Annotated in this window: 52 protein-coding genes, 1 tRNA gene and 2 pseudogenes (1 of these 55 cut by a window edge); 34 read left to right on the top strand and 21 right to left on the bottom strand. The window is 61.8% G+C overall.

Translation table 11 applies throughout. The annotated features are described in order from the left end of the window. Both CWE17_RS09385 and CWE17_RS09380 read right to left on the bottom strand, forming a co-directional pair. Positions 1-337: pseudogene (locus CWE17_RS09385) on the bottom strand (photosystem II q(b) protein); the annotation flags it as partial. A gap of 207 nt (positions 338-544) precedes the next feature. After that, on the bottom strand, positions 545-1,906 hold the full coding sequence (locus tag CWE17_RS09380; protein ID WP_131456501.1) for a YcjF family protein: 1,362 nt from the start codon (positions 1,904-1,906) through the stop codon (positions 545-547). 149 nt (positions 1,907-2,055) lie between these two features. Here CWE17_RS09380 and CWE17_RS09375 point away from each other — a divergent pair, with 149 nt between their 5' ends. The 4 genes from CWE17_RS09375 (at position 2,056) to CWE17_RS09360 (ending at position 5,645) form a co-directional block, all read left to right on the top strand. After that, the gene (locus tag CWE17_RS09375) at positions 2,056-2,961 is read left to right on the top strand and encodes a cation diffusion facilitator family transporter (RefSeq protein WP_131456499.1); all 906 of its coding nucleotides are present in this window, start codon (positions 2,056-2,058) and stop codon (positions 2,959-2,961) included. Positions 2,962-3,049: 88 nt separating this feature from the next. Then, positions 3,050-3,712, top strand: coding sequence for a hypothetical protein (locus CWE17_RS09370; protein ID WP_131456497.1), 663 nt, complete (start codon positions 3,050-3,052; stop codon positions 3,710-3,712). A gap of 3 nt (positions 3,713-3,715) precedes the next feature. After that, entirely contained in the window at positions 3,716-4,729 is a 1,014-nt protein-coding gene (gene trpS / locus CWE17_RS09365; RefSeq protein WP_131456495.1) for a tryptophan--tRNA ligase, read from the top strand. Positions 4,730-4,988: 259 nt separating this feature from the next. Further along, positions 4,989-5,645 (top strand): glycoside hydrolase family 104 protein, encoded by a 657-nt coding sequence (locus CWE17_RS09360; protein WP_240789351.1) that lies wholly within the window; start codon positions 4,989-4,991, stop codon positions 5,643-5,645. A 7-nt stretch (positions 5,646-5,652) separates the two neighbouring features. Here the strand turns inward: CWE17_RS09360 and CWE17_RS09355 are convergent, their stop codons facing one another. After that, positions 5,653-6,042 (bottom strand): DUF2752 domain-containing protein, encoded by a 390-nt coding sequence (locus tag CWE17_RS09355; RefSeq protein WP_131456493.1) that lies wholly within the window; start codon positions 6,040-6,042, stop codon positions 5,653-5,655. After that, positions 6,039-6,344 carry a DUF2605 family protein gene (locus CWE17_RS09350; RefSeq protein WP_131456491.1) on the bottom strand — a complete coding sequence of 102 codons (306 nt, stop codon included), beginning with the start codon at positions 6,342-6,344 and terminating at the stop codon, positions 6,039-6,041. Before CWE17_RS09350 ends, CWE17_RS09355 begins: the two co-directional genes overlap by 4 nt. A 24-nt stretch (positions 6,345-6,368) precedes the next feature. Here CWE17_RS09350 and thrS point away from each other — a divergent pair, with 24 nt between their 5' ends. From thrS to CWE17_RS09315, 7 genes are all read left to right on the top strand, one after another. Further along, the gene (gene thrS, locus CWE17_RS09345; protein ID WP_131456489.1) at positions 6,369-8,222 is read left to right on the top strand and encodes a threonine--tRNA ligase; all 1,854 of its coding nucleotides are present in this window, start codon (positions 6,369-6,371) and stop codon (positions 8,220-8,222) included. Beyond that, entirely contained in the window at positions 8,219-8,617 is a 399-nt protein-coding gene (locus CWE17_RS09340) for a DUF1824 family protein (RefSeq protein WP_131456487.1), read from the top strand. The genes thrS and CWE17_RS09340 overlap by 4 nt, the downstream gene beginning before the upstream one ends. 69 nt (positions 8,618-8,686) lie before the next feature. Next, on the top strand, positions 8,687-9,736 hold the full coding sequence (locus CWE17_RS09335) for a glucokinase (protein WP_131456485.1): 1,050 nt from the start codon (positions 8,687-8,689) through the stop codon (positions 9,734-9,736). A 31-nt stretch (positions 9,737-9,767) separates the two neighbouring features. Beyond that, on the top strand, positions 9,768-10,715 hold the full coding sequence (thrB, locus tag CWE17_RS09330; RefSeq protein WP_131456483.1) for a homoserine kinase: 948 nt from the start codon (positions 9,768-9,770) through the stop codon (positions 10,713-10,715). Between the two features lie 56 nt (positions 10,716-10,771). Further along, positions 10,772-12,343, top strand: coding sequence for an NAD(P)H-quinone oxidoreductase subunit 4 (locus CWE17_RS09325; RefSeq protein WP_131456481.1), 1,572 nt, complete (start codon positions 10,772-10,774; stop codon positions 12,341-12,343). A 4-nt stretch (positions 12,344-12,347) separates the two neighbouring features. Next, on the top strand, positions 12,348-14,474 hold the full coding sequence (locus tag CWE17_RS09320; protein ID WP_131456472.1) for a M3 family metallopeptidase: 2,127 nt from the start codon (positions 12,348-12,350) through the stop codon (positions 14,472-14,474). Then, positions 14,467-15,957: an arginine repressor gene (locus CWE17_RS09315; RefSeq protein ID WP_131456470.1), complete on the top strand. Its 1,491-nt coding sequence runs from the start codon at positions 14,467-14,469 to the stop codon at positions 15,955-15,957. The genes CWE17_RS09320 and CWE17_RS09315 overlap by 8 nt, the downstream gene beginning before the upstream one ends. A 7-nt stretch (positions 15,958-15,964) precedes the next feature. Here CWE17_RS09315 and CWE17_RS09310 read toward each other — a convergent pair whose 3' ends face one another. Genes CWE17_RS09310 through CWE17_RS09275 form a run of 8 tightly spaced genes read right to left on the bottom strand, consistent with a single transcriptional unit; the run spans position 15,965 to position 25,957 of the window. Then, a complete protein-coding gene (locus tag CWE17_RS09310) occupies positions 15,965-17,053 on the bottom strand; it encodes an alpha/beta hydrolase (RefSeq protein ID WP_131456468.1) in 1,089 nt (362 codons plus the stop codon). Beyond that, positions 17,050-17,586: a hypothetical protein gene (locus tag CWE17_RS09305; protein WP_240789350.1), complete on the bottom strand. Its 537-nt coding sequence runs from the start codon at positions 17,584-17,586 to the stop codon at positions 17,050-17,052. Before CWE17_RS09305 ends, CWE17_RS09310 begins: the two co-directional genes overlap by 4 nt. A 7-nt stretch (positions 17,587-17,593) precedes the next feature. Beyond that, positions 17,594-18,289, bottom strand: a complete 696-nt coding sequence (locus tag CWE17_RS09300; RefSeq protein WP_131456466.1) for a DUF6629 family protein — start codon at positions 18,287-18,289, stop codon at positions 17,594-17,596. Positions 18,290-18,342: 53 nt separating this feature from the next. Further along, positions 18,343-18,936 carry a triacylglycerol lipase gene (locus CWE17_RS09295; RefSeq protein ID WP_131456464.1) on the bottom strand — a complete coding sequence of 198 codons (594 nt, stop codon included), beginning with the start codon at positions 18,934-18,936 and terminating at the stop codon, positions 18,343-18,345. Continuing rightward, a complete protein-coding gene (folB, locus tag CWE17_RS09290; RefSeq protein ID WP_131456462.1) occupies positions 18,936-19,322 on the bottom strand; it encodes a dihydroneopterin aldolase in 387 nt (128 codons plus the stop codon). The genes CWE17_RS09295 and folB overlap by 1 nt, the downstream gene beginning before the upstream one ends. After that, positions 19,319-20,632 (bottom strand): glutamate-5-semialdehyde dehydrogenase, encoded by a 1,314-nt coding sequence (locus CWE17_RS09285; protein ID WP_370318297.1) that lies wholly within the window; start codon positions 20,630-20,632, stop codon positions 19,319-19,321. Before CWE17_RS09285 ends, folB begins: the two co-directional genes overlap by 4 nt. Positions 20,633-20,657: 25 nt before the next feature. Then, positions 20,658-21,575, bottom strand: coding sequence for an ROK family protein (locus tag CWE17_RS09280; protein ID WP_131456460.1), 918 nt, complete (start codon positions 21,573-21,575; stop codon positions 20,658-20,660). A 29-nt stretch (positions 21,576-21,604) separates the two neighbouring features. Further along, complete coding sequence (locus tag CWE17_RS09275; protein ID WP_240789349.1) at positions 21,605-25,957, bottom strand: translocation/assembly module TamB domain-containing protein; 4,353 nt, start codon at positions 25,955-25,957, stop codon at positions 21,605-21,607. A 117-nt stretch (positions 25,958-26,074) separates the two neighbouring features. Here CWE17_RS09275 and CWE17_RS09270 point away from each other — a divergent pair, with 117 nt between their 5' ends. The 11 genes from CWE17_RS09270 (at position 26,075) to CWE17_RS09220 (ending at position 35,427) form a co-directional block, all read left to right on the top strand. Then, entirely contained in the window at positions 26,075-26,506 is a 432-nt protein-coding gene (locus CWE17_RS09270; protein WP_131456458.1) for a Ycf51 family protein, read from the top strand. Further along, entirely contained in the window at positions 26,503-26,934 is a 432-nt protein-coding gene (locus CWE17_RS09265; protein WP_131456456.1) for a DUF4332 domain-containing protein, read from the top strand. Before CWE17_RS09270 ends, CWE17_RS09265 begins: the two co-directional genes overlap by 4 nt. 65 nt (positions 26,935-26,999) lie before the next feature. Beyond that, positions 27,000-27,278 carry a hypothetical protein gene (locus CWE17_RS09260; protein WP_131456568.1) on the top strand — a complete coding sequence of 93 codons (279 nt, stop codon included), beginning with the start codon at positions 27,000-27,002 and terminating at the stop codon, positions 27,276-27,278. Continuing rightward, positions 27,268-28,926 carry a CocE/NonD family hydrolase gene (locus tag CWE17_RS09255; protein WP_131456454.1) on the top strand — a complete coding sequence of 553 codons (1,659 nt, stop codon included), beginning with the start codon at positions 27,268-27,270 and terminating at the stop codon, positions 28,924-28,926. Before CWE17_RS09260 ends, CWE17_RS09255 begins: the two co-directional genes overlap by 11 nt. Before the next feature lie 40 nt (positions 28,927-28,966). Beyond that, a complete protein-coding gene (locus CWE17_RS09250; RefSeq protein ID WP_131456452.1) occupies positions 28,967-29,743 on the top strand; it encodes a DUF3887 domain-containing protein in 777 nt (258 codons plus the stop codon). Between the two features lie 79 nt (positions 29,744-29,822). Further along, positions 29,823-32,135 carry a 1,4-alpha-glucan branching protein GlgB gene (gene glgB / locus CWE17_RS09245; RefSeq protein ID WP_131456450.1) on the top strand — a complete coding sequence of 771 codons (2,313 nt, stop codon included), beginning with the start codon at positions 29,823-29,825 and terminating at the stop codon, positions 32,133-32,135. Positions 32,136-32,216: 81 nt separating this feature from the next. Beyond that, the gene (gene hemE / locus CWE17_RS09240; protein WP_131456448.1) at positions 32,217-33,275 is read left to right on the top strand and encodes a uroporphyrinogen decarboxylase; all 1,059 of its coding nucleotides are present in this window, start codon (positions 32,217-32,219) and stop codon (positions 33,273-33,275) included. Positions 33,276-33,286: 11 nt separating this feature from the next. Continuing rightward, positions 33,287-34,294: an NAD(P)-dependent oxidoreductase gene (locus CWE17_RS09235; protein ID WP_131456446.1), complete on the top strand. Its 1,008-nt coding sequence runs from the start codon at positions 33,287-33,289 to the stop codon at positions 34,292-34,294. Positions 34,295-34,320: 26 nt separating this feature from the next. Beyond that, on the top strand, positions 34,321-34,680 hold the full coding sequence (petE, locus tag CWE17_RS09230) for a plastocyanin (protein ID WP_131456444.1): 360 nt from the start codon (positions 34,321-34,323) through the stop codon (positions 34,678-34,680). Between the two features lie 217 nt (positions 34,681-34,897). After that, positions 34,898-35,224, top strand: coding sequence for a c-type cytochrome (locus CWE17_RS09225; RefSeq protein ID WP_370318300.1), 327 nt, complete (start codon positions 34,898-34,900; stop codon positions 35,222-35,224). After that, positions 35,221-35,427 (top strand): Nif11-like leader peptide family natural product precursor, encoded by a 207-nt coding sequence (locus CWE17_RS09220; RefSeq protein WP_131456440.1) that lies wholly within the window; start codon positions 35,221-35,223, stop codon positions 35,425-35,427. Before CWE17_RS09225 ends, CWE17_RS09220 begins: the two co-directional genes overlap by 4 nt. A gap of 1 nt (position 35,428) precedes the next feature. Here the strand turns inward: CWE17_RS09220 and CWE17_RS09215 are convergent, their stop codons facing one another. Continuing rightward, positions 35,429-35,635: a hypothetical protein gene (locus CWE17_RS09215; RefSeq protein WP_131456438.1), complete on the bottom strand. Its 207-nt coding sequence runs from the start codon at positions 35,633-35,635 to the stop codon at positions 35,429-35,431. A 152-nt stretch (positions 35,636-35,787) separates the two neighbouring features. Between CWE17_RS09215 and clpB the strand changes: the two genes are divergently transcribed. Further along, a complete protein-coding gene (gene clpB, locus CWE17_RS09210) occupies positions 35,788-38,388 on the top strand; it encodes an ATP-dependent chaperone ClpB (protein ID WP_131456436.1) in 2,601 nt (866 codons plus the stop codon). A gap of 1 nt (position 38,389) precedes the next feature. On the opposite strand, the gene CWE17_RS09205 is transcribed toward clpB, so the two are convergent. Then, on the bottom strand, positions 38,390-38,869 hold the full coding sequence (locus CWE17_RS09205; protein WP_131456434.1) for a 6-carboxytetrahydropterin synthase: 480 nt from the start codon (positions 38,867-38,869) through the stop codon (positions 38,390-38,392). Between the two features lie 66 nt (positions 38,870-38,935). Here CWE17_RS09205 and hisIE point away from each other — a divergent pair, with 66 nt between their 5' ends. After that, complete coding sequence (gene hisIE, locus CWE17_RS09200) at positions 38,936-39,619, top strand: bifunctional phosphoribosyl-AMP cyclohydrolase/phosphoribosyl-ATP diphosphatase HisIE (protein ID WP_131456432.1); 684 nt, start codon at positions 38,936-38,938, stop codon at positions 39,617-39,619. On the opposite strand, the gene CWE17_RS09195 is transcribed toward hisIE, so the two are convergent. Both CWE17_RS09195 and CWE17_RS09190 read right to left on the bottom strand, forming a co-directional pair. Beyond that, the gene (locus tag CWE17_RS09195; RefSeq protein WP_240789348.1) at positions 39,519-40,238 is read right to left on the bottom strand and encodes a peptidase; all 720 of its coding nucleotides are present in this window, start codon (positions 40,236-40,238) and stop codon (positions 39,519-39,521) included. The two genes, hisIE and CWE17_RS09195, sit on opposite strands and share 101 nt — an antisense overlap. Next, on the bottom strand, positions 40,235-40,726 hold the full coding sequence (locus tag CWE17_RS09190) for a DUF2214 family protein (RefSeq protein WP_131456430.1): 492 nt from the start codon (positions 40,724-40,726) through the stop codon (positions 40,235-40,237). Before CWE17_RS09190 ends, CWE17_RS09195 begins: the two co-directional genes overlap by 4 nt. 282 nt (positions 40,727-41,008) lie before the next feature. Here CWE17_RS09190 and CWE17_RS09185 point away from each other — a divergent pair, with 282 nt between their 5' ends. From CWE17_RS09185 to CWE17_RS09165, 5 genes are all read left to right on the top strand, one after another. Further along, entirely contained in the window at positions 41,009-41,935 is a 927-nt protein-coding gene (locus CWE17_RS09185) for an RNA polymerase sigma factor RpoD/SigA (protein ID WP_131456428.1), read from the top strand. 75 nt (positions 41,936-42,010) lie between these two features. Then, complete coding sequence (locus tag CWE17_RS09180; RefSeq protein ID WP_131456426.1) at positions 42,011-42,454, top strand: YkvA family protein; 444 nt, start codon at positions 42,011-42,013, stop codon at positions 42,452-42,454. After that, positions 42,451-42,792, top strand: a complete 342-nt coding sequence (locus tag CWE17_RS09175) for a hypothetical protein (RefSeq protein WP_131456424.1) — start codon at positions 42,451-42,453, stop codon at positions 42,790-42,792. Before CWE17_RS09180 ends, CWE17_RS09175 begins: the two co-directional genes overlap by 4 nt. A gap of 40 nt (positions 42,793-42,832) precedes the next feature. After that, entirely contained in the window at positions 42,833-43,096 is a 264-nt protein-coding gene (locus CWE17_RS09170; protein WP_131456422.1) for a hypothetical protein, read from the top strand. Between the two features lie 8 nt (positions 43,097-43,104). Next, positions 43,105-43,659 carry a phosphate-starvation-inducible PsiE family protein gene (locus CWE17_RS09165; protein WP_240789347.1) on the top strand — a complete coding sequence of 185 codons (555 nt, stop codon included), beginning with the start codon at positions 43,105-43,107 and terminating at the stop codon, positions 43,657-43,659. Here CWE17_RS09165 and CWE17_RS09160 read toward each other — a convergent pair. After that, positions 43,622-44,074 (bottom strand): annotated as a pseudogene (locus CWE17_RS09160) (Nif11 domain/cupin domain-containing protein); the annotation flags it as partial. The gene CWE17_RS09165 and the pseudogene CWE17_RS09160 sit on opposite strands and share 38 nt — an antisense overlap. An 88-nt stretch (positions 44,075-44,162) precedes the next feature. Between CWE17_RS09160 and CWE17_RS09155 the strand changes: the two are divergent. Together CWE17_RS09155 and CWE17_RS09150 are read left to right on the top strand one after the other, a co-directional pair. Beyond that, complete coding sequence (locus tag CWE17_RS09155) at positions 44,163-44,396, top strand: DUF3136 domain-containing protein (RefSeq protein WP_131456418.1); 234 nt, start codon at positions 44,163-44,165, stop codon at positions 44,394-44,396. Positions 44,397-44,425: 29 nt separating this feature from the next. Further along, positions 44,426-44,764, top strand: coding sequence for a c-type cytochrome (locus tag CWE17_RS09150; protein ID WP_131456416.1), 339 nt, complete (start codon positions 44,426-44,428; stop codon positions 44,762-44,764). On the opposite strand, the gene CWE17_RS09145 is transcribed toward CWE17_RS09150, so the two are convergent. Continuing rightward, positions 44,740-45,009, bottom strand: coding sequence for a YciI family protein (locus CWE17_RS09145; protein ID WP_131456414.1), 270 nt, complete (start codon positions 45,007-45,009; stop codon positions 44,740-44,742). The two genes, CWE17_RS09150 and CWE17_RS09145, sit on opposite strands and share 25 nt — an antisense overlap. 102 nt (positions 45,010-45,111) lie before the next feature. Between CWE17_RS09145 and CWE17_RS09140 the strand changes: the two genes are divergently transcribed. Then, positions 45,112-45,483 carry an AbrB family transcriptional regulator gene (locus CWE17_RS09140; protein WP_131456412.1) on the top strand — a complete coding sequence of 124 codons (372 nt, stop codon included), beginning with the start codon at positions 45,112-45,114 and terminating at the stop codon, positions 45,481-45,483. Here CWE17_RS09140 and trpA read toward each other — a convergent pair whose 3' ends face one another. The 3 genes from trpA to CWE17_RS09125 are packed head-to-tail and all read right to left on the bottom strand — an operon-like array spanning position 45,484 to position 46,938. Continuing rightward, entirely contained in the window at positions 45,484-46,287 is an 804-nt protein-coding gene (gene trpA, locus CWE17_RS09135; RefSeq protein ID WP_131456566.1) for a tryptophan synthase subunit alpha, read from the bottom strand. It lies immediately after the preceding gene. A 54-nt stretch (positions 46,288-46,341) separates the two neighbouring features. After that, on the bottom strand, positions 46,342-46,686 hold the full coding sequence (locus CWE17_RS09130) for a DUF3007 family protein (protein ID WP_131456410.1): 345 nt from the start codon (positions 46,684-46,686) through the stop codon (positions 46,342-46,344). Positions 46,687-46,689: 3 nt separating this feature from the next. Next, complete coding sequence (locus tag CWE17_RS09125; RefSeq protein WP_131456408.1) at positions 46,690-46,938, bottom strand: NAD(P)H-quinone oxidoreductase subunit L; 249 nt, start codon at positions 46,936-46,938, stop codon at positions 46,690-46,692. Positions 46,939-47,006: 68 nt separating this feature from the next. Here CWE17_RS09125 and CWE17_RS09120 point away from each other — a divergent pair. Together CWE17_RS09120 and CWE17_RS09115 are read left to right on the top strand one after the other, a co-directional pair. Beyond that, positions 47,007-47,092: transfer RNA gene (locus CWE17_RS09120), tRNA-Leu, on the top strand. A gap of 74 nt (positions 47,093-47,166) precedes the next feature. Then, on the top strand, positions 47,167-48,934 hold the 5' portion of the coding sequence (locus CWE17_RS09115; RefSeq protein WP_131456406.1) for a glucosidase. The gene runs 890 nt beyond the window's last position; the window shows 1,768 of its 2,658 coding nt (coding positions 1-1,768); it begins with the start codon at positions 47,167-47,169; the stop codon falls past the right edge of the window.

Genomic DNA, 48,934 nt, shown 5'->3' with positions numbered 1-48,934 from the left:
GCTGGTAAGGACCGCCGTTGTAGAGCCACTCATCGAGGGAGGCAGCTTCCCAGATCGGATAGAAGTGCAGGCCGATGGCATTAGAGGAAGGCACAACAGCACCGGAGATGATGTTGTTGCCATAGATCAGGGAGCCGGCGACGGGCTCACGGATGCCATCAATATCGACCGCAGGAGCGGCGATGAAGGCGATGATGAAGCAGATGGTTGCCGACAGCAGGCAAGGAATCATCAGCACACCGAACCAACCCACATAAATGCGGTTGTTGGTGTCGGTGACCCACTGACAGAAGTTTTCCCAGTTGCTGAGACGACCGCTGCGAATTGCAGTAGCCATGGGACAAAAGATGAGAACGGGTCAGCCCGAGCCACTCCAGCAGCGGAAACGCGGCAGTAGAGACATAGGGCAGGACTTAAGAGTATGGAAAGGTCACCGTTTTTCCCGAAAATCAAACATCTCGAGTCACTCAAACAAGCAACTTCATGAACCACTTCATGAACGCTTCATGAAGTTTTGAGCAAGTGGTGTGTGTGCTGATCGGGATTAACCCGGGCGCAGGGACGGGCCGCTCTGGGCCCATTCCCGTGCCTGCTGCAGAAAACCGCTCCAATCGAGACGTTCCCGTTCCGCCGCCTTGGCCACAAGCAGCGGTGCCTGCTGCTTGAGGCGCTCAAGATCTGGCTCCGCAACGCCTGCATTCATCGCCATCCAATCGGCCATCGATGCGCCGACCACTCGGGTGAGATAAGCGGCGCTGAGAGCCTGGAGAGCACCAGCCGCCAACCAGCTGCCGCCATCCAATTTCGCCAGCCCCAGCAGGGCTTGACCACTCCACTCGACGACGCCCTGGGCAAGCGCAGCCCCGCCGAGATGTCGAGCCGCCACCTGCAGCACCTCCGCTCGCCATGGGCAGTTCCAGATTTGAGCCATCTCGCGAAGCATCAGCCCATTGCCAACAGCAACGACCACCAGGTCCGTGCTCGGTAGCGGGGAGGCAACCACCGCACCGGCCACCAGCCACTGACTGCGCTGCAACAAAGCTCGGAAGCGCTCCCGCCGTAGTTGCTCCAACTCGCCCTGCCAACTGCGATGCAAGGACGCCAGCAGGCGTTGACGGGTGTTGTCGAGGGATCGCTGGGGCTGACGAAGCAAGCGATGAATCGGTTGCAGGAGCGGCCTCAGCCCCTGGCTGGACCCATCCCAGAGGAGGAGGCGATCGTGCCAGCGCTCGGGCAACTGGGCCATGAGGGCACGGCGACCAACATCAACGCCATCGCCAGGGGCCTGCTCCAGGAGTCCCCCCTGGACCAGCAACCAGGCGGGCTGATCGACAGGAATGTCGTCGAGGCGTAAGAAATCCGATGCCCTCAGGGGCAGAGGCAGCAGAAAAAGCAGCGCGTCCTGTTGCTTCAGCACCTCTGGCAGCCCCCAGGATTCCGCTGCCGTGGACAGCGGCTTGGCCATCGAGAGACTCAGACTGCTGGCACCCGACAACGCCGTCTCGAACCAGGCTGAGGGAGGCAGCTCGACCCCCTCCGAAGCCACGACAGCAAGGGCCAATGGTCCTGAGTGGTTCAGAACGGCCTCCAGCTGCTGTTCCCGCGGCGCACGCAATGCTTCGACACCGAGCTGAGTCTCGAGCTGATCGAACTGGTCAAGCACTTGACGGCATTGACTCACCCAAGCAGGCAGCGTCGTCGGAGCCTTGAAACTCGCTTGAGCCGCAGGGCGACTCAACCACCAAACACCAGCGCCGGCCGCCAGCAAACCGAGGCCGCCTCCTGGAAGATGAAGAACATCGGCACACACCCATTGCCCCAGCAGCAACGTGCCACCGGCCATCAGCAGCCGGCCCGTCAGGGCCGGCGACGGACTCAAAGAACCGAGGAACGGCACCGGAAGCATGCGGGAGTGCCCAGACGTCCCGGCCTTCCTAGCTCACTCCATTGCAGGGCACCAGCGCAGCGCCACAACGGGCAGCGCGGAATCCGACCCCAACCCAAAGACGGAGCCGGAAGGGATCCATACCTTGGGACAAAAGGCAACCCCTAGAGATGGTCACTGATCGTCGCAATGAGGTGAAAAGGGTGCTGATGGTGGCCCTGGTCATCAACCTCAGCATGACCGGCCTGAAACTGGTTCTGGGACTAGTCAGCGGCTCCCTGGCGGTGGTGGCCGATGCCATGCACAGCGCCACCGATGCACTCTCCAGCCTCATGGGGTTGCTCACCAACGGGCTTTCGGATCCCCACCCGGATCGCGACCATCCCTACGGCCACGAGAAATATGAAGCAGTCGGAGCGCTGGCGATCGCTGGGTTCATTTTGTTCACGGCCCTAGAGATCCTCATCACCGCAGGGGAACGACTGCTGCAGGGTCTGACCCCGTTGCGAATCAACGGCCCGGAACTGCTGCTGCTGCTCGTGGTCCTCCTCTGCAATGTGGGACTGGCCATCTACGAGCGCCGTCAGGGGCGTCGACTCCAGAGCCAGCTCCTGCTCGCAGATGCCCGCCACACCATGAGCGATATCTGGACGACGGTGATCGTGCTGGTGGGCCTCAGTGGGGCCTGGTTGCTGGGAATCAGCTGGCTGGATGTGGCTCTCGCCGTGCCCCTGGTCCTCCTGTTGCTCAGGGTCTGCTGGCAGGTGCTGCGCGCCAACCTGCCCTGGCTGGTCGATCACATCGCCATCGCACCGGAGGCGATTCACGAACAGGCGATGGCCGTGCCAGGGGTGCTCAACTGCCATGACATCGCCAGCAGAGGTGTTCTCGGCCAACGCGTCTTTATTGATATGCACATGGTTGTGGATGCTGATGATCTGCCCACCGCCCACCGCATCACCGAACTAGTGGAGGAACGACTCGAGACCCGCTTCGGACCTGTGCGTTGCACGATTCATCTAGAGCCGAGGGATTACGCCGAACAGACCATCACCTTCCGCGGGACCCACGGTTGAAGTGGCCGGTCGTCAGGGCGGCGCGCCCGAACACCGACAAGCCCCCTGTCATGCGTCACACTTGCGCCTGATTGCAAGGCCATGGGCCATGACTGATTCCTACGGTGATCCCCAGGCCTTCGGGGGAGCGGGTGAAGCCGGCGGCACGGCTGCTGGGCATGAAGCCGCTGGGCATGAAGCTGCTGGACATGAATCCGGCGGTCATGGGGGTCCTGGCCAAGAAGGAGGCGCTCGTGGAGGCTTCCGCAGAGGCGCAGGCCGTCCCCAGGGCGGCGGACGTGAAGGTGGCGGATTCCGCATCCGCTTGAGCGACAACGAAATGCGAGCCACCCGTGCTCTTCAGGAGGCCTTCAACCTCCGCTCCACCGTGGCCGTTCTCGGTTTTGCGGTGCGCACCCTTGGCCAGATGCTGGAGGATGGCGAGTTGGATGCCCTCGTGCAGCAACAGCGCTCCCAGACACCGCGGGGCGGATTCCGTGGGGAAGGTGGCCGTGGTGAAGGTGGTCGCCGCGAAGGTGGTCGCGGAGAAGGCCGGCGAGGCGAGGGTCGCAATGAGGGCGGTCGTGGTTCACGGCCCGACCCTTTTGCCCGCCCAGCCAAGCCCCAGCCGCCCGCACCGGAGCCCACACCGGAGCCCGAAGCCCAGCCCGAGCCTGAGCAGGCAGTGGACGCCACTGACAGCCAGGTCCAGGAGTCAGCAAGCCAGCCAGAGGTTGACACCGATCTGGCCGCCAAGACAGAAGAGGCCTGATTCATGGTCCGGTCGCGGGTTCTCTCCGGGGTCCAGCCCACCGGAGCCCTTCATCTGGGCAACTGGCTGGGTGCCATCCGCAACTGGGTTGATCTGCAGAACGACCACGACACCTTCGTGTGCGTGGTCGATTTGCATGCGATCACCGTGCCGCATGACCCGGCCCGTCTTGCCGATGACACCCTGACAACAGCGGCCCTTTATCTGGCCTGCGGGATTGATCCAGCGCGCAGCACGGTGTTTGTGCAGAGCCACGTGGCCGCCCATTCAGAGCTTTGCTGGCTGCTGAACTGCGTCACACCGCTCAACTGGCTGGAGCGAATGATCCAGTTCAAGGAGAAGGCTCTCAAGCAGGGAGACAACGTTTCGGTCGGACTCCTCGACTATCCGGTGCTCATGGCCGCCGACATCCTTCTCTATGACGCAGATCTGGTGCCGGTGGGTGAAGACCAGAAACAACACCTGGAATTGGCCCGCGATATCGCCCAGCAACGCATCAATGCCCGCTTTGGCTCCGAGGACGCACCACTGCTCAAGGTGCCCAAGCCTTTGATCCTGAAAGAGGGGGCCCGCGTGATGAGCCTCACCGATGGGCGCAGCAAGATGAGCAAAAGCGACCCCAATGAAGGCAGTCGCATCACGCTTCTCGACCCCCCTGATCTCATCACGAAGAAGATCAAGCGCGCCAAAACTGATCCCCAGATGGGTCTGGAGTTCGACCATCCGGATCGACCGGAGACCGACAATCTTCTCGGGCTCTACGCCATCCTCAGCGGTAAGGGCCGAGATGCGGTTGCCAGCGAATGCGCCTCGATGGGTTGGGGCCAGTTCAAGCCATTACTGGCTGATGCCACCGTGGCCGCCCTCGAACCGATCCAGGCTCGCTACAGGGAGCTCATGAATGAGCGGAGCGAGCTCGAACGGGTCCTCAACCAAGGACAACAACAGGCAGAAGCAGTGGCACAAGCCACGGTTGAGCGGGTGCGCAAGGGACTTGGCTTCCTGGCAAGACACTGAACGACCACGGCACCAAGCCAAGCTGATCAATCGATTGAGATTAAAAAAGTTTTCCTAATCCTTAAGCCTTCCTGAGAACTTGGGCGAGCCAAAACCACTGCCCAGGGAAAAGACCGCCCTCCTCACACGCGTCTCACGTGTCTCATTCGCAGACGCGTCTTTGCTAGGCACATCACGAGCCTCTCGTCAAGGGCGGTCGTCGCTCTCTCGCCACGGCCCCTTACTCCGCTGCAAGGTGATGAGCCCTTGAACCGCCGGTTTGCCTTCAGTTCCTGCTTTCAATCGCAAAACCCTTGTTGCCATTGGAGCCGTCAGCGTTCTGCTTCTGCCCTTCGGCCAAGGGCTGCACGCTGAGCGATCCAACGAGCGCCTCCAGCAAGACGATGCGATCCAGACAGGCCTGACCAAGACAGAGCAGGTTCAGGAATTGCTGGCAGCCCGCCCCTACCGGATCACTCCCGAGCGCAGGGCCCTGCTCAACACGATCCGTTATGCGGAAGGCACCTGGAAGGACGGTCGTGATCTGGGTTACCGCGTGCTCTATGGCGGCAGCCTCTTCCGCGATCTCTCCCGTCACCCGGAGCGGTTGGTGGTGAAGCGTTACGCGAGTGCAGCAGCCGGCGCCTATCAGTTTTTACCCGCGACCTGGCGCCAGGTCGCCCGTGAGTTGAAGCTGCCAAGCTTCGAACCCCAACATCAGGACCAGGCAGCCCTGCGCCTCGTGGAGCGTCGTGGTGCTCTGGAGGAGGTGGATCGCCGCGGCCTGACGCCAAGCGCCATGCATCGCCTGGCCCCCGAATGGGCCTCCTTCCCCACCTACGCCGGCACCAGCGCCTATGGCCAGCCGGTGAAGAGTCAGGCGGAACTGGCCCGCTTCTACTCGAACAATCTCCGGGAGATCCGCCAAGGGGCCTAAGGCCTGCTCAGCCCGGCAAGGGCACTCCGGCCAGCCTCCAGCGGAACAGCCGCATCAGCCAGTAGATCAACAGCGCCGCCGCCACGGCAGCCGCTGCCTGCCAGCCGCGCCGCCCAAAGCGCAGGGGCCGACCCAGAAGCCCCTGCCACCAGCCAAGCCAGCCCAGGCTCAATACCAAGGGAGGGCCAAAGAGATGCAACTCCAGGGCCTCTCCCAGATCGCCCTGGAGCGTGGCCAGGGCTGATCGGGTCAAAAAGCATGTAGGGCAGGGAACACCGGTCAGGGCGCGCCAGGGGCAACCGGGCAAGAGCAGAGGCAGACCTTGAGCGCGCAGGCTCAGCAACATCAGCAGAGCGATCGCCACCAGACCAGCCTTGGGGCGTCGGGGCAGGGTCATCGTGCCGCCTGGGAAATGCGCGCCGCCAGGGCCCAAACATCCATCACCAGCTGATGCCAGGGAGCCATGGCCTCCATCGAGACAGCCATGGCCGTTGGCGAGGCATCCACCAGGGCCCGGGTTGCTGCAATCGCCTTGCGCCCCTCCTCGATCCGGGCTGCCATCACAGCCCGCTCCTCCGGCGCCATGACGAGATCGGGGCAGACCGCAAGCAGCTCCTCACCCCGCTGAAACCAGTGGCTGAAATCCTTGAGCAAAGAGTCGAGGAGGCTCTCCAGCAGGGCGTCGGCTTCCGGGTCCATGGCGCTGAATCACACGCCCATAGGATGGCGTCTGTCGTGCATGAACTGGTGAGCAGCGCTGCAGTAACCGCTCCTGCCCAGGCGGAGCACCCCAACAAAGAGATGGTGGTGCTTCCCAAAACCAGTGAAAGCGAGCAGCTGCTCAGGATCCGCCACTCCATGAGCCATGTCATGGCGATGGCGGTGCAGAGCCTCTTCCCCAAAACACAGGTGACGATCGGGCCCTGGACGGAAAGTGGCTTCTATTACGACTTCGACAGCCCCGATCCCTTCACCGAGGCTGACCTCAAGGCGATCCGAAAGGAGATGATCAAGATCATCAATCGGAAGCTTCCCCTCGAGCGGATCGAGGTGAGTCGCCAGGAGGCCGAAACGAAAATCAAGGCTCAAAACGAGCCCTACAAACTCGAGATCCTCGCGGGACTGCAGGAACCGATCACCCTCTACACCCTCGGAGATCAATGGTGGGACCTCTGCGCCGGTCCCCATGTCGCCAACACCAGTGAACTCAACCCCAAGGCCTTTGCCCTAGAGAGCGTTGCCGGTGCCTATTGGCGGGGTGACGAGAAGAATGCTCAACTCCAAAGGATCTACGGCACCGCCTGGGAAACTCCGGAGCAACTGGCTGAACACCAACGCCGCAAGGAAGAAGCCCTGCGCCGGGATCACCGCCGCCTTGGTAAGGATCTCGATCTTTTTTCGATCGAAGATGAAGCAGGTGCTGGCCTTGTCTTCTGGCATCCGCGTGGTGCCCGCATGCGCCTGCTGATCGAAGACTTCTGGCGTCAGGCCCATTTTGAAGGCGGCTACGAGCTCCTCTACACCCCCCATGTCGCCGACATCAGCCTCTGGAAGACCTCAGGCCATCTCGACTTCTACAGCGAGAGCATGTTCGGCCCCATGGAGGTGGATGAACGGGAATACCAGCTCAAACCGATGAACTGCCCGTTCCATGTGCTCACCTATGCCAGCAAGCTGCGCAGCTATCGCGAACTACCAATCCGCTGGGCTGAATTGGGCACGGTGTATCGCTACGAGCGTCCCGGGGTGATGCATGGCCTGATGCGCGTGCGTGGCTTTACCCAGGACGATGCCCACGTGTTCTGCCTGCCCGATCAGATCAGCGATGAAATCCTGCGCATCCTGGATCTCACCGAGCGGATCCTCTCCACGTTTGATTTCCGTCACTACGAGATCAACCTCTCCACACGCCCAGAGAAATCGATCGGTGATGATGCCGTCTGGGAGCTGGCCACCAAAGGACTGGTGGAGGCCCTGGAGCGCAAGGGATGGAATTACAAGATCGATGAAGGCGGTGGCGCGTTTTACGGCCCCAAGATCGATCTGAAGATCGAGGATGCGATCGGCCGGATGTGGCAATGCTCGACGATCCAGCTCGATTTCAACCTGCCGGAACGCTTCAAGCTCGACTACATCGCCGCCGATGGCAGCAAACAGCGCCCGATCATGATTCACCGGGCGATCTTTGGTTCGTTGGAACGGTTCTTCGGGATCATGACCGAGAACTACGCCGGTGATTACCCCTTCTGGCTAGCTCCTGAGCAGGTGCGCCTGCTGCCTGTCACCGATGAGGTGCAGCCCTCCGCCAAACAGCTGCTGGAGCAGCTCACAGCCGCTGGAATTCGGGCCACAGTTGACCGCAGTGGTGATCGACTCGGCAAGTTGATCCGCAGTGGTGAACAGATGAAAATCCCCCTTCTCGCGGTGATTGGAGCCAAGGAGGCCGAGCAGGGAGCCGTGAGTCTGCGCAGTCGACGGGATGGTGACCTTGGCGTTGTGGATCGCGACGCGCTGATTGAGGCAGCAAGGCAAGCCAATCAAAACCGTCACACCTCCCTGACGCTGCCTAGCTCATGAACGAGTCCCACATCCAACGCATCAGTGATCTGACCCCGCTGCGCAGTGCGCCCAGCCTCAGTGCTGAACAAACCAGCGTTCTGAGAGCAGAACTAGCCCGGGAGATGGGCGCCTACTCCTGGTTCACCGTGGGCGTGATGGCGGCCAGCGCCGACGAGGCTCTCCGCAGCCTGCGCCAGCTTGAGACAGACTGCGGCTGGGAACCGATGCGTCTTGAAGGCGAATGCAAGGCCGAGGACGGCGTCTTTCTTAAGGCCAATCAGTCCAGCGGCATGGTCCGAATCCGAGCTGAACAGGGGCTTGGAGAGGGGATCTTGATCAGCGGTCATCAGCAGGAGCAGGGCGCGGCAGGCCCCACCTGGGGCCCCTTCCCCCTTGATCTGTTCACCACCTGATTCAGCTCCGAGACTTGCCGATTGCCCCCAAGCTGATCAGCCTTAGGACAAAGAGATCCATCCGGAGCAATGGCGCCGAGAACCTATCTGGCCGGTGATCTCGGAGGCACCAAGACCCTGCTCTCGCTGTTCACCAGCGTTGATGGTCAGCTTCAGGCCCTGGAAGGGCAGCGCTACGCATCGGCAGAGTGGATCTCCCTTGAGGCCATGCTCACTCACTTTCTTGAGGGGCTGCCGTCAGAGCTGGAACGGCCTGCGACCAGCTGTATCGCCGTGGCCGGTCCCGTACAGAACGGTCAGGCCAAGCTGACCAACCTTCCCTGGGAGATGAGCGAAGCCTCGCTCTGTGCCGCCACAGGGCTGGAGCGGCTGGAGCTGGTGAATGATTTCGCCGTGCTGATCCATGGCCTCCCCCACTTCAGCGACAGTCAGCAGGTGGTGCTGCAACCCGGACAAGACGGGTTGAACGAGCCAGGGGCCCATGGCGGCAGCGTGGCAATCCTTGGGGCAGGCACAGGCCTTGGCATGGCCAGGGGCATCCCCGGCCCCCAGGGCTGGATTGCCCTGGCCAGCGAGGGAGGACATCGGGAATTTGCTCCACGCACGGAGCAGGAATGGGCCCTCAGCCGCTGGCTCATGGCGGACCTCGGCATTGATCGTCTTTCGATCGAACGCATCGTGAGTGGCACAGGTCTGGGACATGTCATGCACTGGCTTCTGCAACAAGAGCAACGCGAGCATCCCCTTCACAGGATCGCCAGAGCCTGGCGCACAATTCCTGCCGAACAGCCCGGACATCAGGATCTACCTGCCCACACCGGCAAGGCTGCAGCAACTGGCGACCCTCTTGCCCAGGCCGCCCTGGAGCTCTGGCTCGGGGCCTATGGGTCCGCTGCGGGAGATCTAGCCCTGCAGGAACTGTGCAGCGGCGGGCTTTGGGTCGGCGGTGGCACCGCGGAAAAAAACCTCGCTGGCCTCCGGTCTCAGCACTTCCTCGCCCCCCTTCGTCGCAAGGGACGGTTTCAGCCGTTCCTGGAGAGCCTGACCATTCGGGCCGTCATCGACCCGAAGGCAGGACTGTTTAGCGCCGCCTGCCGAGCGCGGGCCCTGGACGCTTAAGTGAGACACTGGCTTCAATAGGACAGTAGGGATGGTGCAGCCGCGCATCGGCCAAACGGTGGTGGTGGACGTACCGGCCACCACAGCCAACATCGGACCTGGGTTCGACTGCCTGGGGGCCGCCCTTGACCTCAACAACCGCTTCACCATGCGCCGAATCGAAGGCGACGGGGAGCGCTTTGAACTGATCATCGAAGGCCAGGAGGGCAGTCACCTTCGCGGTGGGCCCGAGAACCTCGTGTATCGCGCCGCCCAGCGGGTCTGGAAGGCCGCAGGGGAGGATCCGGTTGCCCTGGAGGCACGAGTCAGACTTGCTGTACCACCGGCGCGAGGCCTCGGGAGCAGCGCCACGGCCATTGTTGCGGGACTGGTGGGCGCCAATGCCCTAGTTGGAGAACCCCTGAGCCGGGAAAAACTTCTGGAGCTGGCCATCGACATTGAAGGCCATCCCGACAATGTGGTTCCTTCCCTCTTGGGGGGCCTGTGCATGACCGCGAAGGCTGCCTCCCAACGCTGGCGTGTGGTGCGCTGCGAGTGGCTCGCGTCGGTGAAGGCCGTGGTGGCCATTCCGGCGATTCGGCTGAGCACCAGCGAGGCACGACGGGCGATGCCCAAGACGATCCCTGTTGGCGATGCCGTGGTGAATCTGGGAGCCCTAACGCTGTTGCTGCAGGGTTTGCGCACGGGCAACGGCGATCTGATTTCCGATGGCATGCACGACCGGCTGCACGAGCCCTACCGCTGGCGACTGATCAAAGGCGGCCAAGAAGTGCGACAAGCGGCCATCAAGGCCGGAGCCTGGGGCTGTGCCATCAGCGGAGCCGGCCCCAGCATCCTGGCCCTCTGTTCGGAAGAAGTGGGCCCTGCGGTCAGCCAGGCCATGGTGAAGGCGTGGGAAGCGGAGGGGGTGGCCAGCCGTGCCCCGCTCCTGAGCCTCCAGACCACAGGAAGCCACTGGCAGGCCAAGGAACCTGAGTAGATCTACTCAACAGCACCCCTGGGGCTGATAAGTTCAATCACAATCTTTCAGTCGCCATGGACGTCAACCTGCCCCTGTCGGTTGCGTCCCAAACGGCGTTTCCCTGGCTGTCCCTGATCGTCCTGTTGCCGGCGGTCACAGCACTGGTCATGCCCCTGCTGCCAGGGGATGACAGCAATCCCTCCCCCTGGCCCCGCAACCTCGCCTTGACGGTGCTGGCCGTGGATTTCGTTTTGATGGTGGCCGTGTTCAGCCGCCTGTTCGATCGCCTCGATGGCGGACTGCAACTGGTGGAGCGAGTCAGCTGGCTGCCAGTGATCGGTCTTGAGTGGTCTCTCGGAGCTGACGGCCTCTCCATGCCTCTGGTGGTGCTCAGCGGCCTGGTCACCATGCTCTCGGTGGCTGCAAGCTGGAAGGTTCAGCACAAAGCCAAGCTTTACTTCGGCCTTCTCTTGGTGCAGGCCTCAGCCCAGGCGCTGGTGTTCCTGTCCCAAGACTTCCTGCTGTTCTTCCTAGCCTGGGAACTGGAGCTGGTCCCCGTCTATCTGTTGATTGCGATCTGGGGGGGCCAGAACCGCCAGTACGCCGCCACCAAATTCATCCTTTACACGGCCCTGGCCTCTCTGCTGATCCTGATCAGCGGCCTCGCCCTTGCCCTCTCCGGCGACAGCTTCACCCTCAACCTGAGCGAACTCGCCCAACGCTCCCCTGGCGGCAGCTTTGGCCTGCTCTGTTACTTGGGCTTCTTGGTGGGCTTCGGAGTGAAACTGCCGATGTTCCCCTTACACACCTGGCTACCCGACGCCCATGGAGAAGCCAATGCACCGGTCTCGATGCTCTTAGCCGGCGTGTTGCTGAAGATGGGCGGTTATGCCCTGCTTCGCTTCAACGTTCAGATGCTGCCTGAGGCCCACCTGGTGCTGGCGCCAGCCCTGATCATCCTCGGGATTGTCAATATCATCTACGGCGCTCTCAACGCTTTCGCTCAGGACAACGTCAAACGACGAATTGCCTGCAGCTCGGTGAGTCATATGGGCTTCGTGTTGCTGGGCATCGGCGCTGTGGATGCACTCAGCCTCAGCGGCGCGATGCTGCAGATGATCAGCCATGGCCTGATCGCCGCCGCCATGTTCTTCGTCACTGGCAGCTTCTACGAGCGCACCAAGACGTTGTCGATCCCCAACATGGGTGGTCTGGCCAAGGTGTTGCCGATCACGTTTGCCTTCTTCCTTGCCAGCTCCCTTGCCTCCCTGGCTCTCCCGGGGATGAGTGGCTTCATCAGCGAAATCACCATCTTTCTTGGCATCACCAGCCAGGAGCAGTTCACAACCCTGTTCCGGGTCATCACCATCGTGATCGCCGCCATCGGTCTCGTGCTGACCCCGATCTATCTGCTCTCCCTCTGCCGGCGGGTCTTCTTCGGCCCACGCATCCCGGCCCTGGCCTTCGTGGACGACATGAATCCCCGTGAATTGGTCATCGGTCTCACCCTGCTGGTGCCAACACTCACCATCGGCATCTGGCCACGGGTCGCCATGGACGTCTACGAAGCCTCCACCGATGCCCTCGCGGAAACCCTCTCCAGCCATAGCCTGATTGCACTGAGCAACTGGCTCCCCCTCGGCTGACCCCATGCAAGAGACCCGCGAACCTGCCCTGCTCGCGGGCCAGGGACTTCCCAACTACGAAGCCGTCTCCGCTGATCAGGTTCGGGAGTCGATCCCGGCCCTACTGGAGCAGCTGACCAAGAGCTTTGCCGACCTAGAGGCCACTCTGGAGAAGCAACTGAACGGCTCCGATCCACTCCCTTGGGCCGCGGTGATGCCGCCACTGCACGCGATCGGCGAACAACTTCGCTGGAGCTGGGGGGTGGTCACCCATCTCAACGCCGTCTGCAACACCCCCGAACTACGGGAAGCCCATGCCTCCCAGCAGGCGGATGTGGTGCGCTTCAGCAATCGCCTCGGCCAGAGCAAGGTGCTGCACCGTGCCCTCGAAGCGCTCCAGGCGAACGCAGCCCAGCCACTCGATCCTGCCCAGCAACGCATTCTCCAAGCCGAACTGCTCTCCATGCAGCAGCGGGGTGTGGGCCTGAGTGGGGAACGGCAGCAGGCGTTCAACTCCACCAGCGAACGGCTGGCGGAACTCTCCACCCAATTCAGCAATCACGTGCTTGATGCCACCCAGGGCTGGAGCCTGGTTGTGCACGAGCGGGAACGCCTAGCCGGCCTTCCCCAGCGCGCCCTCGACATCCTGGCCGCTGCGGCCAAGGAGGCAGGAGACCTCCACGCTGACGGGAGCGAAGCCAACGGAGAACGGGGCCCTTGGCGCCTGGGACTCGACATGCCGCGCTTCCTTCCGGTGTTGACCCATGCAGACAATCGACAGCTGCGCGAAACCCTCTACAGAGCCCATGTCAGCCGCGCGAGCCAGGGAGAGCTTGATAACACCCCTCTGATCGAGGAAATCCTCAGTCTCCGCCGTGAGCAGGCGATCCGGCTCGGCTACAGGCACTGGGCGGAACTCAGCCTCGCCGGAAAAATGGCCGAGGACGTGGATGCCGTGGAGGGACTGCTGGAGGAACTGCGTGCGGCCGCCTACCCAGCAGCCCTGCGGGAACTTGACGACCTGCAAGCCTGCGCCCTTCACCATGGTGCGCCTGAGGCGGAGTCTCTGGAACCCTGGGATGTGGGCTACTGGTCAGAAAAACTGCGACAAGAGCGCTTCGACCTGAACCAGGAGGCTCTGCGCCCCTGGTTCCCACTGCCGCAGGTGCTCGAGGGTCTATTCGAACTCTGCGAACGCCTCTTCCGCATCCGGATCAGCGCCGCTGACGGTGAAGCGCCGATCTGGCACCCGGATGTGCGCTTCTTCAGGGTTGCAGAACAGGACGGAACGCCTTTGGCAGCCTTCTATCTCGATCCCTACAGCAGGCCCGGCAGCAAGCGGGGCGGTGCCTGGATGGATGAATGCCTCAGCCGCCAGCCCGATGGAGAGGGTGGCTGGATCCTGCCGGTGGCCTATCTGATCTGCAACCAGACCCCCCCCAACGGCGACACTCCAAGTCTGATGAGCTTCGAAGAGGTCGAAACCCTCTTCCACGAGTTCGGCCACGGGCTCCAGCACATGCTCACCACCGTGGAGCATCCACAGGCGGCGGGCATCAACAATGTGGAGTGGGATGCAGTGGAACTGCCCAGCCAGTTCATGGAGAACTGGTGCCTCGACCGCAGCACCTTGATGGGAATGGCACGGCATTGGCAAACCGGAGAACCCCTGCCAGAAGAGGACTTTGAGAAGCTGAAGCAGAGCCGCACCTTCATGGCAGGTTTCGCCACCCTGCGCCAAGTGCATTTCGCCCTCAGCGATCTGCGGCTTCACAGTCTCTGGACACCGGAGCTGGGACTGAGCCCCGACCAGATGCGACGGCAGATTGCAGAAACCACCACCGTGATCTCTCCGATTGCGGATGATCACTTCCTCTGCGCCTTCAGCCACATCTTCGCCGGTGGCTATTCGGCTGGTTACTACTCCTATAAATGGGCGGAAGTGCTCAGTGCCGATGCCTTCGCTGCCTTTGAAGATGCAGGTCTCGATCTCGAAGACGCTGTGCAGGCAACTGGAGAGCGCTTTCGCAACACCGTCTTGAGCCTCGGCGGCAGCCTCTCGCCCTCTGCTGTGTTCGAGGCGTTCCGGGGCAGAGCGGCAAGCACGGACGCCCTGATTCGCCACTCCGGCCTGGTGACGAGCCATGCCTGAACCCCTCTCCATCTCGGAGCACTGGGGTGAGCTGGCCGAGGACCGGACTGATCAGGCACCTCTGATCAGCCTCAGTACCGCGCTCGAGACCAGCTGGTTGCGGCAGGGCATCCGCCGCGATGCGTTTCTCGGGGAGCTTCTCAAAGGTCTGCATCAGCGCCGTCTGGTGCCACTGCTGGCGATGCTTCCCCGTGGCTGGCGCCTTGCCCCGGCTGCCCTGCCCGAGCGCCTGCGGGGAATTGGCTCCCTACTCGAGCAGGGACTGGTGAGTCCGCTGCTGCTGGGGGCCCTCGCCGATGATCTGCAACATCTGATTCCGCACCCCCAGGAGCACGATTCCCGTCTAGATGGGCTCGATCGCTGGTGCGCCCGTGACATCAGCACGCCGGCCGGCGTGCCGCTGCCCCTACCGCAATCCCTTCAGGGATGGCAGGACCTAGCCAGACAATTGGATGAAGGGGATCGAAACTCTGGGGCTGAGTCCCTCGCGGGTCCCCTCCCTGAGCAAAGTCTCGGATCCCTGGGTGCGGGCCTGGTCTGGCGGAACCATGGCCTTCAAGCCCTGCAGAACGGTCACTGCCGCTCAGCCAACCGGGTGATGGCGCAGGTCTTCAATGCTCTTGGTGCCAACGGCTTACCCAGCCGCTCCGGTGCCGCGTCCGAGCCCTACCAGTTCGAGGGTATGGATCGACCGCGACAGCTGGTGGCTTGGCTCCAGCAGCATGGATGGCACTGCCGCGGCCGCATCCGGGCCAGTGTGGCCAGCTTCGGACTCGGTGCCAGTTGCCCCTCGGAGAGCGGCGTTTGGCAGCAAATCCCCCTGGCCGTGCCCTACCGAACCGGGCTGATGCGCCACGGCCTCGAGATCGAATCGTTACTCCCCCATTGCAGCCTCGAACTGGAGCTGCAACCACCGGAGGGGGAGGCTCCGGTGCTGATGCAGTACTACCAGGGCACTGAGGGGCTGAATGGCTGGGCGCCCCTCAATGATCTAGAGCGGCCGTGGCAAAACGATCGTCAAAACGGCACCGTTGCCTACCCGGGGGAGGCGTTTGAAGACGATCAACTTGGCCTGGCCCTTGATCTCTGTGATCTGATGGCAGCGGTGCACAACAGCACAGCCTCGGACGGCCACCTCCGCTTCGGCGGTTATGGAGCCCTTGGATTCTGCATTGACTCCACCGCGCTCCTCGAACAGGCGATGACGGGGCGCAGCAATCTCTTTCCCCTCACCCTTGGAGGGCTGTGGCGGGAACGACTCGGACTTCAACTTGAAAAGCTGCTCGACGCCGGCCTACGCCCCGGACAGCCGGGAGACCAGGAGGATGTCGTTTCGCGCTATCGCCAGGCCCTCGAGCAACTGCCCCAGGACCTGAGCGTTCAGGGTGAAGCCTGCATTCGAGCCGAAGCACGGCTCATTCGCTGCCAGCCCCGTCACAGCCCCTTCCTGAGCGTTCGGCGGCTCAATGGCGAATTGATGTAGACAATCCTCAGGCAGAGGTGAGCTCCAGCTCTCGCACGATCTCTCGCACCACCTTGGCTCGGTAGGCAACGCTGAACGGACCGGACGCACCATTGTGGTTCATGCCCTCGATGCTGATGCGATGCAACGAACGTGTGCGCTGCCAGCGATTCCAGTTGGAGAGTGGCAGCAGAGGAAGACGGCCTGGATAGGCCAGCCGTCCAAGGGCAGCCACCGGATCCCGGCTACCAACCACCATCGCCACGTGATCAACGCTGGAGAGATCGCCATTCCCGCTGAAAACACCACAGACCGTGATCACCTGCACGGGAACATGGCAGAGCTTCTGAAGCATCGCGGCGGTGCCAATGGCCATCTCACCGCCTCCGCTATATCCCACCAACACCACCCTTGCAGCCCGGCTGGGATGGAAGCCAATGGCCTCGAGACGACGAGCAATCTTCAAGGCGAGCTCGTAATTCATCACGGGGCCGTACCGACGATCGGAGGAAATGCCGACCTTGATCACATTGTTCGCCTGGACGCAGAACGCACTCAAAAAGCGCACGAAGCCATTGGGGTGGTGTTCCTGCAGTGCAAAAAGCCGCTCCCAGAACCAACGGGCGTAGGCCGTGGCCCGTAGACCCACCGGCATGATCGTGTAAGCCTCAATCCCTTTCACCAGAAGGGCATCCGCTTCGATTGCCTCCTCAAGAGTCTCGAGAAATTCGCTCACCCGAGGTGGATGACACTCCTCACTTTGATGAATGCCATCGAGATAGACGAGATAGTGGCGGTGCCCTCGATCATCCGCGGTAGGAGCAGCGAACAAGTGAGCGGGATTGGGCAAACCATTGAGCCACCCCTCCCAGAAGAGGAAATCGGCCATCACTGAATAGGTCCCCACCAAAGCCACTACCACCACCACCAGCACCGCCCCCCAGAGGAGCAGTTCGCTCAAGACATCCTGATGAAGCAGGGCTTCTGCATCGCGGCGGATGGCTGTGACCCCTAGGGCTGCAATCACGATGGCCATGCACAGCAGCAAGGCCACGGCACGACGCAACAGGCGAAGCTGATGGCGTTGGTGCTGAATCGCCTCACCGCCGATCGTCATCCACCCACCTCCTTCGCCAGGGTGTTGTAGCTGGCCCGCCAGCGCTGGGCGAACAGCAGGGCAATCAGCACAAGAGCAAGGCTGAATCCGGGAGCACTCACCAGCAGCCCTTCTGCCAGAGGAACGCCGTAGCGCGCCTGGAGCAGCAGGAGCACATTGAGATGCATCCAACCCAGCAGGCTCACCGCAATCAGATCGCTGACGTAGGGGGCCGCCACCAGGACGTAGAACAATCCTGGCCAAAGAGCTGCCAGCATCCGGTTCGCCAGGGCGATCGGCTGTGGAGGAACCCCCTCGATGAGCAGCAGCATCAGGCTGTGGCAAAGGATCCCCAGGGTGAGCGCCAGGCTCAAAACAAGGGCATCGATCAGCATGTGAAAGGCGATTTGCCGAGGGCTCAGTCGGTTGGCCAGCAGGGCAAAGAGGTGGGAGGCCGACATGGAGATGCCAACAGCCACAAGAAGACCGATTCCCGCATCCATGGCCAGCAGGGTGCTGGCCATGGAATCAAGGGCCGAGGTCAGGCCAGACATTGCGGCCTCAGGCGCGGCGCATCTCAGGCCTATTGACGATCCAGATCACCACAATCGAGAGCACGGCGCAGTAGAAACACCAAACCGAATTGAAGGTGGCGCTGTAGGTCAGCCAGGTCAGGAATATCGAGATAAAAATGAGAACACCGAACAATTTCACAGCCCGGTCACTGACCGCCAGTAGTGGCAACACGATGAATCCCCAATAGACCAGTTCACCCACGGGTTCGGTGTTCACAAAATTGTGAACGATGCTCTGGAGGTTGGAGACGTCGTAAAGCAATCGACCGTTGCTATGCACCGCAGGCTGAAGGGCGGGTGGATTGAACAACACGGGAAGATAAAAAGCGATGCCCAAAACGGTGGCCACGATCGCCACCCACTTGAGCCGATGCTGCAGGGCCTTGGAATCTGTGCTGCGACTGATCGACCAGGCGCTCCAGGGGATCCAGATCATCCAGAAGCAATAGGCAAAGAAGAGAAAACCAAGCCCAGCCAGCGAGGTCAACGGCTCCACATTGCCTTGATCAATACCGGTCCACTCCAGGCCTTCGATGAACTGCTGCACTCCGAAGAAGAAGGGAACAAGCGCCAAGGGTTTATAGCCGGGGCGTTCCGCACGGTCTGCGAGATGGTGCGAGTAGAGACCGAGGGGCATCAATACCGCCGAGGCGGTGAAACTGGCGGACGCGGAAAAACACATCAGCAGATTGGCGTTGATGCATCAATGCTGCCAACGGCAGCATTGTCTGTCACTTAATCGCCAAGAATGGTATGCATCAGCATCGACAGCGCTAAGGGGTGCGCCATCAGCTGTTGATGGGTGAACACCGGCACCGCATGGCTAGCCCCCAGGGGTAACACCGCCTGCCAACCTGGAAACACCATTGCATCCCAGCGGCAGTAAAAGCTGGTGCAGGAGAGAGAGGCGAGGGCGGAGCTGTCGGCGTTGAGCTGACGCAACAGAGCACTGCCGCGCTTCATGTCAGCCAGACCAGCGAACAGCCAGCGAGGAATCCACTGGGCCGTCAGTGTTCCCCGTTGGGGACTACCGACACTGATGAAACGCCGGCTTCGGCTGGCGCCGCCCAGCTCCTGCAACCAGATGCGGCTGATGATCCCCCCCATGGAGAAACCAAGGATGTCGATGGGCTGCTCGGATCCCCAATGGGCCTGAATGTGCTGATCAAGATGGGAGGCAAGGGTGCGCAGAGGCACCGCCCCCAACCGATGGGGGAGGTGGGGAACCAGCAGTGGAACATGCGCACGATCCAGCTGCCCCACCAACCGATGAAAAAGATGAGGGGTATCCCAAAGCCCGTGCACCAGAACCAGTGGTCTGCGCTCCATCAGCTACCGACGCGCTCCGCGAACTCCGGCCAGCGCCGGTGACGTTCCACGGCAACGGTACCGGCAAATCCCGGAATCGGTGCCTTGCACTTGCGCAAGATCACGCGCATGGGCAGCAGGCCATAGAGCGCTTCCAGCTGCTCGAACACCTGCTCGCTGAAATGCTCAATCGTCTGACAGCGGAGACGGGTGGCCAGCTCCTGCACAGCCTTCACCGCCAGGCTGTAATCGGCGGTGGCCGCAAGATTGTCAGAGCTGGCTGCCCGGTGAAGATCAACAAGCAGGGTGAGATCGAGGCTGAACCACTGACCATGGAGACGCTCCTGCTCCAACACTCCGACATGCGCCCAGACGCGCAGATCCTGGATGTGAATGGCGTCGTTCACGCAGCCAGATCGCGATGGCTGAAGCAACGACGGCCTTCAGCGAAATCAGCGGCGATGTGGCCATCACCGCGCAAGCGGTAGCGGTAAGTCACCAACCCCTCGAGCCCTACCGGTCCACGCGGTGGCAGGGTCTGGGTGCTGATGCCCACCTCGGCCCCAAAGCCATAGCGGAAGCCGTCGGCGAATCGAGTCGAACAGTTGTGATACACCCCAGCACTGTCGACAGCCCGCAGGAACCGTTCGGCTGTCGCCGTATCCGTGCTCGCAATCGCTTCAGTGTGCCTGGAGCCATAACGACGGATGTGCTCCAGAGCTTCCTCCAGATCGCTGACCACCTTCACCGCCAGAATCAGGTCAAGGTATTCACGGCCCCAGTCGTCCTCGCTGGCGGCGTCTTCGACGCCGAGAGCCTGGCTACGGGCATCACCGAGTAGGCGCACCCCTGCAGTGCGGAAGGCTGGGATCGCCTCGGCAAGGAAGGCCGGGGCGCTGTCTTGATGGACCAACAGCGTCTCGATCGCATTGCAGGCGGCGGGGTACTGCGTCTTGCTGTCGATCGCAATGCGCAGTGCCTGAGTCATGTCCACCTGAGCATCGACGTACAGATGGCAGACGCCATCGGCATGGCCCAGGACGGGAATACGCGTGTTGTCTTGAATGAAACGAACCAGCTCATTGCTGCCGCGGGGAATGATCAGATCCACCAGGCCATCGAGCCTGAGAAGCGCCAGGCTCTCCTGACGGGTGGTGAGCAGAGCGAGGGCATCCTCCGAGACAGCGCTGGTGACGAGGCCATCCTTCAGGGCTTCGATCACAGCACGGTTGGTGCGGTTGGCTTCACTGCCCCCCTTGAGGATCGCCCCATTGCCGGAACGGATGGCCAGAGACGCGATCTGAATCACCGCATCAGGACGCGCTTCGAAGATCACCCCAAGCACGCCAAGGGGCACGCTGACCCTCTCCAGCACCAGGCCATCGTCGAGCTCGCGATGAAGTTGACGCACCCCGAGTGGGTCCGGGAGACCGGCCACCTGACGCACGCCTTCAATCGCCCCTGTCAGCTTGCCTGAATCAAGCTTGAGACGAGCCATCAGGGCGGGAGCCAGCCCCTCGGCCGAGGCCTGCTCCAGATCCTCCCGGTTGGCAGCAACGATCCGATCGGCATGCCGTTCGAGGGCGTTGGCCATCGAGGCCAAGGCATCCTGGCGCTGATGGTCCTCGGTCTGACCGAGGAGCGTGGACGCCTGACGCACGCCCGTGGCCAGCCTCAGCAGGTCGGCGCTGGGTTCGGGCACAGCCACTGTGGTCATGATCGCGAACAGATGCTGCTGTGCATCATCCCGTCTGGAGGGAAGCGTCCTTGCCCAGCAAGCGATCGATCGCCAACCGGGCCGCCCCCAAGCGGCCTGCACCATTGCCCAGCTGACAAGCCAGGATCTCCAAACCCTCTCTGCTCACGGCCTGGACCCTGGTCTCCACCTCGGCACGAACGGCCGGCAAGAAATGCACCGCCGCGGCCGCCAGGCCGCCGCCCAACAGCACCCGTTGGGGAGTGAAGAGGTAAACCAGCGAACTGATCCCTACGCCGAGCGTGCGTCCATAACGCGCCCAGACCGCCATGGCCTCAGAATCTCCAGCGTTGGCCAGATGGTTCAGCTCCTCTGGGTCCCCGTCCCAGAGCCGTCGCAGCGCCGCAATGCTGGCGTACTGCTCCAGCGATCCCCGATTGCCGCTGTTGCAGGGGGGGCCATCGGGATTGAGACCGATCAACCCCGGTTCTGCCGCAGCCCCGTGGTGACCAGTGAAGAGGGAGCCGTTCAGCATCACACCACCACCGACTCCTGTCCCCAGGGTTAGGAGCACCACATCACTGCACCCCCGGGCCGCCCCCAGCCAGGCCTCGCCCACAAGGGCGCAATTCCCATCGTTGGCCAAGGTGACACGCCGCTGTAGTCGGGGCTCCAGCCAATCGGCCAAAGGCACATCGAGCCATCCAGGCAAGTTGATACACACGCGAGCGACCCGGGCTGCAGCATCCATCGGTCCGGGCAGCCCGATCCCCACCACCCCCGCCAAGTGATCAGGATCAAGCTGCTCGATGGCTTCGCACAAGGCCATGCACACTGCACCGGGCACTGCGGGCTGAGGAGTGGCGATGCGCTGTTCGGCTAGACGTTGCCCACTGCGATCAAAACGGGCGAGCTTGATCCCCGTACCGCCCAGATCGATGCCGATCACCTGGTCGCCGTTCATGGTCTGCCCCCCCATTGCAGAACAGCTCCTCAGAAACGGAAAAACAGCTGCATCTGGCTTTGCCAGGTGCCCTGACTGTCGACCGAGCCGGAGAGACTCATGTTGGGATTGATCTGATACGACAGTGTGCCCTGGGGAGGGATGTCGTTGCGATTGGGAGCTGCCAGCACCGAGAAGTTGAAGCGATCGGTGATGTCGACTCCCAAATCGGTAACGACGGCCAGCTGGGGGGGAACACGACCAGAGATCCGCTCCTGGTTGTCCTGCACCTCGGGGGTGACATAGGTGGGGTAGAGGGCGAACTGCAGACGCTGACTGAAGGCATCGGTGAGCGATCCGATCACTGGCGACAGCAAGGACTGACCCAGAACGGCGGCCAGGGCAGCACCACCGCCAGCCCCCGAGAGTCCGGCCAGTGAATTGCCACCGATCAGACCGAGCAGCTGGGTCTTCGGCATCGGTGGCGAACTGCGCAGATCGATCGAATCGGCGAGCCGATCGGCCGGGCCTGATGCGGTCAGCATCACCTTCACCAAACGCAGCTGACCACCGGCCCCCAAGGCCCCGGCGCCATTGGTATCGAAGACATTGGTGGATACCGCATTGCTGCCAGTTCCAACACTGATGCTGTCGGAGACCCGGCTGTTCAGAGCAACATCCACGTAGGGGATCAGACCGAGCGACGGGGTAAACACCGCAACGTTCGGGGAGCGTCGATCGAGATTGAAGGTGGTGGTGAACAGCGAGACGCGCCCGGAGAGGAGTTGCACCACCCCGCGAAGCTGAAGGCTGGGGTCCAGGGCACCATTGAGGGTGAGCAGACCCGCGGTACTGAAACTGGCGACAGGCTCCACCGTGACCCGCAGCTTGGGACCGAGTCGAAGACGGAAGTTGGCAAAGCTCACGGCAGGAATGCTGGGCAGAGCGGCCCTGAGCGAACGACTGCTGCTGGCCTCGACGTCGGGACCGAGAAGCACCAGAGGCTTCTGGAAGTTCCAGTTCTCCTCCAGCAGGGTGTCGGCCGAGACCGGCGGGCCGACGCTGACGACCGCTCCGAGGTCGGCACCAACAGGCTTCACGAACATCGAGCGAGCCGGTTTAACGACGCCGTCATCAACCGTGAGATCACCGGAGAGTTGGGGTTGGATCAGGGCCCCGCTCACCTTCAGATCAGCCGCCACGGCCACATCGGCGATCGGCAACTGGATTCGGGCCTTCTGAAGGGAGAGCGTCAGGGGCTTGGGCTCAGGCGAAGGAGAGAACAGGGCCAGGGCCCCTTGCCCAAGCAACTGACCCTGGGCACCGATTCGCGCCTTCAGCGATTGCACTTCCAGCCGGTTGAAATCAAAAACGATTTCGGTGTTCAGATCACTGATCACCTGCTTCTGCAACGTGAAGCGGCCCTGATTCACCAGCAGGAAGCCATTCGCCTGGGGCGCAGACAAGCTGCCGCTGAGCAGAAGGCGCAAATTGGAATCCCCAGCTGTCCAAGCGATCTGGTCATCGGTGAATCCCGTGAGGAAACGCAGGGCATCGCCACGGCTCACCACGCGCACATCGAGGGGTTGATCGGGTGCGAGCGGCACCTGGCCGGTCACGGTCACCGCTTCCTCAGCACCAGTGCTGCGCAGGGCCAGGTCAAGGCGAAGGCCCTCAGCCGCCAAGATCACCTGGCCACGCTCAAGGTTGAGGGCATAGCGACCAACCTTGGCATCCTCAAGCTCAAGGTTGGTGCTGAGCTCCGGCAAGCCTTGTCCAAGGCGGTAACGGCCTTTCAGTCCGAGGGCGCCCTGCAAAGCGGGGGGCACCGGCGCCACCAAGGCCAGCAGGCTGAAGGGCAAGTGATCAAGAGAAAAGCTGCCTTCACCGGTCTGCAACGGCCCCTGGATCGTCGCAACGAAGGGCTTGATTTGCAGAGCCCGATCCTGGTCATCGCCCTCAACCCAGAGGTGCCCACGAGCCTTGAGATCCAGGTCGAGCTTCGCAAGACTTTGGCCTTGCAGTTGGATCACGGCATCCACCTGACCACGCAGATCCTCGGGATGAAAGGAGCTGTCGTTCCGGCGAGCCTGTTCCTGTTGCTGCAGAGTCTCGCGACTCTCGCGGAGCGCACGCAGCTGACCATCGAGAGAACCTCCGAAGGTGTTCACCAAGAGGGTGCCGAGATCACTGGCCCGCCCACGGGCGGGGGGTAAGTCCTCGTTGAGCTGAGGAAGGCTGAGGGCCCCGGCCGTGAGCCAACGCATGCTGAGTCCCCGTGCCTGCAGCTCGGCAGCCAGCCCACCCCCGAGTCGTCCCTTGGCCTTGAGCAACATCTGACCGCTATCGGGCGGAAGCAGCTCGCCGCTGACCAGGTAATTCCTGTTGTCGTACTGGAGCTGCAGACGGGCCTGTCGCAACTGCAGGCCCATCAAGCCCGGGTAGCGGAGGGTGAGATCACCGGCCATCGCCAATGGCTGGAGACCAAGACTGCCCTGGCCATCCAAGCGGCCGTAGAGCCCTTCAAAGCGTCCTTTAGGAGGCAAGGCCAGTTCCAGGCCATCCAGGCTCAGGCCCCTGGCCTGCCAGCGATAGGCAGCCGGGGTGCCGTCTAGCACCAGCTCGCCGTTGCGTCGGGTCAGCAGCACCCGACGTGGCAACCAATTGCGACCGAGGGTTGCTTCCAAGCTGCCAGGGAGGACAGACCCAACCGAGGCCATGCGCAGACGTCCGCCGCCACCGGACACACCCTCAAACCGCCCTTGCCAAGTTTCCAGCAGTCGCAGCGTGCCGGCCCTGGGATCCTCAAGCCTGAGCTGGAGATTGGGCTGGAGCGCCGTCAGGGGGCCATGGACCTCACCAAAAGCCGAGAGGCTGCCGTCCATGGGCGTGCCCAGGATTGGACCGACCCTGGCGAGAGGGAAGGCATCGAGGCGCAACTGGGCTGCCAGGGTCCCCAACTTGAGGCCACCACGGCCAAGAGCCAGGGGCAGCGTCGCTTGGGCCTGAAGCAACGGGCTCTGGAAATCACGCAGCTGCAGCGCTGATCGGGCAGCACTCCAGTCGGCCTGAAGCGACCAACGCTCCAACAGTGGATTGCGGGCCTGCTCCAGCTGAAGCGAAAGGGCCGGGCTTTGCGTGGCACCTGTGAGGGCCAACGAACCGTTGAGGGGGGCTTGGGTACCAAGCAGTTCTGGGACCAGCGGGAGCTGTTTCCAGGCCTCACCAGCCAGCTGCAGCTGCTGACTACGGATCGCCAACCGGGGATAGAGAGCACCGTTCAGACGAACGGCCACACCTGGGCCCTGGACGGCCAGACGCTCCAGCCGAGCCGTGGGTGCCTTGACCTGACGCCAGTCAGCACTGAGGGCAAGGGTCAGATCGAGAGCATCGGCCAACGGAACACTTTCAGGGAGTGCCCAGCGGCCAGCAAGCTGAAGACGGGGCTGACGCCAAGGCCCATTGAGCCTGGCCTTGAGGTTGCGGTCATGCCCCGGTTCCCTCAGGCTCGCGCTGAGGTCAAACGAACGGTTCAGATCGACGCGGCCGGCCAGACGGGCGCGATAGCTGCCGTAACGCCACTCGCTGTTGGGCAAGAACAACCGCTGACCTCGACAGGTGAGGCGCCACTGCGGATTACGCAGGGGTTCGGGAAGGGGCTTGCCCTGCACCTCAAAGTCCACCAACGTCAGGCCTCCCTGACAACCGGCCCTGCCCTGGCGCCAGCTCAAACGCAGATCAGCCCCCAGTTGTCCGCGGAGACGCAGCGGCAAACCAGGGGGCAGCACCCCCTCGAAGGGTGCCAGTCGAACCCGCTCCAGCCGAGTCTGCAGATCAAATTCGGGGTTCACCCAGCGCCCGCGTCCTTTAAGGGAGACCCTGCCCTGGTCTGGAAGGGTGACACCAAGGGCCAAGTCGGCCCAGCTTTCTGCCAGATGCACCGTGCCCCTCCCCGAGGCCCGAAGCACAAGACCAGCGGGTTGAACCGCCAAGCGCGCCGGATCGAGCAAACGAACCTTGAGGTCCAATTTTGGTGGCGCCCCGCCGGTGGAGGGACCAGGCACCCAATAGACCCCCTGGGCATTCCGCCTGAGCTCCACCCTCGCTCCCCGCAAACTGAGGGTGGCCACCGGACGCCAGCGACGCAGGCTGGCCAGAGGGTCGATCTGAACGGTGAGGGACGTGAGCGAAGCCCGAGATTGATCCTTAGGTCCCGGCAGGACCTCTGAAGGACCAATCGCCAAGCCCCATGGCCTTAAACCCTTGTAAGCACCAATGCGTAATGGATGTCCCAGGGGCTTGGAGAGCTGGGCTTCCAATCCGGGCTTGACCCGGTCAAATACTTCAGCAGCGATCCGGTCGAGCGCAATCCAGGTAAGGCCACCCCCCGCAAGGAGCAGCAAGCCACCCCGCAGACACCAGCGGGACAGAGTCTGCGTTGTGACACCACGCCCCTCCAACGCTGCAGACTCCCCGGGCGAGTGCGCAAAATAACTCCCTCGCCCCTGATTCACCAGCCCATGTCTCTCCCCGATCTACTTCAACGATCCATTGTTTGGCTGGCCTGGGGAGGCCTGGGCTTTGGGGTGCTCACCGTGGTGGCGTTCCTGGCGGGCTGGGGGCTGCGCTTCCGTCTGGTGGGGGTCACGAGCTTCACCCTGCTGCTGGCAGTGAGCTGCTGGGCCTTTAGCGTCAGCTACACCCCCCCTGTACGGGTTGAAGGTGCCGTACGGGTGCCGGTCGTGTTCGACAACGGCGATGACCTGGTGGTGGCCCAGGCACCGGCCACCATGCCAATCGAGGCCATCGAACCCACACTCGCCCAACTGGCCGCCAACTTGCGCAGCAACGGCCGCAGTAGTCAGAGCGTCGTTATTCGTCTCCGGCAGCTACAGGCGGCGGGTGAGGGCAGCAGCACGCCTGTGTTGCTGGGCAAGGTGGTGGTGGAATGAGCGCTGGCGGTGGTGCCGAGCCAAGGGGCGACAGCATTCCGCTGGCGGCATTGCCCGCCAGCTTCCGTGATGAAGAGAAGGCGCTCAACGCTGCTGGAATCGCGAGCTGGGATGGTGTTCGGACGCTCGATGAGCTGCAGCTGAGTCGCCTGGCCCGCAGCGGACGGGCAACGGCACGGAATCTCCGCCGACTGCAAGGCATGGCCGTCCTGATTTGTGACTTGGACCTCGCCCCTGCCGATGCAGCCCTGTTGCTGCATGCCGGGGTGGCCACGGTGTCGGCCCTTGCCGCATCGACCCCCCAAGATCTGGTCACCCGCACCGGTCGTCTCGAGCGCCAACTGCGCAGCGGACGTCCTCCTGTGGTGGACCTGCCCACGGCGCAGCGCTGGATCCAACGGGCGAAGCACTGGCAAACGACGAACTGACCCTGGGGTGCTGCGCTGCACGGCCCAACCGGTATCAAATGAGTCAAGTCAATGGAGGAGGCACCATGCGGCACCTCTTTCTTCCTCTATCGCTCAGCGTCGCCTTGCTGGGGGTTGCCCCAGCCCTTCGGGCTCAACAATCCAGCCTGCTCGAAAGCGTCAAGCGCAACCCACAGGAAGCCCGATCCCTCTGCAACCAATTCAAGGCACTGAACGCACAGGGCGTGTCCGCCACCTCGCCACAGGCGATCAGCAACTTGGCGAAGCAGCGCAGCCTCACTCGTCAGGATGCTGAGATTCTGGCCACCTATGTGATCGGCCTTTACTGCCCGGATGTGCGCTGATCAGCCCCTATTTCGGCGGCGCAGCGACTGCTCCCTCTTAACCCCCGACGGCATCCGTCTTCAAGCCTCCCTCTGGCGCCCCCTGGGGGAGGGTCCTTGGCCTGCTCTGTTGATGCGCCAGCCCTACGGCAGGGCGATCGCTTCCACGGTCACCCTGGCGCACCCCCAGTGGTGGAGCGAGCAAGGTTTTCTGGTGATGGTGCAGGACGTTCGCGGGCAGGGGGAATCGGAGGGGCACTTCAGTGGGTTCGGCCAGGAGGCCGCAGATACCGCCACCACCCTGCGCTGGCTGCGTAACCACCCGAATTGCAACGGCCGCATCGGCCTCTACGGCTTTTCTTATCAGGGGTTCACCCAACTGGTGGCCGATGAGGGCACCGAACCGCCCGACTGCCTGGCACCGGCAATGACGGGCCTTGATGAGAGGGAGCACTGGAGTTGTGAAGGTGGCGCTCACTGGTGGCATCTCGGCCTGGGCTGGGGATTACAGCTGGCTGCCCTGCAGGCGGCCCGGCGGGGCGATCGCCAGGGCTGGCAGACGATTCGTCAGTCCCTCGAGAGCGGACGCTATCTCGGGGAAGGACTGAGCTTGTTGGAGGAGCATGACCCCCATGGCATGGCCCTGCGCTGGTTCCAGAGCGATCCAGAAGAGCGACACGTCTGGCCCCGGCACACCGCTCCCAGGGACTGGCTGGCGCAACCGATGCTGATCATTGGGGGGTGGTGGGACCCCCATCTCCGCGGCTGTCTGAACCTGATGGAACGCAGCCTGGCGGCCGGTGGCCAGCCGGAACTGCACATCGGCCCAGCCACGCACCTGCAGTGGTGGCCAGCCGTGCAGGAGCTCCATCGGCGCTTCTTCCAACGCCACCTGCAAGAACAGACCGGCGTCTGCAACGCGTCAGCGCCAAAGGAGCCGCGCTTGCAGCTCTGGGATCAACGGCTGGAGCGCTGGAGTGGTTGCCAGAACCCAGCCCCCCAGGGCGGCCACTGGCAGCTGGAGGGCAGCGGGCTGAGCTGTCATGACCCCCTCGCGGGTCGGCTCCTGCCACCGACCGGCCGGCGAAACGATGCGAACCGCTCCGACGTTGAACCAGCCAATGCGAACGCATCGATGGTGGTGCTTGTTCACGACCCCTGGCGTCCAGCACCCGCTGTCGGTGGACACCTCAGCCCAACGCCTGGGCCATGCGAGCGCGGCTCGCAGGATGCCCGCAGCGATGTGGCCACCTTCACAAGCTTGCCCCTGCCGGAGGCTTGTCTGCTACGAGGCTTTCCGGTGCTCGAGCTGAACGCCTGGGCCGATCAGGAGGGGTTTGACCTCTGCGCCGCCCTCTCTGTGATCCCGGTGGCCAGCGAAGCGGTGCAGCAACTGAGCACCGGCGTGCTGCGCCAGAGGGGTGAACAAGCCCTGCAACCAAAGACGCTGCGGGTGCAGCTGCAGCCGCTGGAAGCCGAACTCCAAGCAGGGGATCGCCTGAGGATCTCACTGGCGGGAGCAGCCTGGCCTGCGATTGCGATCAATCCCGGCCACACCAATTCAGCCTGCGGCGCCCCGGACCCACACTGCCGTGTGATCAGCATCGCCATCGATGTCGCAGGAGCATCGCTGCGATTTGCGCCGCTCCTCTTCCCCCCGTTGCCCTAAACCTCCGGCAAACTGGGCCCCAGGATCGCTCGCCAACATCGTGAACACCGCCGCCTGCCTGCTCGCCCTCTCCCTCAGCGGCCCTCTAGCGGCCGTGGTGCCAAGCGGCGCAACGTTGGCTCAGAGCAAAACAGCCGTTGAGCAGACCGTTGCGCAGACCGTTGCGCAGACCACCCCGGCACCGTCCACCAGCCTGACGGCGACCCAGGCCAACGAAGCAGCCCGGACCCTTCTAGAAGCCATCAAGACCAAAGACGGCCAAGCGATCTACCAAGGGCTCTCAGATCCCCTGCGCAACAGCACCACAACAGAAGCGGTGCAGCAGCGGATGAACCGCTCACCCAAAGTCAGCTCCTACCGGATCAGCGAGATCTCCCGCGGGATCGATGACACCACCGTGGAAGCTTTCGCCGTGGTGGAGACCCGCAAAGGAGAGGTTCCCCTGCTGCTCGTGCTCGATGACAGCGGCAAGTTGGTGGCCTGGAAGTGGGTCGGCACCACCCTGCCGATCGAGACCACGGCCCTCAAGTTTGTGAACGATCTGAAAGCAGGCCGCTGGATTGCAGCCCGCTACTACCTCGACCTCGATTTCCAGAAGGAGCTCAGCCCCCAGGATCTGCAGCGCAAGTGGACCAAGCTGTCGCGCACCCTCGGCGGCGTGCAGAAGATCAAGAGCGCGCTCGTGGCAAGCCAGGGCGGTGAACAGCAACTGGTGCTGGTGACGATTCAGTTCGGCAAGGTCACCGACAACCTGTTCGTGATCTTCAACCGCCAGGGGCGGATCATCAACGTCGACTTCTCCTCAGATCTGGTCTGATCCGGATCAGGACACCAGCACGAACGGTTCTGCTCCGTTTTTTCCGCTTAAGCTCCCGCCCAATCAAGCGTCTGCCGGAATGACCAGCACAGTTCTCGACTGGATGGTTGAGGACGCTCAGCGTCTTGCCGAGTGCCGACACGACCATCCCTTTGCTGTGCTTGGTCCTCAGCCTCTGCAGGACGGCAGCTGGGTGGTGAGGGTGTGGATGCCAGAGGCGCGGTCGGTGACCCTGCTGGCGGGGGGCCAGGAGGTCCCCACACAGACGCCCCACCACCCCTGGATCTTTGAGGCGTCCCTGAGCCATGACCCAGGGTGCAGCTACACGGTGCGTGTCGAGCGGGGAGAGATCACCCACGAACAGCACGATTCCTGGGCCTTCCGTGATGAGTGGATGGGAGAGATGGATCGCCATCTCTTTGCCGAGGGCAACCATCACCACATCTGGCGGCGTATGGGTGCCCACCGCACAGCGCGCAACGGCATCGACGGGGTGATGTTCTGCCTCTGGGCCCCTCATGCCCGCAGCGTGAGTGTGATCGGTGACCTCAATTCCTGGGATGGACGCCACCACCCCATGCAGCAGCGACTGGGAGGGATCTGGGAGCTCTTCGTTCCCGGTCTGTCCGAGGGACAGCTTTACAAATACGAAATTCGCACCCAGGAAGGCCACTGCTACCAGAAGGCTGATCCCTACGGTTTCCAGCACGAGGTACGCCCGGCCACCAGTTCTGTGGTGAGCCACCTGGATGGCTTCCACTGGAGCGACGGCAGCTGGATGCAGCAGCGCGACAGCCGCAATGCCCTTGATCAGCCGATTGCGGTGTATGAAATGCACCTCGGCAGCTGGATCCATGCCTCCGCGGAGGAGCCCTTCATTGAGCCCGATGGCTCAGCTCGTGCTCCAGTGCCCGCAGCAGATCTCAAGCCAGGTGCCCGCCTCCTCACCTATTCGGAACTGGCGGATCGCCTGATCCCCTATGTGAAGGATCGGGGCTTCACCCACATCGAACTGATGCCCATCACCGAGCATCCCTTCGATGGCTCCTGGGGATATCAGGTCACCGGCTGGTACGCCCCCACCAGCCGCTACGGCACACCGGATGAGTTCCGTGCCTTCGTGGATCGCTGCCATGCCGAAGGCATTGGCGTGATCATCGACTGGGTGCCCGGCCATTTCCCGCGCGACAGCCACGGCCTCGCCTTCTTCGATGGCTGCCATCTGTATGAGCATGCCGACCCTCGCATCGGCGAGCACAAGGAGTGGGGCACGCTGATCTTCAACTACAGCCGCAATGAAGTTCGCAACTTCCTTGTCGCCAACCTTGTGTTCTGGTTTGACCAGTTCCATATCGATGGCATTCGTGTGGATGCGGTGGCTTCCATGCTGTATCGCGACTACCTGCGGCCCGATGGTGAATGGCTACCGAACGAACATGGCGGCAGGGAAAACACTGAAGCGGTGCGCTTCCTGCAACAGGCGAACCACGTTCTGTTCCAGCACTTCCCTGGTGCCCTCTCCATCGCAGAGGAATCCACCACCTGGCCCATGGTGACCCAACCCACGGATATCGGTGGCCTGGGCTTCAACCTCAAATGGAACATGGGCTGGATGCACGACATGCTCGATTATTTCGAGCTTGATCCCTGGTTCCGCCAGTTCCACCAGAACAACATCACGTTCTCAATCTGGTACAACTACACCGAAAACTTCATGCTGGCTCTTAGCCACGATGAAGTGGTGCACGGCAAGAGTCATCTTCTCCACAAAATGCCTGGGGATGACTGGCAGAAATATGCAAATACACGAGCGCTGCTTGCTTACATGTGGACCCATCCCGGTAAGAAGACGATCTTCATGGGGATGGAATTCGGCCAGCGCGCCGAATGGAATGTGTGGGGTGATCTGCAGTGGGATCTTCTCCAGTTCGAACCCCATCAAGGCCTGCAGCGGATGGTTGGCGACCTGAATGCTCTTTACAAGGCCGAACCCGCGCTCTGGCGCGACGACTTTGATCAATACGGCTTCCAGTGGATCGACTGCAATGACAACCGTCATTCAGTGATCAGCTTCATGCGACGTGAAAGCGCTGGTGGCACTTGGCTGGTGGTGGTGGCCAACTTCACGCCCCAAAGTCATTCTCACTACCGAGTGGGTGTTCCCATCGCCGGTTTCTACGAGGAGATCTTCAACACCGATGCGGCCCAATACGGGGGCAGCAACCTGGGCAACATGGGCGGCAAGCCCACCGATGAATGGGGCATCCATGGCTACGACAATTCCCTGGATCTCTGCCTGCCGCCCCTCAGCTTGATGGTCTTCCGTCACGACCCAAAGCGGAGTCTCATCTCCGCCACCGATGAGGCGGCAGGGTCGGCCGCCTCCGTGTGACGAACACCCCGGACTGCCCCGGAGCGCTTGCGATCTCGGCGGTTCTCTCAGGTAGGTTGCCGTCTTCACCTTGACGCATTCATGAGCGACTCACTGCCCCTGCTGCTCCGTGCCGCCCGCGGCGAGTCAGTCGAGCGTCCCCCGGTCTGGATGATGCGCCAGGCAGGCCGTTACATGAAGATCTATCGGGACCTGCGTGATCGCTACCCCAGCTTCAGGGAGCGCTCTGAGAACCCTGATCTCTCCTACGAGATCTCGATGCAGCCGTTCCACGCCTTCAAGCCTGACGGCGTGATCCTGTTCTCCGACATCCTCACGCCCCTACCCGGCATGGGGATCGATTTCGACATCATCGAGAGCAAAGGTCCACAGATCGGTGACCCGATCCGCACGATCGAGCAGGTCAACGCCCTGCGCCCCCTCAACCCTTCCGAGTCGATGCCCTTCGTCGGTGAGGTGCTCGGCAGGTTGCGTCAGAGCGTTGGCAATGAGGCAGCGGTGCTGGGTTTCGTCGGAGCTCCGTGGACCCTGGCCGCCTACGTGGTGGAAGGCAAGAGCAGCAAGAACTACGCGGTGATCAAGGCCATGGCCTTCCGCGAACCCGACATTCTTCACAAGCTGCTGGATCATTTCGCCGAGTCGATCGCCACCTACCTGCGCTATCAGATCGATTCCGGCGCCCAGGTGGTGCAGATGTTCGACTCCTGGGCCGGCCAGCTCAGCCCCGCGGATTACGACACCTTCGCGGCTCCTTACCAGAAAAAAGTGGTCGATCTGGTCAAGCAGACGCACCCCGACACCCCCTTCATCCTTTACATCTCCGGCAGCGCTGGCGTGATCGAGCGGATGGCGCGCACGGGTGTGGACATCGTGTCCCTCGACTGGACCGTGGATATGGCTGAAGCCTTGGCCCGGCTCCCTGAGCACATCGGTGTGCAAGGCAACGTGGATCCAGGCCTGCTGTTCGGAACTCCCGCAGCTATCCGCGATCGGATCGACGATTGCGTGCGCAAGGCCCGTGGCCGGAAGCACATCCTCAATCTCGGCCATGGCATCCTGCCGGGTACACCGGAGGAAAACGGTGCAGCCTTCTTTGAGTCGGGTAAATCCGTGATGGATCGCCTCGGCGCGCTGGCCTGAGCACACCCTTTATGCCTGCCCGCATCCTGATCACCGGCGCCAGCGGCTGCGTCGGTCAGTACACCGCCGCCTGGTTGCTTGAGCACAGTGATGCGGAGCTGCTGCTCTGGCTGCGGGATCCCGGCAAGCTCACGGCGATCCGGAAGGACCACCCCAGGGTGCGTCTGCTGGTGGGAGATCTGAGGGAAACCGATCGCTTCGCCGCCGAACTGGCCAGCGTGACCCGTGTGATCCACACCGCCACGGCCTGGGGTGACCCGGAGCGGGCTCATCAAGTGAATGTGGTGGCCGTGAAGCGGATGCTGGCCCTGCTCAATCCGCTGCTGATCGAACAGATCACCTACTTCTCCACCGCGAGCATCCTCGACCGCCACCTGCGTCCTCTTCCTGAAGCTCTGGCCTACGGCACGGAATACATCCAAACCAAAGCGCAGTGTCTCCAGGACTTGGAACAGCATCCCCTGGCGGAGAAGATCGTTGCGGTGTTTCCGACCCTGGTGTTCGGGGGGCGCGTCGATGGCAGCAGTCCGTTTCCCACCAGCTACCTCACCGAAGGGCTGGCCGAAGCGAGCAAGTGGTTGTGGTTGGCGCGCTGGCTCCGAGCTGACGCCAGTTTCCACTTCATCCATGCCGCCGACATCGCTGCCATCTGTGGCCATCTGGCCACCACCCCCCACGGCCCCAATCCTGAGCCGGGCCAAGGCCCCGTGCGCAGGATCGTGATGGGGCAGCAGGCCATCAGCGTGAATGAAGCGGTCGCCACGCTCTGCCGTTGGCGCGGCGTGAGGCGCACCCCTGGAGTTCCGCTCTGGCCCTGGCTGATCGAAACTCTGATCCGCATCCTGCCGATCGAGGTGAATGCCTGGGACCGCTTCTCGATCCGCCAACGGCACTTCATCCATGATCCCGTGAGTCAGCCGGAGCGCTTTGGAGAACGCAGCCATGGGCCAAATCTGACGACTGTGTTGCAAGACAGCGGGCTGCCGCAGCGTGGAAGGCCCAAACCAGCGTTAAAGTGATGCCAACAGCACGATCTAAAACCGTCATGGTTCAACGCTTGCGTTCACTTCTCTCGGCTTGCTTTGCTCTGCTGCTGGTTCTCGGCCTTGGTGTTGCCTCCGTCAACGCGGCCACCGTTGAGGTGAAGCTCGGCTCCGATTCCGGCATGCTCGCTTTCGAGCCCAGCACCGTCACCATCAAAGCTGGCGACACCGTCAAGTTCGTTAACAACAAGATGGCCCCCCACAATGCCGTCTTCGACGGTCATGATGAGCTGAGCCACTCCGATCTCGCTTTCGCTCCCGGCGAATCCTGGGAAGAGACCTTCAGCACGGCTGGCACCTACGACTACTACTGCGAGCCCCATCGTGGTGCTGGCATGGTTGGCAAAGTGATTGTTGAGTGATTTCACTCGTCCGTTCTTGAGATTCTCCACAGGGGATCTTCAAACTCTGATTTGAAAAAACATCCAAACCCGACCCAATGCTTTTGCCGTTGGGTCGGGCTTTTTTTTTCTCGGAAGCTGGATAGGGTGAGCCGAGAGACCCCTCCCCGCCGTGCACGAGCCTGGCCGCTGGATCGCATGGACCATCAGCGTGTGCCTCAGCCTTTGGTTCGGCCTGCTGGTTGAGGCACCGGTCTTGGCAGTCACGACCAGCAGCATCGAACTGACAGGCGATCGTGAGAACGGTGCTCAGCTCTTCGCCGCCAACTGCGCCGGCTGTCACATGGGTGGAGGCAATGTGATTCAGGCCAGCCGCACCCTCAGCCTTGAGGATCTTCAGGCCCACCTGGAGGCCTACAGCGAAGACCGTCTCGGGGCGATTGAGTATCAGATCGAATACGGACGCAATGCAATGCCTGCCTATGAAGGCAAGCTCACGGACCAACAGATTGCTGATGTGGCGTCCTACGTGGAAGAGCAAGCGGAACGGGGTTGGCAACGATGAGCCGCAAAGCCCTCAAGGATTTTGTTCACGCCGTTGAACACAGTGCAGCGCTCAGACGCGAACTGCATGCCATCAGCGCCACAAGCGACTTACTCGAACTCGCTCATCGCTGGGGCTTTTCGATCAATCAACAGGATCTCGACGAGGACGAACGTTGCGATGCCCTTGAGGGCTGGTTTGAAGCCAGCAGGATCAGGCGTTAACTCAGCGACAGCGTTCAAGCACCGCGAGGTAAAGCGCTTCATCCACCTCGCGGATGTCGTATTCAGTGGGCATCGCACCGTGGTGGTGCTCATGGACCACGGTCCAGCACATGCGCTCTAAATCCTGCGGTTGGGGTCCATAAAGCTCGTGAACTCGCGCTACGAGCGCTGTCACCAAGGCAGGATCCACTTCACTCCTCTCAGCCATTGCTGCTGACTTGCCACCCAACGCATTCGGTTGACCCTACCCAGCGGGGCCGGTTTGCCGCAGCCTGCCGCGCAGACCGAACGGATCGGATCGGTTCTCCGCTCCCCAGGGCGTTCCTCCGTTCATACGGTTGATTCAGCAGAACCAGACCCATGCAACCCACGGCCGAACAGTTCACTGAAAAGGCCTGGGCCGCAATCCTTTCGGCCCAGCAGCTTGCCCAGAGTCGCCGCCATCAACAGCTGGAAACCGAACATGTGCTCTTGGCACTGCTGGAGCAGAACGGACTGGCCACGCGGATCCTCGAAAAGGCGGACGTTTCTCCCCCAGCCCTGCAAAACGCCGTTGACCTTCATCTCAGCCATCTGCCGGCCCTGCAGTCTCCTGCAGAGTCGGTGTACCTGGGCAAGGGCCTCAGCAACCTGTTGGAGCGGGCCGAGCAGCTCAAGCAGAGTTATGGCGATCGCTACCTTTCGATCGAGCATCTGCTGCTCGCCCTCGCCGATGATCCCCGCTGTGGTCAACGGCTTCTCCAGCAGGCCGGCACCGATGCCAAAGCTCTCAAAACTGCCATTGATGCCGTGCGCGGCAGCCAAACCGTGAATGATCAAAACCCGGAGGGCACCTATGAATCCCTCGAGAAATATGGCCGTGACCTCACCGCCGCCGCCCGCGACGGCAAGCTCGATCCGGTGATCGGCCGGGATGAAGAGATTCGACGCACGATCCAGATTCTCAGCCGCCGCACCAAAAACAACCCGGTGCTCATCGGTGAACCCGGCGTCGGCAAGACCGCGATCGTGGAGGGACTGGCCCAGCGGATTGTGAACGGCGATGTGCCCCAGGCCCTGCAGAACCGCCAGCTCATCGCCCTCGACATGGGCGCGCTGATCGCCGGTGCCAAATATCGCGGTGAATTCGAGGAGCGGCTCAAGGCTGTGCTCAAGGAGGTGACGACCTCCGAGGGCCGCATCGTGCTGTTCATCGATGAAATCCACACCGTCGTGGGAGCCGGCGCCACCGGCGGCGCCATGGATGCGAGCAACCTGCTCAAGCCGATGCTGGCCCGGGGCGAACTGCGCTGCATTGGTGCCACCACCCTCGATGAGCATCGCCAACACATTGAGAAGGATCCAGCCCTCGAGCGTCGCTTCCAGCAAGTGCTGGTGGATCAACCCACGGTGGAAGACACGATCTCCATCCTGCGCGGGCTGAAAGAGCGCTATGAAGTGCACCACGGCGTGCGCATCGCCGATAGCGCCCTGGTGGCCGCGGCCGTGCTCAGCAGCCGCTACATCGCCGACCGCTTCCTTCCCGACAAAGCGATCGACCTGGTGGATGAATCCGCCGCACGCTTGAAAATGGAAATCACCTCCAAACCGGAGGAGATCGATGAGATCGATCGCAAGATCCTGCAATTGGAAATGGAGAAGCTGTCTCTTGGCCGCGAATCGGATGCGGCCAGCCAAGAGCGGCTGGGGCGCCTGGAGCGGGAGCTAGCCGAGCTGGCCGAACAGCAGAGCAGTCTCAATGCCCAGTGGCAGCAGGAAAAGGGCGCCATCGATGAGCTCTCGGCCCTGAAGGAGGAGATCGAACGCGTACAACTCCAGGTGGAGCAAGCGAAGCGGAACTACGACCTCAATAAGGCCGCTGAACTGGAATACGGCACCCTGGCCAGCCTGCAGAAACAGTTGAGTGAGAAGGAAACGGCCCTCGCCAGGGACGAAGCGGGTGCTGGCAGTGGTGAGAAGTCGTTACTGAGAGAGGAAGTCACCGAGGACGACATCGCCGAGGTGATCGCCAAATGGACTGGAATTCCCGTCGCCAAGCTGGTGCAGAGCGAAATGGAGAAACTGCTTGGTCTCGAAGACCAGTTGCATGAACGGGTCGTGGGCCAGCAGCAGGCGGTCAGCGCCGTTGCCGATGCGATCCAGCGCTCCCGGGCCGGCCTCAGCGACCCCCATCGACCGATCGCCAGCTTCCTCTTCCTCGGCCCGACCGGTGTGGGCAAGACGGAACTCTCCAAAGCTCTGGCGGCCCAGCTGTTCGACAGCGAGGACGCCATGGTGCGCATCGACATGTCGGAATACATGGAGAAGCACAGCGTCAGCCGCCTGATCGGTGCCCCTCCGGGCTACGTGGGCTACGAAGCAGGTGGTCAGCTCACAGAAGCAGTGCGCCGCCGTCCCTACGCGGTGATCCTGTTTGACGAGGTGGAAAAAGCCCACCCCGACGTGTTCAATGTGATGCTCCAGATCCTTGATGACGGGCGCGTCACCGACGGGCAAGGGCGCACGGTGGATTTCACCAATGCGGTGCTCATCCTCACCAGCAACATCGGCAGCCAGTCGATCCTCGATCTCGGCGGCGATGACAGTCAGCACAGCGAAATGGAACGCCGGGTGAACGAGGCCCTTCGCGGCCACTTCCGGCCCGAGTTTCTCAACCGTCTGGATGACCAAATCATCTTCCACAGCCTGCGCCGCGAAGAGCTGCGTCGGATCGTGAGCCTTCAGGTGGAGCGCCTGCGCCAGCGCCTAGGCGAACGCAAGCTGGGGCTGGCCATCAGCGAAGACGCCACCGACTGGCTGGCGAATGCCGGCTACGATCCGGTCTATGGCGCCCGGCCGCTCAAGCGCGCAATCCAGCGAGAGCTGGAAACGCCGATTGCCAAAGCAATCCTGGCGGGGCGCTACGGCGACGGCGGCACGGTGGATGTGGCCGTCGATCAAGAACAGTTGGTGCTGCGCTGAATCAGCTCGCTGCAGAGCTGAACCAACCTGGAAGCGCTTCATAGCAAGCCGCATTGGCCCGGTTCTCCCGGGCCTCCACCTTCCAGCAGCAGCTGCGACCGTGATCACGGTCGAGTAACAAAGCATTCGCCCAGCCCCAGAGCAGCTGGGCGCTGGCTTCCATGCCCACGTTCTCCATCACGCGTAGATCAAGGGCACCCAGCGCTTGCAAGCGCTCCCACTCAGGCAGCAGGGGGTCATCAGCATTGACCAGAAACGTGTGGTCGAACTGCTGGCGCAGTTGGGCCTCTAAGGGCCGCAGGCTGGAGAAATCCACCACAAAGCCATTGGCATCCAGCTCACGGGCTGAAAACCAGAAGGTGAAACTCCGGCTGTAACCATGCACGAAGCGGCAGTGCCCCTGGTGCTGCCACTGACGATGGCAGCAGGGATAGCCATCAAAGTGCTTACTGCAGGTGTATCCAGCGGGGGGCGACGACATCAGAACAGGGAAGGAATCGCACTGCGGGAGGATCTTCCTGTCTACATCTGCAGGCTCCCCGATCCGATGCAGCCTCCCTCCACCGCCTTCCTCGATCAGCTTCGCTTCAATGAAGCCGGTCTGATCCCCGCCATCGCCCAGGACTGGCTGGATGGTGCCGTGCTCATGCAGGCCTGGATGAACCGGGAGGCACTCGAGCGCAGCCTCTCAAGCGGAGAAGTGCACTACTGGAGCCGCTCGCGGCAGGAGCTCTGGCACAAGGGAGCCACCAGTGGCCACACCCAAAAACTCAAGGGAATGCGCTACGACTGCGACGCCGATGTGCTGCTACTCACAATCGAGCAGACCGGTGATGTGGCTTGCCACACCGGGGCGCGCAGCTGCTTCTATGACGACAGTTTCGGGCCCGGTGGCCGGTCAGCCAGCGGCGGTGGTGCCCAGGCGGAGCCACCGCCGGCGGATGTTTGCACGGAACTCATGCGCGTGATCGAAGGTCGGCGCGAGCAGCCCGAACCGGGGAGCTACACCAACAAACTGCTGGAGGGCGGCGACAACCGCATCCTCAAAAAGATCGGCGAGGAGAGCGCCGAATTCGTGATGGCCTGTAAGGACGACAACGCGTCCGAGATTGCCGGCGAAGCCGCAGACATCATTTTTCACCTGCAGGTGGCTCTCGCTCACCATGGGGTGAGCTGGCGCGAGGTTCAGCAGGTGCTGGCTGCCCGGCGCGGCGCCCCCAGGCGGGACTAGGCAGGCCAAAGCGCGTCGGCTGGAGCCGCAACCATTCCAAGGTGAGACGATCTCGCGCTGAGAGCTTCAACACCGGTGTCCCTCCCTGGTGCAGTGCCATCGCATCCCCAGGATCCGGACTATGCCCCCACAAACCGAAGCCATGGCCCAGCTCATGAAGCGCGGCGGCTTGGAGCACCGGCGCTCGCAACTCCGGGGACACCAACACGCGAACCTGGGGCTCCAGCCGCCACTTGCCCTGTCGACGGGCCGCCACCACGTTCAACAGGCTGCGTCCATTGCTCGCCCTCCAGCCACTCGCCAATCTCCTCAACGGAGGACGACGGCGCTCAATGCGCAGATGAGCCCGATTTGGGTCTGTCACCCGCCGAATCGGCACGAGTTCTGACCAGCTGCCGATCGCGGCGTCCACAGCCGTCAGCCAGCGACGCTCCCAGCGATCAGGCTCTTGACCAAGAGCAGGTTCCACCCAGATGCACCAGAGGGGAAGGCTTGGTGGGCCTTCAACCGTGGTGGCCAGAGTATCGGCGTAGCCGACAGGAGCTGCTGCCCCAGAAGGCTGAAGCGTCACGTCCAGCACACGCAGTTCCTGCGCCGGGGGGCAGGGATCAGTCGTCACGCGGCGGGCAGGCCGACCCCACGGGCCATCAACGTGGCCAACAGAGGCACCAGGGCAAATCCCATCAATTCCACATTGATGATCCAGCCAAGCCGCGTGGCAAGGGCCTCACTGACCTTGGGGAGCTCCCCTTTCCGCAGCGGGATGGCCCAGAGGATGTAGGTGACCGTGGGATACAGCGACAGAGCACCCACGCTCAGATACAGACCCACCTTCCACCAGAACAGGGGGTTCTCGGTGTAAAAGCTGCTGCCCTGCCCGAAATACAACACCCGCAAAATGCCACTCACCAGCAGCGCCAAGGCAGCAATGCCATAAACGATGTCGGTGATCACCATCGCTGTGGCCGCCCGCCGATCGGGATCAGGCCGCAACAATCGTCGCTCCACCACCAGGGCGGCGAAGCAGAGCATGAAGCTCAGGTAGTGCACATAGGCCACACCGGCGCTCTTGGCGATCTCGGGAGTCAACAAGGTGGCCAGAGGCATGGGTTAGGCAGCGAAGAGGCCGACAGTAGCGACCCCGCTGGCCGCGACGCCGCCACCAAGGCGACAAGTGGGTGACAGCGAGGCGACAACCAAGCGATAACCGGAGATTCCACAGCGGGAAGGCTGCAAAACAACAGCCAGGCAAATACAAAGAAAAGCGAAACTATGCAGCAATTCCGAATAACGCACAAAGCATAAAATCCGCACTCTTTATTACACCTCAACAGGGAAAAGCTTTTCGTTCTAGGTTCAAAAAACACCGGAGTCAACCTGGAGTTTCTGATGGTGAGTTCACTCAGTGCCTTCCTTGGAGAAATCGGACGACATCAACTGCTCACCCCAGAGCAAGAACTCACTCTCGGACGCAAGGTTCAGGCCATGGCGGCGATCACCGAGCGCTGCATGCTTGCTGGTGGTTCAGGCCCAGCCTGTGCTTACAGCGATGACGAAAAACGCACGATCAAACGTGGAGAGAAAGCCAAAAACCAGATGATCACGGCCAATCTTCGCCTTGTGGTGAATCTGGCCAAGCGCTACCAGGGCAAAGGGCTTGATCTGCTTGATCTCATCCAAGAGGGAACGCTTGGCCTCACCCGAGCCGTTGAGAAATATGACCCCACCCGTGGCCATCGCTTCTCCACCTATGCCTATTGGTGGATTCGCCAGGGCCTGAATCGCGCTCTTTCCACCCAAAGCCGCACGATTCGCATTCCTGTGAATGTGAATGAAAAGCTGACCAAACTGCGGGCCGCGAAGGCACGGCTGATGCAGCGCAATGGTCAACCCGCCAGCCCAGCCCAATTGGCCGAAACGATGCAGATTCCCCTCCCGGAAGTGGAGGATCTGCTCGCCTGTGAGCTGCGCAGCGTGACCGTCAGCCTGCAGGGAATCGTGAAATCGAAGGCCGATCCTTCCGAACTGGTCGATGTGCTTCCCAGCGATGAGCTGCCGCCGATGGAGCGGGCGGAGATCGCCGAACGCACCGCCTCAGCCTGGACGCTTCTTAAAAAAGCCAATCTCACCCCCAAGGAGCGGACGGTGGTAACGCTTCGCTTCGGACTGGATGGCAGCCACGAGTGGCGCACCCTCGCTGAGGTGGCTCGCCAGATGGGATGCAGCCGCGAGTATTGCCGCCAGGTGGTGCAACGGGCCCTGCGCAAACTTCGCAAGACCGGGATCCAGCAAGGCCTCGTGGAGAGCGGGTTCTAACCCAGGTCGGTTCCCCTCCCTCGCCACGGGGGGGCGCACAGCCCAAATTGGAATCAAATCCACGCATCCCTTGTGATGGCACAGTTTTTTGACGCGGGAGCCGCGAACGGAGGAGCTGCTGCAGGGCGATCGGTGAATGGCACTTTCATCAACAGCGAGGTCATCGACAGCGAGGTCATAGACAGTGAGGTCATAGACAGTGAGGTGATCGATGAGGGGGTGTTTCGCCGCCTGCTCCGCCGTGCTGGTCGAACCATCGCCCGTCCAGCTCTTGAAGCCCTGGAGTTGGTTCTCGACCCAGGCACGCCTCCACAAGTGCGTTTCACGATGGTGGCGGCGCTCACCTACCTGCTGCTCCCCACAGACCTGATTCCCGACCTGCTGCCCGTTGCCGGATTCAGCGATGATCTCGTAGCTCTCACGGCCCTGATCAGCGTGCACAGCAATCACGTCAGCGATGCCATCCGGCAGCGAGCACAACGCAAACTGGATCGCTGGTTCCCCAACGGTCGCCCATGAAGCGCTGGACCTCCGAGATCGAAACGGAACTCACCGTCCTCCTTAAGGACTGGCTGAAGCAGCAGGGACGCACCCAAGCAGATCTGCGGCGCAGCCTGCGAGCCAGCTCCACCCGCATGCCCGCCCTCATGGAGGTGCTGGAGCGAGAGCATCGGCTCGGTGGTATGCCCCGCCTCGCCGCGAGGCTCTGCGCGATTGAGGCTGAATGGAGCACCACAGCCCAAATGCAGAGCGGCCACGAAGCCTCCGGAGGCTCGGATCTGGGCGGAGCAGACCCTGACCCCTTTGGACAGCTGGACCTCCTCCTTCAGGAGATCCGCGACGATCGCGTCAACTGAGCGTGATCAGCGGCAGGATGGGTCAAGTCACAGGTAAGCCGTGAGCCTGACCAACACCGCGATCACCTCCAAGGGCCTGCTGCTCGGGTTGCTCTCAGGGCTCAGCCTTCTCGCCCCAGTGGAACTACGGGCCCAGACCGAAGGATGGCTTTTGGGTCCCAACAGCCGGACCGGGCAAGACAGCAAGGTGGTGCCCACTGATTGCGTCGAAGGCGCCGACGGTTCGGTCACTTGCAACACCAAGATCGTCAATCCCCCCGGCGACACCCCTGCCAAGCCCTACTACCAACCCTTCAGCAACTGACGAGACCCTTGACGCGCGCCAGTCGTTCCTTCCCTTCATTCCTGCACGCGGTCGACAGCGTTGAACGCATCGTGGCCAAAGTGCTGGCTGTGATCACCTGTGTGGTGATTGCCGCCTCGTTGCTGCAGCTCATCCAAAGGGTGGTTGTTTCCCTGCTCAACACCGGCAACACCTCCTGGCTGGGCGATGGTCTGATCAAAGTGCTCGGTGATCTCCTCACGGTGCTGATTGCCATCGAAGTTCTGCAGAACGTCACCAGTTATCTGCGCCGCCATGTGGTGCAGCTCGAGCTGGTGCTGGTCACGGCTCTCACCGCAGTCGCCCGAAAGGTGATCGTGCTGCCGGCTGGCTCGGAAGACAAACCGCAGCTCCTGGTCGGGCTGGGCGTGGCCTCGATTGCTCTTGCCGGTGCCTACTGGCTCGTCATGCGGGCGAGCAACCAACGACCGCTTCCGGGCGATCCTTCCACAGCAGAACCAACCAGAGCGTTCCTGGATCAGGATCCGTACGCTCAACGCGGTGTCGGCGGTGAGGCTCTAGGTAAAGCGAATCCCCCACGCTGAGATCCCGCAGCTCCTCTGGTCCATCAAGCCGAATGGTGGCACTGCCGCGAAGGACCACCAACCATTCATGCTCCTCCTGGTCATACCAGAAGCCTTGAGGGCTTGCTGCATCAGAGGAATGGATGGTTTGTAAACACCAGTCAGGGCCGCGCTGAAGGGTTTGCACCACCTCCTCGCCCGCCGGTGGTGCAGACGATCCGAGCAGATTGTCTGTGCGATCCCCCACGGACTGTGGTGCATCACCCCAGCGCCTGCCGATTGCAAATCCCCAGGAGCTGGCCAACTGCACCACCTGGTTGTGATCCGTGCATGCTGCGAAGCGGGCCCGCCGTTCTGGATCCGTTTCTAGACACGCCACCAGAGCGTTCAGTTGGTTCACCTTATGGAGAAACTGCTGCAAATCTGCTTCCGCCATGCGAGGACCTCTATCCAACGCCGTGATCCTGGCAACAGACGAATCGATGCTGCTCCACTGAAAGTCATGACGATCTCGCGGATCCAAGATGACAGCCTCCAGCAGAACCCTGACCATTGGTGAACTGGAGGCAGGCTTCGCCAGCTACTGCCAAGCACTCAGGCGGCTGGTGTCCGAAGGACGTGATCTCAAAGCGATTCAACGCACGATCTGCTGGGATTATCTGGAGCGTCTGCACACCTGCCTTCCCCAGAGCTATCGCTCCCCGGTTGAACTGGTGCAGCGTTATCAGCGTGCCACCCTCGAAGCTGGCGCAAAATAATCCAATCAACTGATTGGACGAAGGCCCCGATGAAGCTTCTGCGCTGGATCGCTGGTTTCTGCATCGCAGCCACCCTCAGCCTGGCCCCGTTCTCCATCAGCGCTCAGGCCGCAGATGGGGAGCAACTGTTTGACCTCCATTGCGCCGGATGCCATCCCCATGGGGGCAACATCATTCGTCGGGGACGCACGCTCAAACTCTCTGCACTCGAGAAGCGAGGACTCGACAACCAAGAGGCGATCGCCAAGGTGGCCCGAGAGGGCATCGGCCAGATGTCTGGCTATGGCGAAGTGCTCGGGGAAAACGGAGACATCGCAGTAGCCGCCTGGGTCTGGGACCAAGCTCAAAAGGCCTGGATCCAAGGGTAAACCTCTAATTCGGTCCAGATCTTTTGCCGCCAGTAAACGTCTTGCTGAAGCAAAGACAGGATCTGAGCACGGGATTCGCCTTCAAAAATCCCAAACACATGGGTACTGCTCTCCGTTGGACCGAGCGTGATCAATGTGCCCTCCTGCTTCAAGGTCGCCAATCGAGATAGATGCTCTTCGCGGAAGGGTGCACGTTTTTCTAGGGCGTTCTCGCAGTAAGTACCCCAGAGAACGAATCGTGCCATCGGTCGAGTTTGAACCAGCTTCTGAAGAAGTATCGCGCAAAGGTTGGCGCAAAGGCACGATCAAACGCTATCTTTGCGGAGTAGATCTCTTTAATCACGATCATGCTCACCGGGAGCGACCTGCTCACTAAAGTCAAAGAGCTGGGCGATGTCAGCAAGTCGGATCTCGTCCGCGCCTGTGGCTACGTCTCCGACAAGAAAGATGGCGGCGAACGGCTCAATTTCACCGCGTTCTACGAGGCTTTGTTGGAAGCCAAGGGCGTCAACCTCGGTGCCGGTGGCGGCGCAGGTGTTGGCAAAGGCGGCCGCAAACTCTCCTATGTGGCGACAGTTCAAGGCAATGGCAATCTGCTGATTGGCAAGGCCTACACCGCCATGCTCGACCTCAAGCCTGGCGATGAGTTTGAAATCAAGCTTGGCCGTAAGCAGATTCGTCTGGTTCCTGTTGGCAGCACCGACGAAGACGAAGAGTGATCAGCTGCTAGCAGCGCTCCGTAGCTGCCGGCAAAAATCACCCGCTTCCGCCGCTGCAGATCCTGGATCTGCAGCGGCGATTCTTTTGACCAGGGCACTACCAACGATCGCCCCGTCGGCACCCCATTGCTTGACTTGAATCACCTGGTCAGGACCAGAAATTCCGAAACCAACGGCCACCGGAATCGAGCAGCAGCCCTTCAAAGATTCCACAAGTGACGCCACGCGTCCTTCCAAATTCGCGCGTTCTCCCGTCACGCCAGTGACACTCACCAAATACGTGAACCCGCGGCTGGCGGAAGCAATCCTGGCCATGCGCTCTGCTGGGGTGGTTGGTGCCACCAAAAGCACAAGATCCAGCCCCTGCTGAGCCGCCAAGGGAGACAACCTCTCCGCTTCCTCCAAGGGCAGATCTGGAATCACCAGTCCGGCGGCACCAGCGGCAGCGGCTTCAGCAAAAAATCGCTCCGGACCACGATTAAGCAGTGGATTGCTGTAGGTGAACAGAATCACAGGAATCGTGAGTCTTCCCTTCAGCCGTTGAAGCATCTCAAGCACCTTGCCCGGTGTGGTTCCTGAACCAAGGGCCCGATAGGCCGAGGCCTGAATCACAGGGCCATCCGCGAGCGGGTCGCTGTAAGGAATGCCGAGTTCCACCAGGTCGGCCCCATTGTCCTGAAGGCTCAGCAAGACATCAGCGGTGACATCCAGATTCGGATCGCCAGCCATCAGAAAAGGCATCAACGCCATCCGGCCCTCGGCCTTCAACGTCTGGAAGCGAGCGGTGATGGCGCTGCAGGGCATGGCTTTGGATTCTTGAGAAGCGGTGGATGCCTGGGAAGACGTCATGGGTGGAGCCTACGGTTCGGGGCTTGGGTCCTGATCGGAATCCCCTGCAACCTCAGCAAGAAGGCTCTGCTGCTGCTCAGGACTGAGCGCATCGAAACGTGCCAACAGTTCCGCATCGGTGACCTCGTCGTAGGCCTGGCGATAGCGCCGTCGTTGCTCCATGAAGGTCATTTTTCCGGTGACAACACGGAAGAGATAGGAGCCGGTCCAGATGATGACGATCACAATCAGAACCGCTTCAGCAGCGATTCCGGCCGAAGCGTCCTGAAAACCTGCGGCGGAGAAGGCTCCATAACCAACACCACCAAGCACCAGGACCAACAGCCCCAGCAGAATCACCTTGAGACGAGTCAACGGTCAGACCTCTCCTTGACCCTGAAGACGGAAATTAAGGAAAGGAGCAAACAGAATCATTCCTGGGAAGAACAGGAAGACGAGACCGTAGATCCCAAGCCGCTCGAGCTTGCCCATGTGATGCCAACGGCGATTCATCCACAGAAACAGCCCCAGCGGCACAATGAACAGATAGGCCCCACCCAACAGCACATAGGCCACAAGCACGGGAAGCCAGGTTGGATCGAGCAGGCTCGTCAGGGCATCCAACACGACATCAATCAACCGGTTGCGTCGAAATCTAGGATGCCGTTCAGGGTGCCGGAAGCCGACCACCCACTGGGGGCGTGGCGGAATCGGTAGACGCACGCGACTTAAAATCGCTTGGGATGAAAATCCTGTGGGGGTTCAAGTCCCCCCGCCCCCACTCAGTCTCTGAGCAATCACTAGGCAAGTTCACGCCCTCTGCCTAGCTTGAAGCTGACGCGAGATCGATGCTCCATGGAGCCCGCAGAACTTCTGCGCTGTCAACAGCGAGATGCGGGGCATGAGCAGTGGGATCGCTGGGGCACCTACTTGAGCGACCGTCAGTGGGGAACGGTGCGGGAGGACTATTCCGCTGATGGCAACGCCTGGGCCTCCTTTCCCTTTGACCACAGCCATCTGCGCAGCTATCGCTGGGGGGAGGACGGGCTGCTCGGCCTTAGTGATGAGCAAGGGCTGCTCTGCTTGGCGCCAGTGCTCTGGAACGGAAAGGATCCCATCCTCAAAGAGCGCCTATTCGGCCTTGGCAATCCCGAGGGAAACCACGGCGAAGACATCAAAGAAGCGATGTATCACCTAGCCGGTACACCCACCGGCAGTTACGCCAAGGCGCTGTATCGCTATCCCCAGTGCCCCTTCCCCTACAAACAACTGCGGGACGAAAACCGACAGAGGGGAAGGGATCAACCCGAATTTGAGCTGGTTCACACCGGCGCCTTTGACGAGAGCCGCTTCTTCGACCTTGAAGTTGAAATCGCCAAAGCCACCCCTGAGGATCTGCTGATCCGCTACACAGTCACCAATCAGGGGCCAGAGGCCGCTGCATTGCACTTGCTGCCAAGCCTCTGGTTCAGAAACACCTGGAGTTGGGGAGACGGAGATGCACCACATGGCCAAATTGAAGCCCTGGCGGATGGTGTGAAGACGTCAGCGATTCCAGGACTACCAGCGATGGAGCTGCACTGCAGTGAAGCAGGCACTTGGTTGTTCACTGAGAACGAAACCAACAGCCAAGCTCTTTACGGACAACCCCTGCCACAGCCCTATGTCAAAGACGCCTTTCATCGCTATGTGATCCAGGGCGAACAGGATGCGGTCAATCCCCAGCGGGTGGGGAGCCGCAGCGCGCTGCTCCTGCAGAAAACCCTGGCAGCGGGAGAAGTGTGGTGTGTTGATCTTCGCCTAAGTAGGCACGACCGCCGTCACTCTGATGAAAGAAATCTGCTGGCATCCGAGCACGCCAGCACGCTGCTACAACAACGGCGAGCGGAATGGACTGAGCACCTAGCCAGCATCACCGGAGCACTGGATCCGGAAGACCAGGCCATCCATGCAGCAGCGGCGGCAGGCCTGTTCTGGTGCCGTAAGTTCTACAACTGGAATGTCTCCCGCTGGTTGCGAGGAGACCGATCCGGCCCGAAACCGCCTGAGGCGCGCTGGCATAGCGAAAACGCCTACTGGAAAACATTGCGCTCCCGCAATGTGATCTCCATGCCCGATTGCTGGGAATACCCCTATTTCTGCCAGTGGGATTTGATGTTTCATGCGGTCGCTTTTGCCGAACTGGATCCGGGCGAGGCCAAGCGCCAATGCCGCATGCTGCGTCAAGCGTCCTACACGGCCAACAACGGCCAATCACCGGCCTACGAGTGGGCCCTCTCCGATGCCAACCCACCGATCGGCGCCTGGGCTGCCCTACGCGTGGCCCAGATCGAACAACGCTGCGGCGGTCAGCTCGATAACGCCTTCCTGCGGAGTGTCTTCCGCGAACTATTACTCGAATATGGCTGGTGGGCCAACCGCACCGATCGCAACGGCGACAGCCTGTTTGAAGGAGGCTTTCTCGGCCTCGACAACATCGCCATCTTCGACCGTCGCTATCCCCTGAAAGACGGCAGTCGCATCGAGCAATCCGATGGCACCGCCTGGATGGGCATGTTCAGTCTCAACATGCTTGAGATTGCCGTCACCCTGCATCAAGACCGGCCGGAGTATGCCGAACTCA

The organism is Synechococcus sp. BS56D, assembly GCF_004332405.1.
In the GTDB taxonomy this organism is placed as follows: Bacteria; Cyanobacteriota; Cyanobacteriia; order PCC-6307; family Cyanobiaceae; genus Synechococcus_C.
This window is presented reverse-complemented; position numbering and strand designations above follow the sequence as displayed.

Coding starts and splice junctions, on each gene's coding strand:
- hisIE (WP_131456432.1), top strand. CDS start 38,936: ATGCAGCCTCCCTCCACCGCCTTCCTCGATCAGCTTCGCTTCAATGAA.
- CWE17_RS09235 (WP_131456446.1), top strand. CDS start 33,287: ATGCCTGCCCGCATCCTGATCACCGGCGCCAGCGGCTGCGTCGGTCAG.
- CWE17_RS09340 (WP_131456487.1), top strand. CDS start 8,219: ATGAACGAGTCCCACATCCAACGCATCAGTGATCTGACCCCGCTGCGC.
- CWE17_RS09320 (WP_131456472.1), top strand. CDS start 12,348: ATGCAAGAGACCCGCGAACCTGCCCTGCTCGCGGGCCAGGGACTTCCC.
- CWE17_RS09260 (WP_131456568.1), top strand. CDS start 27,000: ATGCGGCACCTCTTTCTTCCTCTATCGCTCAGCGTCGCCTTGCTGGGG.
- CWE17_RS09305 (WP_240789350.1), bottom strand. CDS start 17,586: ATGTCTGGCCTGACCTCGGCCCTTGATTCCATGGCCAGCACCCTGCTG.
- thrB (WP_131456483.1), top strand. CDS start 9,768: ATGGTGCAGCCGCGCATCGGCCAAACGGTGGTGGTGGACGTACCGGCC.
- CWE17_RS09150 (WP_131456416.1), top strand. CDS start 44,426: ATGAAGCTTCTGCGCTGGATCGCTGGTTTCTGCATCGCAGCCACCCTC.
- clpB (WP_131456436.1), top strand. CDS start 35,788: ATGCAACCCACGGCCGAACAGTTCACTGAAAAGGCCTGGGCCGCAATC.
- CWE17_RS09280 (WP_131456460.1), bottom strand. CDS start 21,575: ATGAACGGCGACCAGGTGATCGGCATCGATCTGGGCGGTACGGGGATC.
- CWE17_RS09140 (WP_131456412.1), top strand. CDS start 45,112: ATGCTCACCGGGAGCGACCTGCTCACTAAAGTCAAAGAGCTGGGCGAT.
- CWE17_RS09375 (WP_131456499.1), top strand. CDS start 2,056: ATGGTCACTGATCGTCGCAATGAGGTGAAAAGGGTGCTGATGGTGGCC.
- CWE17_RS09180 (WP_131456426.1), top strand. CDS start 42,011: ATGGCACAGTTTTTTGACGCGGGAGCCGCGAACGGAGGAGCTGCTGCA.
- petE (WP_131456444.1), top strand. CDS start 34,321: ATGGTTCAACGCTTGCGTTCACTTCTCTCGGCTTGCTTTGCTCTGCTG.
- CWE17_RS09215 (WP_131456438.1), bottom strand. CDS start 35,635: ATGGCTGAGAGGAGTGAAGTGGATCCTGCCTTGGTGACAGCGCTCGTA.
- glgB (WP_131456450.1), top strand. CDS start 29,823: ATGACCAGCACAGTTCTCGACTGGATGGTTGAGGACGCTCAGCGTCTT.
- CWE17_RS09155 (WP_131456418.1), top strand. CDS start 44,163: ATGACAGCCTCCAGCAGAACCCTGACCATTGGTGAACTGGAGGCAGGC.
- CWE17_RS09265 (WP_131456456.1), top strand. CDS start 26,503: ATGAGCGCTGGCGGTGGTGCCGAGCCAAGGGGCGACAGCATTCCGCTG.
- CWE17_RS09220 (WP_131456440.1), top strand. CDS start 35,221: ATGAGCCGCAAAGCCCTCAAGGATTTTGTTCACGCCGTTGAACACAGT.
- trpA (WP_131456566.1), bottom strand. CDS start 46,287: ATGCCCTGCAGCGCCATCACCGCTCGCTTCCAGACGTTGAAGGCCGAG.
- CWE17_RS09295 (WP_131456464.1), bottom strand. CDS start 18,936: ATGGAGCGCAGACCACTGGTTCTGGTGCACGGGCTTTGGGATACCCCT.
- thrS (WP_131456489.1), top strand. CDS start 6,369: ATGGCGTCTGTCGTGCATGAACTGGTGAGCAGCGCTGCAGTAACCGCT.
- CWE17_RS09310 (WP_131456468.1), bottom strand. CDS start 17,053: ATGACGATCGGCGGTGAGGCGATTCAGCACCAACGCCATCAGCTTCGC.
- CWE17_RS09285 (WP_370318297.1), bottom strand. CDS start 20,632: ATGACCACAGTGGCTGTGCCCGAACCCAGCGCCGACCTGCTGAGGCTG.
- CWE17_RS09300 (WP_131456466.1), bottom strand. CDS start 18,289: ATGTGTTTTTCCGCGTCCGCCAGTTTCACCGCCTCGGCGGTATTGATG.
- CWE17_RS09145 (WP_131456414.1), bottom strand. CDS start 45,009: ATGGCACGATTCGTTCTCTGGGGTACTTACTGCGAGAACGCCCTAGAA.
- CWE17_RS09175 (WP_131456424.1), top strand. CDS start 42,451: ATGAAGCGCTGGACCTCCGAGATCGAAACGGAACTCACCGTCCTCCTT.
- hemE (WP_131456448.1), top strand. CDS start 32,217: ATGAGCGACTCACTGCCCCTGCTGCTCCGTGCCGCCCGCGGCGAGTCA.
- CWE17_RS09325 (WP_131456481.1), top strand. CDS start 10,772: ATGGACGTCAACCTGCCCCTGTCGGTTGCGTCCCAAACGGCGTTTCCC.
- CWE17_RS09270 (WP_131456458.1), top strand. CDS start 26,075: ATGTCTCTCCCCGATCTACTTCAACGATCCATTGTTTGGCTGGCCTGG.
- CWE17_RS09190 (WP_131456430.1), bottom strand. CDS start 40,726: ATGCCTCTGGCCACCTTGTTGACTCCCGAGATCGCCAAGAGCGCCGGT.
- CWE17_RS09355 (WP_131456493.1), bottom strand. CDS start 6,042: ATGACCCTGCCCCGACGCCCCAAGGCTGGTCTGGTGGCGATCGCTCTG.
- trpS (WP_131456495.1), top strand. CDS start 3,716: ATGGTCCGGTCGCGGGTTCTCTCCGGGGTCCAGCCCACCGGAGCCCTT.
- CWE17_RS09185 (WP_131456428.1), top strand. CDS start 41,009: ATGGTGAGTTCACTCAGTGCCTTCCTTGGAGAAATCGGACGACATCAA.
- CWE17_RS09315 (WP_131456470.1), top strand. CDS start 14,467: ATGCCTGAACCCCTCTCCATCTCGGAGCACTGGGGTGAGCTGGCCGAG.
- CWE17_RS09205 (WP_131456434.1), bottom strand. CDS start 38,869: ATGTCGTCGCCCCCCGCTGGATACACCTGCAGTAAGCACTTTGATGGC.
- CWE17_RS09380 (WP_131456501.1), bottom strand. CDS start 1,906: ATGCTTCCGGTGCCGTTCCTCGGTTCTTTGAGTCCGTCGCCGGCCCTG.
- CWE17_RS09370 (WP_131456497.1), top strand. CDS start 3,050: ATGACTGATTCCTACGGTGATCCCCAGGCCTTCGGGGGAGCGGGTGAA.
- CWE17_RS09350 (WP_131456491.1), bottom strand. CDS start 6,344: ATGGACCCGGAAGCCGACGCCCTGCTGGAGAGCCTCCTCGACTCTTTG.
- CWE17_RS09335 (WP_131456485.1), top strand. CDS start 8,687: ATGGCGCCGAGAACCTATCTGGCCGGTGATCTCGGAGGCACCAAGACC.
- CWE17_RS09255 (WP_131456454.1), top strand. CDS start 27,268: ATGTGCGCTGATCAGCCCCTATTTCGGCGGCGCAGCGACTGCTCCCTC.